The sequence below is a fragment of the Nocardioides marinus genome (genome assembly GCF_013408145.1).
GTDB classification, from domain to species: Bacteria; Actinomycetota; Actinomycetes; order Propionibacteriales; family Nocardioidaceae; genus Nocardioides; species Nocardioides marinus.
This window is the reverse complement of the sequence record NZ_JACBZI010000001.1, coordinates 221,841-279,349: the sequence shown is the minus strand read 5'-3', so window position 1 is coordinate 279,349 and position 57,509 is coordinate 221,841. Positions and strand designations below refer to the sequence as shown.

Genomic DNA, 57,509 nt, shown 5'->3' with positions numbered 1-57,509 from the left:
CCGCGGGCGGCCTCCTCACCCTGGTGCGCACCGGCCGGGCGAGCACCCGCGCCGACCTCGTGCGCCTCACCGGCCTCTCCCGTGGCGCCGTCACCTCCCGTCTGACGGCCCTCAGCGACGCCGGGCTGCTCCTCGAGGGTGGTGACCACGCCTCCACCGGCGGCCGGCCGGCCGGCTCGCTGCACCTGAACCCGGACGCCGCCGTGGTGCTGGCCGTGGCCGTGGGTCGCTCCCGCAGCCAGGTCGGCGTCTTCGACCTCGCCGGCCGGGAGATCGCCGGGGACACCCACGACCACGAGCCCGGCACCAGCGCCGCCGACCTGATGCCGTCGGTGGCCCGACGGCTCGGGTCCCTCGTGGCCGACCTGCGCGGGACCCGCGTGGCCGGCGTGGGCCTGAGCCTGCCCGGCAGCGTCGACCCCGCGAAGTGCTGCAGCATCGACGCCCCCGTGCTCCGCGGCTGGGACGGCGTGGACCTCTCCGCGTTCCTGCGGCCGGTGACCGAGGCGCCGGTGCACGTCGACAACGACACCGCCGCACTCACCCGCTCCGAGCTGTTCGGGCAGGTGCCGGCCGCCGAGACCATGCTGGTGGTCAAGGCCTCCACCGGCCTCGCGCTCGGGGTCGTCGCGGACGGCCGGCTCGTCGGCGAGGGCCAGGGCACCACCGGGGAGCTCGGCCACACCCGGGTCGACGTCGCCGGGGAGCTCCCCTGCCGGTGCGGGGCGACCGGCTGCCTCGAGACGGTGGCGGGCGGGTGGGCCCTGGTCGCGGCGCTCCAGGAGCAGGGGCGCACCGACGTACGCCACGTGCGCGACCTGGTCGCGACGGCCCTGGCCGGCGACCCCGTCGCGCGACGGCTGCTGCGCGGCGCCGGGCGCCAGCTCGGCGAGGTGCTGGCCGTCGCGGTGAACCTGCTGCACCCGGGTGCCGTCGTCATCGGCGGCGACATGGGCAGCGCCTTCGACCTCTACACCGCCGGCCTGCGCGAGACGCTCTACGCCCGCGCCCACCCCGGTGCGGTGCGCGACCTGCGGTTCCTGCCCGCCACCCACGGCGAGGCCGCGGGCCTGCACGGCTGCGCGGCGCTGGCCATCGACCGTGCGTTGGAGCCGCGCGCCGTCGACGAGCTGCTGCGGGGCTGAGGAGCGCGCCGACTCAGCCGCGGTCCCGCGCCCAGCTGGTGGCGTACGACGGGTCCTCGACGCCCAGTCCGCCCTCGCCGAGCTCGAGCGGGGCGAAGGTGTCCACCATGACGGCGGTCTCCTCGAAGCGCTCGGCGCCCAGCGAGGCCTCGATCGCCGAGGGCTGCGGGCCGTGGGCGTGGCCGCCGGGGTGCAGCGAGATGGAGCCGAGCCCGATCCCGGAGCCCTTGCGCGCCTCGTAGTCGCCGGCGACGTAGAACATCACCTCGTCGCTGTCGACGTTGGAGTGGTAGTAGGGCACCGGGACCGCGAGCGGGTGGTAGTCGACCTTGCGCGGCAGGAAGGCGCAGATGACGAAGTTCCAGCCCTCGAAGACCTGGTGGACCGGCGGCGGCTGGTGCACCTTGCCGGTGATGGGCATGTAGTCGTCGATGTTGAGCGTGTAGGGGTAGAGGCAGCCGTCCCAGCCGACCACGTCGAGCGGGTGGGTCGCGTAGACCATCCGGGTCCCGACGATCCCGGCCGACGTGCGGTGCTTGACCAGCACCTCGACGTCCGAGCCCTCCTGCAGCAGCGGCTCGGTGGGGCCGTGCAGGTCGCGCTCGCAGTACGGCGCGTGCTCGAGCAGCTGGCCGTACTTGGAGAGGTAGCGCTTCGGCGGCGCGACGTGGCTGCTGGCCTCGGTCGCGTAGAGCCGGCTCGGCTCGGAGGGCACCCACCGGTGGGTGGTCGCGCGCGGGATGACGACGAAGTCACCGGCGCGGTAGGGGACGGCCCCGAAGACGGTCTCGACCACGCCGGCGCCGGACTCCACGAAGACGCACTCGTCGCCGATCGCGTCGCGGTAGTAGGCGCTCGGCCCGGTGCCGGTGACGACGTAGGAGATGCGGACGTCGTGATTTGCCAGCACCACCCGCCGGCCGGTGACCGCGTCGGGGCCTGTCTCGAGGTCGTGCAGCCGGAGGTGCCGCGGGGCGAGCGGGTGGTTGGGGGTGCGCGACTGGTCGGGCAGCTCCCAGACCTCACTCGCCACGATCGCCGAGGGCACCCCGCGGTGGTAGAGCAGCGAGGAGTCGGAGGAGAAGCCCTCCTCCCCCATCAGCTCCTCGCGGTAGAGCCGGCCCTCGGGGTCGCGGTGCTGGGTGTGGCGGGTGGGCGGGACATCTCCCACACTGCGGTAGTAGGCCATCGCTCCCTCTCCGGTACGTCCGCTTATCGGACGCATCGCCTCACTATGTGACCGTTAGAGTAGCCCCGTGACCGAGGAGACGACAGTGTCCACCGAGCCGTTCACCGAACCCGTCCCCGACCCGTTCTGGGTCGGGCTCGTCGACGACGCGGCGACCTTCCCACCCGGCGACGCGCCCCTGGCCGCCGCCCTGACGACGTACGCCGACCGCGCCGGCGCGGCCGCGCGGCTGGTGCGCTCCTTCGTGGTCCACGACACCGACCTCCCGCAGGTCCCCCCGGGAACGCCGGTCTCCGTGGTGCTGACCGGGGGTGCCGGCCAGGTCCTCGGGCCGGCCCAGCTGTGCGCGCGCCGCGGACTGCCGGTCGCGGGCCTGGAGATCGCCCTGCGCGACGTCGACGACCCGGCCGGCAACGCCCGTCGGGTGGTCGCGGCCGTCGACGCCGCCCGGGGCGAGGGCGTCCTCGACGAGGACACTTCGGTCTTCGTCGAGCTGCCCGCCGGCGACCCGACGTACTCCTGGCTGGCCGCCGCCGACGAGGTCGCGGCCGCCGAGCTGCGGCTCAAGCTCCGCACCGGCGGGCTCGACCCCGACGCGTTCCCGACCCCCGAGCGGCTGGCTGCCTGGATCGACGCGGCGCTGGACCGCGAGCTGGCGTTCAAGTGCACCGCCGGGCTCCACCGCGCGCTGCCGCACGTGGACGCCGACGGCTGCACCCACCACGGCTTCCTCACGGTGCTGGCCGCCACCCGCGTCGCCTTCGACGGCGGCTCCCCCGACGACGTCGTCGCCACCCTGCGCCGCGACGACGCCACCGACCTGCTCGCCCTCGACCTCGCCGGCGCCCGGCGCTGGTTCACCTCCTTCGGCTCGTGCAGCATCGACGAGCCGCTGGCCGACCTGCGGGAGATGGTGTCGCTGTGAACGGTGTGGCGAACAGGGCCGAGAACGGGTTCGGGCTCGACCACCTGCCCTACGGCGTCTTCTCCGTCGACGGCGGCCCGCGTCGCGTCGGGGTGCGGCGTGGCGACGAGGTCCTCGACCTCGCCACCGCCACGTCCCGTCCCGAGCTGGCCGCGACGTCGCTCAACCCGCTCATGGAGCGCGGGCCGTCGACGTGGCGTCAGCTGCGCGAGCAGGTGCTCGACCTGGCGCCCGACCTGCCCGGCATCCCGCTGGCCGACGTGGTCATGCACCTGCCGTTCGAGGTCGCCGACTACGTCGACTTCTACGCCTCCGAGCACCACGCGACCAACCTCGGTCGGATGTTCCGCCCTGACTCCGAGCCGCTGCTGCCGAACTGGAAGCACCTGCCGGTCGGCTACCACGGCCGCGCCGGCACCGTCGTGCCCAGCGGCACCCCGGTCGTGCGCCCCTCCGGCCTGCGCCCGGTCGGGCCGGGCGAGCCACCCTCCTTCGGACCGACCCGGCGCCTCGACATCGAGGCCGAGCTCGGCTTCGTCGTCGGCGCCCCCTCGGCGATCGGCACCCGCGTCCCCGCGGCCGCGCTGGCCGACCACGTCTTCGGCGTGGTCGGGCTCAACGACTGGTCCGCGCGCGACGTGCAGGCCTACGAGTACGTCCCGCTCGGGCCGTTCCTCGGCAAGTCCTTCGCCACCACGATCAGCTGCTGGGTCACCCCGCTCGCCGCCCTCGACGCCGCCTGGTGCGACCTGCCGGGCCAGGACCCCGAGCCCGCTGCCTACCTCGAGCCGGGTCGCACCCGCGGCCTCGACATCGACGTGGAGGTCGAGCTCAACGGCGAGGTGGTCAGCCGCCCGACGTACTCCTCGACCTACTGGTCCCCGGCCCAGATGCTCGCCCACCTGACCGTGAACGGCGCGAGCGTGCGCACCGGCGACCTGTTCGCCAGCGGCACGATCAGCGGGCCCGAGCACGGGCAGGAGGGGTCGTTCATCGAGCTGTGGAAGGGCGAGCGCTTCCTGGAGGACGGCGACGAGGTCGTGCTGCGCTACTCCGCCCCGTCCACCTCGGGCGGCCGGCTGAGCCTCGGCGAGGTCAGCGGAAGGATCGAAGCAGCCCGCTGAGCTCAGCGGTCCCGAGCGGCTGGCGGGGCGGGGGCACCGACGCCGCCGTGGCGCGTGGCGGAGCCGGCACCAGGTCGGCGAGGCCGGGCAGGTGGGCGGTGGCGATCCGCTCCACCCGCGCACGGGCACCGCGGGTCCACAGCAGGACCGGCGCGAGGATCGCCACGATCATCGAGCCGAGCACGATCGCGTAGTAGGCGCCGTGCAGCGAGGAGTCCATCGGCGCCACCAGCCCGGCGATGACGCTCACCGCCACCAGCGCCGTCACGGCCAGCCGCGAGAGCCGCAGCGTCGCGACGAAGGGCACCACCCACAGCAGGTACCACAGGTGCACGACCGGGCTCAGCACCACGAGCCCACCCATCAGCAGCGCCGCGGTGCCGACCGCGGAGGCCCGGTCACCGGTGGGCCGACGCAGCGCCGCCCACCCGACCAGGCCGAGCGCCGCCCCCGACCCCAGGGTGCGTACGACGCCGAGCAACGTGGCCGGGGCCAGGTCGAGCCCCAGCAGGCCGGCGACCCAGTCGAGGGAGCCCCCGGCCAGCGTGGTGACCGAGAGCGGGGTGTTCACGGTGCCGGGCACGGTCAGGCCGGCGACCCAGCCGACACCGACCCCGGTGAGCAGGCCGAGCCCCACGAGCCACCCGAGGGAGACCCCGGCCACGCCGGCCAACCGGCGTACCCGGTCGGTGAGGGTGGCGGCGGCGGGGAGCCCGACGAGGGCGACGGCCACGCACACCAGCCCGCCGGGCGCCTTGACCGCGGCCGCGGTGCCGCCGAGCACCGCCCCCCAGGCCCAGCCGTGCTCGACGGCGACCACCAGCGCGGCGGCCATCAGTCCGGCCATCAGCAGGTCGTTGTGCAGCCCGCCGACGCCGTTGGCCAGCATCAGCGGGGAGGCGATGACCAGCGCGGAGGCCAGGGCCGGGTCGACGCCGGTCCAGGTGGCCAGGCGCGGCACCGCCCAGGCCAGCAGCGCGAGGCCGACCAGCGCGAGCACCCGGTGCCCGATGACCAGCATCCACGGGTTGCCGGTGAGCGCCGCGAGCTGGTCGCCGACCGCGAGCGGCACGGGGCCGTACGGCGTGATGGTGTCCATCCAGCGCGGGTCGACGGCCTGCACGACCGGGCCCCGCAGCACCGACGGACCGTGCTCGTAGGGCGAGATCCCGAGGTGGGTCATCGCCCCCTGCGCGGCGTAGGACCAGCCGTCGCGGGAGAACAGCGGCGGTGCGAGGACCAGCGGCGCGCTCCACACCAGCGTCGCGAAGCGCACGAGCCCGACCGCCTCGTCCCGGTCCCCGGTCTCCCGGCCGGCGCCGACCTCGCGGCACAGCCGCAGCCAGGCCGCGGCCAGCAGGCCGAGCCCGGTCAGGACGACCGCCAGCCCGAGCATCCGCCCCGCCTCCGCGCCCCGCAGGGCCGCGAGCGCCTCGACCTGCAGGATGGGCGCGCTGCGCGGCAGGGTGGAGACCACCAGGCCCCCGAGGAGGACCAGGGCGCTACCGAGCAGGCCACGAGACAGCACGGGGGCACCGTAGGAACCCCTCCCAGCGGCCGGGGGTCGGGCGAGCGGCGGGTCGACGGCCGCCGGGTGAACGCGGGGTGCGGGCGGTCCGCGCCCTGGGTCGGGTGCGCGGCGCCGACGGAACCTGTTCTAGATTCACCGTCATGGGCCTGCTGACTCCCCTCGCCGTGAAGATCGGATCGATCGAGTGGATGCCGAAGCTGCTGCCGCAGATCGTGTGGGTCGACACCCGCCTGCAGAAGGCCTCGCGCGGCCGGGTCAGCGTGCTCGACATCGCCGGCCTGCCGAACCTCATGCTCACCGTCGCCGGCCGCAAGAGCGGCATCCCGCGCAGCACGCCGCTGCTGTGCGTGCCCGACGGTGACACCTGGCTGATCGCGGGCTCCTACTTCGGCGGCCCGAAGATGCCGGTGTGGGTGCACAACCTGCGCGCCGCCGACACCGCGCACATCCGCTACGCGAAGGTGGAGACCGAGGTCCGCGCCGAGGAGCTCGAGGGCGAGGCGAGGGCCGCCGCGTGGCGGACGATGCTGCGCACCTGGCCCAACTACGCGAAGTACGAGGAGCGCACCGACCGGGTCATCCCGGTCTTCCGCCTGACCCGGGTCTGACGCCGGTCTGGCCCGACGGCCATCGGCCGCGCCGACCGCCGGAGGGTAAAGGATCGGGCTAGCGTGCCGTCGTGCTCCGTTCGCGTGCGCTCGCCGCCCCCCTGCTCCTGGCCGCCTGCCTGACCTTCTCCTCCTCCCCGGCCACCACCGCCAACCCGGCTCCGGCCGCCGCGGTCGCACCATCGGCACTGCTGGGACTCCCGTCCAGGGCGCCCGACCAGGACCCGCGCCCCAACGTCGTGGTCGTGATGGCCGACGACCTCCGTGTCGACGACCTGCAGTGGATGCCGCGGACCCGGCGCCTCTTCGAGCGGACCGGCATCTCCTTCGAGAACTCCTTCGCGCCCTACCCGCTGTGCTGCCCGGCGCGTGCCACCTTCCTGACCGGCCAGCACGCCCACAACCACGGGGTCTACTGGCACGAGCCGCCCTACGGCTACGGGGCCTTCGACGACTCGCGGACCGTGGCGACGTCCCTGCGCGCCGCCGGCTACCGCACGGGCTTCCTCGGCAAGTACCTCAACCGCTACGGCCTGGACCGGTCGAAGGTCAGCGGCCAGCCCTCGCACCGCTACGTGCCCCGGGGCTGGGACGAGTGGCGCGGCGCGGTGGAGAACCCCGGGGACGCCGGCTTCCACGGCGGGACCTACGTCTACACCGACATCGCCTTCAACCACGGCGGGCGGATCGACAACCGGTACCGCGGCAGGTACTCCACCGAGGTCATCGGCTCCCTCTCCGCGCAGATGGCGGGTCGGTTCGCCGACCGCCGGGCCCGCAGCGGCCGCCCGTTCTTCCTCTACGTCAACCACATCGCTCCGCACCACGGTGCCCCGCGCGACGACGACGACCCGGCCTCGTGGCGTGACAAGGACGGCTTCGAGCACGTCTTCCCGACGCCGTACGTCCCGCCGCGCCACCGCGGCCGCTTCGACGACGTGATCGACCGGGCACCCGGCATCGCTCGGACGGGGTCGCCGACCGAGGGCGACGTCTCCGACAAGCCCCGGGCGGTGCGACGCCTCCCGGCGATGACCGGCCGCGACCTCGCCGCCATGCGCGAGGCCGCCCGGCAGCGCGCGGAGTCGGCGTGGGTGATGGACAAGGAGGTGTCGCGGCTCGTCCGGCGCCTGCGCAAGGACGACGAGTGGGACCGGACCGTCCTGGTCTTCACCTCCGACAACGGGCTGCTCCAGGGTGAGCACCGGTTCCGCACCGGCAAGGTGTGGTCCTACGAGCCGTCACTGCGTGTCCCGCTGCTGGTCACCGGTCCCGGCATGCGCGGCCGCGGCGACGGCGGCCACCGCCGCTACGACCCGGTCGACACCCCCGACCTCACCGCGACGATCCTCGACCTCGCCGACGCGGAGCCACCGCGCAAGGCCGACGGCTCCTCCTTCCTGGCGTCGCTGGTGGACGGGGACGCCGGGTGGGACGTGCCAGTGCTCACCGAGGCCACCCACACCGCCGGCGGTCGCAGTGCCGCCTTCGGGAAGCGCTCCTCGATCGGCCTGCGCACGGCGCGGTGGTCGATGACGCTGTACCGCGACGGGTTCGGGGAGCTCTACGACCTCGTCGAGGACCCGTTGCAGCACCACAACCTGTGGCGCTCGAAGAAGCACCGTCAGGTGCGCACGGACCTCGAGGAGGTCTGGCGGCGGCTGCGCGACTGCTCCGGCGCCGGCTGCCAGGAGCCGGCACCGCCGGCGTACCGGGCAGACGCTTCCACCGTGGCGGCCTGGACCCGGGGATACTGGCAGGAGATCGACCGCGTCTACGGCTACCGGTGACTACGCTGACGAGGTGACGGTCCCGCTCGGTCAGTACCCCGACCCCACCCACGTCGTCGCCCACCTCAGCGACCCGCACCTGCTGGCCGCCGGGCAGCTGCAGTACGGCGTCGTCGACCCGGAGGCCGGGCTCGTCGCCGCCCTGGAGCGACTGGGCCGCGTCGACCCGCCGCCGCAGGTGCTGGTGTTCACCGGCGACCTCGCCGACAAGGCCGAGCCCGAGGCCTACGCCCGACTGCGCGAGCTGGTCGAGCCGGTCGCCGCGGCGATGGGGCCCGGGGGCGCCGAGGTGGTGTGGACGATGGGCAACCACGACGAGCGGGCGCCGTACGCCCACGGGCTCTTCGGCGCCGACGCCGACCCCGAGGCACCGCAGGACCGCGTGCACGAGGTGGACGGGCTGCGCATCGTCGCCCTCGACACCACCGTCCCCGGCTACCACCACGGCGAGCTGGCCCCCGAGCAGCTGACCTGGCTGGCCGAGGTGCTGGCCGAGCCGGCGCCGCACGGCACGATCCTGGCGATGCACCACCCGCCGATCCCGGTGCCGATGCTCCCCCCGGCCCAGATCATCGAGCTCTACGACCAGCACCTGCTCGCGGAGGTGCTGGTCGGCACCGACGTCCGGGCGATCCTCGGCGGGCACTTCCACTTCACCAGCCACAGCCTCTTCGCCGGCATCCCGGTCTCTGTCGCCTCGGCGACCTGCTACGCCTCCGACCTCACGCCCGCGGACCGCTACCTCGCCGCGGCTGACGGCCACCAGGCAGTCAACATGGTCCACGTCTACGACGACCGTGTCGTGCACACCGTCGTGCCGGTCACCGACGCCCCCGAGATCGACGGCTACCCGCTCTCGGTCGCCCCCCAGGTGCTGGCGCTGACCGCCGAGGACCGCCGCGAGCTGCTGTCGAAGAAGGGCGTGGACCTCGGCGCGCTGGTGCAGTCGCTGGGGCTGGAGGCCTAGCGACCGGGCCTGCCGAGAGGTCGCTCGCGCACGGCTCGGCCCGGGGACGGGTCAGCGCGGGCGGGACACCGACAGGTAGCCGGTCACCAGTGCGACCAGCTCCTCGACCAGCCGCTCGCGCGGCACGGGCGGGGAGTCGAGCACCCACCGCACCGCGAGGTTCTCCAGGGCCAGCACCAGCACCCACGCGCTCACGGCCGGGTCGGTCGCGGTCGAGGCGCCGGGCCGGACGGCCAGCCAGGTCGCGGTCAGCTCGCGGACCCGCCGCTCCAGCGCCGTACGGCGCTCCTTGTGCTGTGCCAGCGGGAGCTCCTCGCTCACCACGCGCAGCAGCTCGGGGTCGGCCTCGAGCGCGGAGAGCAGCGCCTCGACCGTCGCGCGGACCATGCCGATCCCGCCCGGCTCGCCCACGCGGTCGGCCAACGACGCCGCGACCCGCTCGGCGGTCTCGTCGGACCAGCCCTCGATGACCGCGGCCACGATGGCAGCCTTGTCGGGGAAGTACTGGTAGACCGACCCCGGGCTCACCCCGGCCCGGGTCGCGATCCGGTTGGTCGAGCAGGCGTCGTACCCCTCCTCGGCGAGCACCGCCCGCCCGGCCGCGACGATCCGCTCGACCATCTCCCGGGAGCGACGCTGCTGGGGCTGCTTCCTCATGGACGCGAATTGTAGGCGAGTGATCGCTCGCGTCAGGGTCGGTCCATGACGAGTGCTCCCTCGCGACCGGCCTCCCCCGTCCCGGTGCCACCGGCGGACCCGCCCTTGCCCACCCGCTACCGCGAGGGCGAGGCGCGGGCCGCGAGGATGGGCACGCTGCTGAAGCGGATCGCCGGCGTCGAGTCCGTCGACGAGGAGCAGATGCTGCGGATCGGCGCGGCACTGAGGCGGCGCGACGAGCTCGGGGCGAGCCTGGCGGAGGCGATCCGGACGCGAGCGGGCGAGCCTGGGCGGGTGTCGATGTCGGACCTGGACACCGCCCTGCGCCACGGACTCGGCGCGGTGAGCGGCCCGGCACCCGCGCTGGTCGACTTCATGACGGCCGTCGAGCAGGTGCCCGACTGGGTGGACTGGGACCTCGTCGAGGCAGGTGCCCGCGCCTACCGCCGCTTCGGCCGCGCTGCCGCCGACGTCGGGCTCCAGCTCTCGCTGCTCGGCGGCTACCGCTTCGGCGGGCCGACCGACCTGCTGGTGCAGACGGGCGCCCTCACCGGCGGGCAGTCGCGACGACGACTCGGGGAGACCCAGCGCTGGGTGACGTCACTGACGCAGCCGGGCGGCATGCGCCCGTACGCCGAGGGGTGGCGACTGACGCTGCACGTGCGCGCCATGCACGCGCTGGTCAACCACGGCTTCGAGCCGCGCTGGGACGTCGACCGCTGGGGCCTGCCGATCAACCAGGCCGACCAGGCCTCGACACTGGGCCTCTTCGACGGGGTCGTCCTCATCGGCGTACGCGCCCTCGGGGTGCCGGTCACCCCCTACGAGTCACGCGCCGTCATGCACCTGTGGCGCTACGTCGGCTGGCTGATGGGCGTCGACGAGGAGTTCCTCGTCGAGACCGAGCGCGAGCGGCACCGGCTCAACTACCACGTGCTGATCAGCCAGGGCCCGCTCACCGAGGCCGGCGGCCTCTTGACCCGGTCGGCCGTCGACGCCCAGCTCGAGCTGGACTTCCGCCGGTGGGGACCCTTGGCGCCGCTGCGCGCCCGGTACGAGCGGGAGCGGCTGCTCTCCATGCTCACGGTGTTCCTCGGGCCGACCAGCATGAAGGAGCTCGGCCTGCCGCTGCGCCCGCCGTGGGCGCACCCGCTGGCCATCGCCGGGCACACCCTGCGCCACCAGGTGCTGCGCCGCCTGCCCGGCGGTCGCCGCGTGCTCGAGCGCTGGGGCGACCGCGTCGTCGCCGACCTGATGGTCCGCTACTTCGGCGACGACGCCCCCGAGGTCGCCGCCCTCCACTGAGCCCCTCCTCCACGCCGAGCCGGCGTATCAATACGCCGACTCGACCCGCCCAGCCCGCCGAACCGGCGTATCAATACGCCGGCTCGGCGGGAGGTGAGCGAGGACGGGTTCAGGCGGTACGCCGGCGCCGCGCACCGACCCGGTGCAGCAGGAGCCCGCCGACCGCGGCGGGGACCAGGAGCACCAGGCTGGCCGACCGGCCGGAGCCCTCGACCCGGGCGGAGGCCTTGGGCTTGAGGTTCTTCGGCTTGAGCGGCTTGACGTCGCCGATGGTGCTGCCGTCGTACCGGAACACGTCGAAGCCGCGGACCAGGTCGTTGCTGTAGCCGAAGAACGAGCCGTCACGCTTGATCTTGTTGGTCTTGAAGGACCACGAGTCGCTGTCGGGCAGCGTGTAGTAGCCGACCTCGGTCATGCCGACACCGTCACCGAAGGCGATCGCGAGCGGGTTGGCCAGCGGGTCAGCGGCGGCGTCGGCGAGGCCGGAGAGGTCGATGACGCGCACGCCCTGGGCGTACCAGGCGATGGTCATCAGCTTCTGGCGCGGGTAGATCCGCAGCACGTGAGAGGTGCAGGTCGAGCCGTCCTGGAGCGAGAAGGCCGGGGCGAACCAGGCACCGATCTTGGCCGGCGCGGTCTCGAGGTCTCCGGTGATGTCGTAGAGGTGCAGGCCACCGCCGGGGCACTCGACCGAGGCGGCCGCACCGGCACGCTCGTCGGTCACGACGAGCACGGTGCGCTCGACGCCGTCGGAGTCCTTCATGGTGATCGGGTCGGCCTGGTGGGCCACGTTGACGGCCGGGTCGATGATCTGGCCGATGATCTCGGGGTCGGCCGGGTCGGTGGTGTCCAGCACCAGCGTCTGCGACAGCGCGGCGGAGTAGGCGCGGGTGCCGTCGGCACTGAAGGTGATGTCGTGGGACTCCGAGCCCAGCGACGTCGGGACGAACGGGATCCCGAAGTCCTGGACGAAGCGCGGCTTGGTGGGCGCGCTGATGTCGTAGATCGTGATGAACGGCGAGACGCCGGCGGTGAGCAGGTCGGAGTTGGAGTTGTAGAGGTACTTCCCGCTCGGGTGGATCGTCATGTTGTGCGAGCCGGCACCGACGGGCAGGAAGCTCACGCTCTGCGGCTTCTTCGGCTTGGTGAGGTCGACGATGACCGTGCCGGCGTCGTCGGCGGCGAGGTCGAGGTCGCGACCACAGCGCGAGGCGGCGCCGGCCGCGCCGACGGTCCCGTCGGCGGTGTAGCTGGCCAGCACGCGGCCGCGGCGGGTCCAGACCTGGATGTCGCCCTGGGAGATCGCGCAGTCGTAGACCGCGACCCGCTTGGGCTTGCGCGGCCTGGTGATGTCGATGATCTGCAGTCCCTCGCGCAGGGTGCCGGCCAGGGCGTACTCCTTCTTGCCCAGCCGCATGAACTCGATGTCCGAGCCGTTCTGCGCCTCGCCGGAGTCGTTGTACTGCAGGTTGGCGACGAACTCCATCGCCTGGCCCTCCCCCTCGGTCTCCACCTGGGCACCGCGGGTGTTGGTCGGCAGGTCGCCGGCCTGGTGGGCGGAGACGGCGGGGGCCGCCAGCACGGGGGCGACGGCGGCGAGGCCGAGGGCGAGCAGGGCCCGCAGGGCGGGGTGTCCGGCGCGAGACATGGATGGTCCTTCGCTCAGGGGAGTCGGGGTTGCAGCCTCAACGGACCATCCGCACCTGGGGTTACGGGACCGTCCGGGTCGTACGGGACCCCGTAACACCGAATTAATTCCATTTGGTAGCAATCTGAAATCCCACGTTCCTAGGTTTCACGGCACACCACGCACAGCCCCACCCGCACCCCCACCGAGAGGTCTGCCGTGTTCACCACCCGTACCCGCGGTCGCGCTGCCGGAGGCGCAGCGCTCGCCGTCCTCACCGCACTCAGCCTGGCTGCCTGCGGCAACAAGTCCGACGACGGCGTCAGCGCCGCCGAGAGCTGCGTCGACACCTCCGGCGACACCATCAAGCTCGGGTTCCTCAACTCGACCTCGGGCGCGATGTCGATCAGCGAGCAGACCGTCCGCGACTCCCTCGGCCTGGCCATGGAGGAGATCAACGCCGACGGCGGCATCCTCGGCAAGCAGATCGAGGCCGTCGAGGAGGACGGGGCCAGCGACCCCGCGATCTTCGCCGAGAAGATCGAGAAGCTGCTGACCGGTGACTGCGTCGCGGCGGTCTTCGGTGGCTGGACCTCCGCGTCGCGCAAGGCGATGCTCCCGGTCGTCGAGGCCAACAACGGCCTGCTGTTCTACCCGGTGCAGTACGAGGGCCTCGAGGCCTCGGAGAACATCTACTACTCCGGCGCCACGACCAACCAGCAGATCATTCCCGCGATGGACTTCCTGGCCTCCGAGGGCGTGGAGACGCTCTTCCTCGCCGGGTCGGACTACGTCTTCCCGCGCACGGCCAACAAGATCATCAAGCAGTACGCCGCCGAGCTGGGCATCGAGATCGTCGGCGAGGAGTACGTCCCGCTCGACGACGACGACTGGACCACGCAGGTAGCCAAGATCGTGAAGGCGAAGCCTGACTTCGTGTTCAACACGATCAACGGCTCGTCCAACGTCGGATTCATCAAGGCCTACTACGAGCAGGGCCTCTCCGCGGAGACCTCCCCGATCATCTCGGTCTCGATCGCCGAGGAGGAGGCGCCGGCCATGGGCCACAGCGTCACCGGCCAGTACGCCGCGTGGAACTACTTCCAGTCCGTCGAGAGCCCGGAGAACTCCGCCTTCATCGACGCCTTCCAGGCCAAGTACGGCGCCAGCCGCCCGACCTCGGACCCGATGGAGGCCGCCTACACCTCCCTGTATCTCTACAAGGCGATCGTCGAGAAGGCCGATTCCTTCGCGGTCGACGATGTCAACGCCGCCTCGGACGGGGTCAGCTTCGACGCCCCCGAGGGCACGGTCACGATCGACGGCGAGAACCACCACATCGCCAAGACCGCGCTGATCGGCCAGATCAACGAGGACAACCAGTTCGACGTCGTCTGGTCCTCCGGGTCGCCGATCGAGCCCGACCCGTTCCTGGAGGGCTACTCCTGGTGGGACCCGAGCGCGGAGTGATCCCCGCCTGACCCCCGCCCCACCCGGTCCGGGGCCACCGCCGACGCGGTGGCCCCGGCCCCGGCCCCGACCAGCCAGCCCCCCGGATGTCACTCGGATCGAAAGGCCCCCGTGGACGCCTTCACCACCCCGCTGCTCGCCGGCACCGCGACCGGCGCGCTCCTGCTCATCGCCGCCCTCGGCCTGACCCTCACGTTCGGCCAGATGGGGGTCATCAACATGGCCCACGGCGAGTTCCTGATGATCGGCGCCTACACCGCCTACGTCACCCAGCAGGTCGTCACGAACATCGACCTCTCCATCCTGGTCGCTCTGCCGGTCGCGTTCGTCGTCGCGGGACTGATGGGCCTGCTGCTCGAGGTCTGCGTCATCTCCTTCATGTACCGAAGGCCGTTGGACACGCTGCTGGTCACCGTCGGCGTCAGCCTGGTCCTCCAGCAGCTGGCCAAGGACGTCTTCGGGGCCCAGGGTGACCCGGTCCGCGTCCCCGACTGGCTCGTCGGCACGATCCCGGTCTTCGGCTACAACTGGCCCTACCGCCAGATCTTCACCATCGTGCTGGCGCTGGCCTCGCTGGGCGCCCTCGCCGCCCTGCTGAAGTACACCTCCTTCGGCCGCCGCATCCGTGCCACGGTGCAGAACCGCGACCTGGCCGAGACGATGGGCATCTCGACCCGGGCGACGGACCGGATCACCTTCTTCATCGGCTCCGGCCTCGCGGGCATCGGCGGGGTAGCGGTGTCGCTGATCTCCGGCACCAACCCGAGCCTGGGCAAGACCTACATCATCTCGGCGTTCCTCGTCGTGGTCGCCGGCGGGCTCGGGCAGCTCAAGGGCACCGTCATCGCCGCCTTCACCGTCGGCATCGCCACGGCATTCTTCGCCGACTGGACGAGTGCGGCGATGGCGCAGGTGGCCACCTTCGCGCTGGTGGTGGTCTTCCTCCAGCTGCGCCCCCAAGGGCTCTTCACCGTGCGGACGAGAGGTCTGGCATGAGCACCACCGTCGGTCCGAGCAGGGCCGCGAGCCTGCTGCGGGCCTACTCCCCCCTCCTCGCGATCGCGGTGCTGGCGGTGCTGCTGCTGGTCGTCGCACCGGCGACGCTGAGCGCCTTCCGCCTCAACAGCCTGGGCAAGTACATCTGCTGGGCCATCGCCGCCGTCGGCATCGGCCTGGCCTGGGGCCGCGGCGGCATGCTCGTCATGGGACAGGGCGTCTTCTTCGGCCTCGGCGGCTACGCGATGGCGATGCACCTCAAGCTCGAGGCGGCCGGCCCCGAAGGCATCCCCGACTTCATGATCCTGTACGGCGACGGCACGATGCCCGGGTTCTGGGAGCCGTTCCGCAGCGGCCCGTTCACCCTGGTGGCGATCGTGGTCCTGCCCGCACTCGCCGCGACGGCGCTCGGCTGGCTGATCTTCAAGAGGCGGGTCAAGGGCGCCTACTTTGCGATCCTCACCCAGGCCCTGGCCGTGGTGTTCGCGACGCTGCTGATCGCCACCATCCAGGAGACCGGCGGCTTCAACGGGCTCAACCAGTTCACCCTCTTCTTCGGCTACAACCTCTACGACCCGGTCAACAAGCAGATGGTCTACTCCATCGCCGCCGGGCTGCTGATCGGCTGCCTCGTGATCGTCTGGCAGCTCTACCGCAGCCGCTTCGGGGAGCTGCTCGTCGCGACCCGCGACGCCGAGGAGCGGGTCCGCTTCCTGGGCCACGACCCGGCCAACATCAAGCTGGTCGCCTTCGTCATCGCTGCGGTGATGGCCAGCATCGGCGGCGCGATGTTCGCCCCGATCGCCGGCATCATCTCCCCCTCCGACGTCGACGCCACCGCCTCGATCTTCCTCATCGCCGGCGTCGCGCTGGGCGGCCGGGCGCTGCTGCTCGGCCCCGCCCTGGGGGCCCTGACGGTCGGCTTCGGACGCACCTACCTCTCCGAGCAGTTCCCCACCCAGTGGACCTACTTCCTGGGCCTGCTCTTCGTCCTGGTCATCCTGCTGCTGCCCCGCGGCGTGGGGGACCTGCCGCGGCTGGTCCGCGCACGGTTCGGGAGGAGCGCGGCATGAGCGTGCAGACCCACCGGCCCGACGAGCTCGGGCACGACTACCTCGAGATCCGCGGCCTCACCGTCGACTTCGACGGCTTCAAGGCCATCGACGGAGTGGACCTGACCCTGCTGCAGGGACGACTGCACTTCCTCATCGGACCCAACGGCGCGGGCAAGACCACCCTGGTCGACGCGGTCACCGGCCTGGTCCAGGGCACCGGACGGGCGAGCTACCGCAACCAGGACCTGCTCTCGATGAAGTCCCACCGCATCGTGCGCGCCGGGGTCGGGCGTACCTTCCAGACCGCCACGGTCTTCGAGGAGCTCAGCGTCCTGCAGAACCTCGACATCGCCGGCGGCATCCACCGCAGCCCCTGGGGCATGCTGCGCGCGCGACGGGGCGTGCCGGCGTACGTCGAGGAGGCCCTGGCCACCATCGGCCTCTCCCACCTGCGCGACCGGCCCGCGGGCGTGCTGGCGCACGGGCAGAAGCAGTGGCTGGAGATAGGCATGCTGCTCGTGCAGGACGCGAAGGTGATGCTGCTCGACGAGCCGGTGGCGGGCATGAGCGCCGAGGAGCGCGAGCAGACCGGCGAGCTACTGCGCCGCATCGGCCACGAGCGCACGATCGTCGTGATCGAGCACGACATGGACTTCGTGCGCAGCTTCGCCGACGTCGTCACCGTCATGCACGGCGGCACCGTGCTCGCCGAGGGCGACGTCGCCACCATCCAGGCCGACCCCCGGGTCCAGGAGGTCTACCTGGGGCACCAGGGCGCCGAGCACCCGGACCCGGGGACGACCGACGAGACGACCGGGGAGGACCAGCGTGCTTGAGCTGCGAGGGGTCACCGCCGGCTACGGCCGGACCAGGGTGCTCGAGGACGTGGACGTCGTGGTCGAACAGGGCGGCGCCGCCGCGATCATGGGCCACAACGGCGCCGGCAAGACCACCCTGCTGCGCGTGGCGGTCGGCCTGCTCCCGGTCATGAAGGGGCGGGTGCTGCTCGACGGGCAGGACGTGACGAGGCTGCGACCGAGCGCGCGCGTGCGACGCGGCCTGGGCTACGTCCCCCAGGGCCAGCTGTCGTTCCCGCAGATGACCACCCTGGAGAACCTCCAGCTCGTCACCACCGAGAAGGCGGCCATCGACGAGGTGCTCGACACCTTCCCGGCGCTGCGGGGGCTGCTCCCGCGCCGGGCCGGGCTGCTCTCCGGGGGGCAGCGCCAGCAGCTCTCGATCGCCCGCACCCTGCTGACCCGGCCGAGGATGCTCATCCTCGACGAGCCCACCGAGGGCATCCAGCCCAACGTCGTCGCCGAGATCGAGTCGGTCATCACCGACCTCACCCGGCGCGGGGACCTGTCGGTGCTGCTGGTCGAGCAGCACGTCGGCTTCGCGCTACGGGCCACGCAGAGCTACTACGTGCTCGAGTCCGGGCGGATCACCAGCAGCGGCGAGGGCGGCCCCGGCGCCGTGGACGCGGTCCGCGCGGCGATGGCCGTCTGAGGAGGACACGGTGCACCTGACCCCCTCGGAGACCGAGAAGCTCCTGCTCGCCGTGGCCGGGATGGTCGCGCGCGACCGACGCGAGCGCGGCGTGCGGCTCAATTACCCCGAGACCGTTGCGTTGCTCTCGACCTGGGTGGTCGAGGAGGCGCGCGCCGGTGCCTCGGTGAGCGACCTGATGGAGCGCGGCCGCGAGGTGCTGACCCGCGACGAGGTGATGCGGGGGGTGCCGGAGATGGTCCGTGACGTGCAGGTCGAGGCCACCTTCCCCGACGGCCGCAAGCTCGTCACCCTTCACCACCCGATCGCATGACCCGACCACACGACCCGGCGCCTGGCCAGCACCGACGCACCAGCCATGCAACAGCAGCACCAGCCGAGCGACGTACGGAGGAGCCATGAGCGGCAGCAGCAGCGAGGGACCGGGCGCGGTGCGCGTCCGGTCGGGCACCATCGAGCTCAACGGTGACCGTGGCCCGGAGGAGCGACTGGTGCTGGTGGTGACCAACACCGGTGACCGTCCGGTGCAGATCGGCTCGCACGTGCACCTCGCCGACGTCAACGACGCCCTCGCCCTGGACCGCGAGGCCGCCCGCGGCTTCCGCCTCGACGTGCCCTCGGGCACCTCCCAGCGATTCGAGCCGGGCGCCTCGCGCGAGGTAGCGGCCGTCGCCCTGAAGGGCGCACGGCAGGTGCCGGGCATCCGCGTCCGCGCGGGCGGCCAAGGCACGGACGGCGGGGCGGCCTGATGGTCGAGATCTCCCGGGCGCAGTACGCAGCGCTGTACGGCCCCACCGTCGGCGACCAGGTGCGCCTGGGCGACACCGACTTGTGGATCGAGGTCGAGCGGGACCTCACCGTCGGCGGCGAGGAGGCGGTCTTCGGCGGCGGCAAGTCGATCCGCGAGTCGATGGCCCAGTCGGTGCGCACCTCGGCCGAGGGTGCCCTGGACACGGTCGTCACCAACGCGATCGTGCTGGACCACGGCGGGGTCGTCGTCGCCGACGTCGGCGTCCGCGGCGGACGCATCGTCGCCCTGGGGCGGGCCGGCAACCCCGACGTCGCCGACGGCGTGCACCCCGACCTGGTCATCGGTCCCGGAACCGACGTGGTCTCCGGGGAGGGCCGGATCCTGACGGCCGGGGCGATCGACTCCCACGTGCACCTCATCTCCCGCTCGCAGCTGGTCGAGGCGCTGGCCACCGGCATCACCACGGTCGTCGGCGGCGGCACCGGGCCGTCCGAGGGCTCGAAGGCCACGACGGTCACACCGGGCGCCTGGCACCTCGGCACCGTGCACCGGGCGCTGGACACCGTGCCGGTCAACCTGCTGCTGCTGGCCAAGGGCAACACCGTCAGCACCGGTGGCCTGCGTGAGCAGGCCCTGGCCGGGGCGGCCGGGTTCAAGGTCCACGAGGACTGGGGCTCGACGCCGGCGGCGATCGACGCGGCCCTTCGGGCAGCCGACGAGTTCGGCCTGCAGGTTGCCCTGCACTCGGACTCGCTCAACGAGATCGGCTACGTCGACTCGACCATCGGTGCCATCGCCGGCCGCTCGATCCACGCCTTCCACACCGAGGGGGCCGGCGGTGGTCACGCCCCCGACATCCTCACCGTCGCCTCCCTGTCCCACGTGATCCCCGGGTCGACCAACCCGACGCTGCCGCACACCGTCAACACCGTCGCCGAGCACCTCGACATGCTGATGGTCTGCCACCACCTCAATCCGGCGGTGCCCGAGGACCTCGCCTTCGCCGAGTCCCGTATCCGCGCGACGACGATCGCGGCCGAGGACCTGCTGCACGACCTCGGCGCCCTGTCGATCACCTCCTCCGACGCCCAGGCGATGGGCCGGATCGGTGAGGTGGTCTGCCGCACCTGGCAGGTGGCTCACGTGATGAAGAACCGCTTCGGCCGGCACGGCGACCTGACCGAAGGACCGGCCGACAACGCCCGCGCCACGAGGTACGTCGCCAAATACACGATCAACCCCGCGGTGGCCCACGGCATCGACCACGAGGTCGGCTCGGTGGAGCCCGGCAAGATGGCCGACCTGGTGCTGTGGGACCCCCGCTTCTTCGGCATCCGCCCCGACGTCGTGATGAAGTCCGGCGCGCTGGTCTGGGGCGCCCTCGGTGACCCCAACGCCTCCATCCCCACGCCCCAGCCGGTGCTGATGCGCCCGACGCTGGTCGACGACGGGAGCCCGCACGCGGTCACCTTCGTCTCCCCCGCCGCGTTGGACGACGGCGTGGAGGAGCGTCTCGGGCTGAGGCGCTCGCTCGCGCCCGTGCGGCCGACACGGGAGGTCGGCAAGGCGCAGATGGTCAACAACACCTACCTGCCCCGCATCGACATCGACCCGGAGACCTTCGCCATCGACGTCGACGGCGAGCGGGTCGAGTCCGCGCCCGCGACCGAACTGCCGCTCGCGCAGCTCTACTGCCTGTTCTGAGCGCCGATGTCCGGAACCGTGCACGCCGACCTCGTGCTGATGCTGCTCGCGGACGCGCGGCTGCCGGTTGCCGGCCACACGCAGTCCGGCGGCCTGGAGCCCGGGACCCGTGACGGGCTCGAGGCGCAGGACGTGCCGGCGTACGTCGACGTGCGGCTGCGCACCGTCACCGAGGTCGAGGCCGCGACCTCGGTCCTCGCCGCACGCCTGCTGCAGAGGGGCGCCCCGAACACCGCGTGGCTGGACCTCGAGCAGGCCTGGGAGGCCCGGACCCCGAGCCCTGCGCTGCGCGACGCCTCCCGCCGACAGGCCCGGGCACTGCTGCGGATCGCCCGCCGCACCTGGCCGGCCGCCCCCGCCTGGGAGGCGCTGGCCGCGCTGGAGCATCCCAGCCGGGCCCTGGCCCTCGGCGCGCTCGCCGGGCACCTCGGGCTCGAGGGACGCGCGGTCGCCCACCTCGTGGGGTACGACGACGTCCAGACCGTCTGCGCGGCGGCCCTCAAGCTGCTCCCCCTCGACCCCGGCTCGGTCGTCGGCTGGGTCGTGGCGGCCTTGCCGGCGGTCGAGGCGATGGCCGCGCGGGTCTCCTCCGTGCAGGACGTCGACGACCTGCCCGCGACCACCCACCCACTGATCGAGGTGTGGGCGCAGGCCCACGCCGCCACCACCAGGAGGCTGTTCCATGCCTGAGCCCACTCCCACCCCCGGCTTCACCCTCAGCACCGCCACGTCCGCTCCCTCCCGGGCGATGCGCCTGGGCGTCTGCGGTCCCGTCGGCACCGGCAAGAGCTCGCTGATCGCGCTGCTGTGCCGGGAGCTGTCGGACCGCCTCGAGCTCGGCGTGGTCACCAACGACATCTACACCGACGAGGACGCCCGCTTCCTGCGCTCGGCCGGGGTCCTCGACGCCGACCGGATCCGCGCGGTGGAGACCGGTGCCTGCCCGCACACGGCGATCCGCGACGACATCACCGCCAACGCGATGGCGATCGAGGAGCTCGAGGAGGACTACGACCACCGGCTGGAGATGGTGCTCGTGGAGTCCGGCGGCGACAACCTCACCGCGACCTTCTCCCCGGCCCTGGTCGACGTGCAGGTCTTCGTCCTCGACGTCGCCGGCGGCGGCGACGTCGCCCGCAAGGGCGGGCCGGGGATCGAGCGCGCCGACCTGCTGGTCGTGAACAAGACGGACCTCGGACCGTTCGTCGGTGTCGACGTGCCCCGGATGGTCGCGGACGCGACCGCGGCGCGCGACCACCGCCCGGTGATCGGCCTCTCCCGCACCGACCGCGACAGCATCGACCGCCTGCTGACCTGGGTCGACGGCCGCCTCGCGGAGCACCGCGCCGGCAGCCTGGTCCCGGTCGATCCCGGCCCGATGGCCGCCCACAGCCACGCGCACGAGCACACCCACACCCACGACCAGGGGGGCGAGCCGGTCGGTGTCCACCACCACTGAGGCCGCTGGCGCGCTCGGGCGCCTGGGACGCACCCGGGTGCGGGTCTCGCCCGGCGTGGGTGGGGCACGATGCCGGGTGCGGACGTCGGTCACCGGGACCGACCCCACCGTGCCGACCGTGCGCCCCGTCCTCACCCACCACGACGCCAGGCGCGCGCGGCTCAGCTTGGTCCCGGAGGGGGCGCTGCTGCTCGCCGGCGATCGGATCGAGCTCGACGTCACCGTCGACCCGGGCGCTTCCCTGGAGATCGTCGAACCGGGCGGGACCGTCGCCTACGACATGCGCGGTCAGGACGCCTCCTGGCACGTCGACGTCCGGGTCGCCGCCGGGGCGGCCCTGACCTGGGCGGGCGAGCCGTTCGTCGTCGCCGCCGGCGCGGAGGTCGATCGACGCACCCGGGTGCGCTTCGCCGAGGGCGCGCACCTGGCGATACGGGAGACGCTGGTGCTGGGCCGTGCCCACGAGGCGCCGGGGCGGGTGTCGCTGCGGACCGACGTCCGCTCCGACGTACGCCGGGTGCTGGCCGAGGACCTCGCGCTCGACGCCTGCACGACGCCCTCGCTGCTCGGGCGGTCGCGGGTGATGGAGAGCGTGCTGCTGGTCCTGCCCGCACCGCTCAGTGGCGGGCCGGACGAGGACCGCTTCGACCTGGCGGCACCCGGGGCCACCCTGTGGCGACGCCTGGCCGGCGCCTCGCACGAGGCCAGCACCGCGACCGCCTGGCAGCACGCGCGCGCCGCGGTGCTCGACGCCCCCCTGCCGGGCGAGGAGCGCTAGTGCGCCCGGGCGATCTGGTCGGCGACCCGGAACTCCAGGCCGTCCGCTCGGGCGACGTAGACGTCCTGGTCGACCAGGTTGCCGTCCAGCCGCACGAGTCCGCGGGGGCTGGACCAGAACTGTCCCGACTCCATCGCGCTGACCCGCCGCACGTCCAGCGAGCCGCACACCTCGCCGAGACGCGCCAGGAAGAGCATCGCCTCGTAGCAGGACTCCCCGACCGCGTTCAGCGCCGGCGCCCAACGCCCCCAGCGGGAGTAGTACGCGCGGGCCAGCTCGGCGCTCTCGGCCGTCGCCATCCCGTCGAAGTAGGCCGCGGCCGCGAAGAGGCCCTCGTTGGCGGCCGCGCCGCCCGCGAGCAGGGTGTTCTCCTCCACCGCGGGGCTGAGCCGCGGCAGCTGCGCGGAGAGGCCCGCGCGGGCGAACTGCCGGTTGAAGTGCACGGCGTCCTGCCCCATCAGGAGCATGATGACGCCGTCGACCGGGCGCTGCGACAGGTCGCCGATGACGGCTGCGAAGTCGGTCGTCCCCAGTGGAACGTAGGTCTCGCTGACGACCTCCGAGGGCGTGTCCTCGAGCGCAAGGCGTGCCGTCGCGCCGGTGACGCGGGGGAAGACGTAGTCGTTGCCGATGATCGCCCAGCGACCGACCGAGAGCTCCTCGCGCATCCAGTGCGCCGCGGGGAGCAGCTGGTTGAGCGGGCGCTCGCCGATCATGAAGACGCCGGGCGTCGCGTCCCCGCCCTCGTGCATGGCGGCAAAGGCGTAGACCACGCGGCCGCCGACGACCCGCGTCACGGCCTGGCGCACCGCCGAGATGTGCCACCCGGCGACGGCCTGTACGCGGCCGGAGTCCACCAACCGGCGTACGTCCTCGGCGACCAGGGCAGGGTCGCGGCCGGCGTCGACCACCACCAGCTCCACCTGACGCCCGGCGATGCCCGTGCTCGCGTTGAGCTGCTCCACGGCGAGCTCACCGCAGGCCAGGCAGGAGGGCCCGTAGATGCCGGTGGGACCCTGCAGCGGCACGACGAAGGCCACCGACACGACGTCGGCGGGGGCGACGGGTCGGGTCACGTGGACCTCCGGAGCGGACTGGACGAGACGTCCGTCCTCGCGTCGTCGAGAGGACCTGAACACCGGCCGGGTGACCGGCCGCCACCTACGATAGGTCCGATGGGCCGTCGGACGGCGGCCGACGTGACGGACACCACCGTAGGGGCGCGCCGTGGGTGAGCACGCAGAAGGAGAGGGCCCGGTCCTCTCCCGCAGCCGGCTGGTGCGGCTGCGACAGGAGGAGGCCGAGCTGCGGGACCGGGTCAAGCCGCTGCTCGACGAGCACGGGCTGCTGCCCGAGCACTGGCGGATCCTCGCCGTGGTCGACGACCACCCCGGCATCACGATGACCAGCCTGGCCGCCTCCGCGGTCGTGGCCGCCGCCAGCCTGACGCGGCACGTCGACCGTCTGGTCGAGCTGGCACTCGTCGTACGTCGCATCGACCCGGCCGATCGCCGCCGCGCGGTGCTGGCGCTGTCCTCCCGGGGCACCGACCTCGCGGCTCGACTCCTGGCCGCGGAGGAGGGCCCTGACGTCGGGACCACGTCGGCCGACCTGGCCGACGCGACCGGTCGGGCCTGACTCGGCCCCGCCGGACAACCCACCGGACAACCCACCGGACGACTCAGTCGGCCGACCTCACCGACCGCTCACCACCGACCGCTCACCAGCGCCCGCGGGCCACCAACGCCGCCAGGGCGGTGGTCACCGGCACGGCGGCGACCAGCCCGATGGTCGCCACGAGGCTGCGCACGATCTCCTGGGCGACGATCTGGTCGGTCAGGACGTTCCCGAGCCCGTCGCTGTTGGCGATGATCAGGATCAGCAGGGGCAACGAGGAGCCGGCGTAGGCCAGCACGATCGTGTTGACCACCGACGCGATGTGCGAGCGCCCGACGCGGGAGCCGGCGCGGTAGAGGTTGCGCCCGCGGTACTCCGGGTTGGCGCGCGACAGCTCGGCCACCGTGGCGGCCTGCGTGACCGTGACGTCGTCGAGCACGCCCAGCGAGCCGATCACGATCCCCGCCAGCAGCAGGCCCTCCATGTTGACCGCGTAGGTCTGCCCGAGGGCCGCCGAGAGGTCGTCGGTGAACCCGGTCAGGTGCATGGTCGACACCGCCAGTGCCGAGAGCAGGCCGGTCAGCGCCAGGGCCGACAGCGTGCCCAGGACCGCCACCGAGGTCGACGGGGTGAAGCCGTGGGTGAGGTAGAGGACGGTGAGCGCGACGGCCGCGGACCCGACGATGGCGATCAGCAGCGGCGGGTCGCCGCCCAGGATCGCCGGCACCACGAAGAGCACCAGCACCAGGAAGGTCACCCCGAGGCCGACCAGCGCCGTCACCCCGCGCAGCCGGCCGAACGCGATCAGCGCCACGACGAACGCCAGCGCCAGCATCCACAGCTGCGAGCCGCGCTGGTGGTCGACGACCGCCCAGGTCGTCCCGTCCGGGGTCTCGGTGCTGATCAGGACCACCCCGTCGCCCTCGGAGACCTCCGGCGCACCGGGCCCGTTGGGCAGCGGCACCTCGAGGTCACCGCCGCGGGCGAGGTCACCGGTCAGGAACGCGTCGTCGAGGGCGACGTACGCCGTCCCGCAGCCGTTGACCTCGTCGGGCAGCTCCTCCTCGCACTCGACCCGGTCCACACCGGTGACCGTGCCCGTCACCTCCGGCAGCCGGCTCTGCCCCTCGGGCTCGGGCAGCGGGTCCGGCCACAGCCAGAGCATCGCCACGAGGGTGATGACCGCCAGGGGCGCGATGACCAGCAGCGCGAGCCGGTGCAGGCCGGAGGAGTCCTCGGCACTGGAGTGTCGGGGGTGGTGGGCGCCCATGGGCGGAGCCTAGGTCCCGCGGCCCTCGGTGCGACAGCGCCCCGAAATGCTCTGACGCCCCGGTCGCGGGCGACTCGGGGCGTCAGTGGCAGGTGAAGGATTCGAACCTTCGAAGGCAAAGCCGACGGATTTACAGTCCGCTCCCATTGGCCGCTCGGGCAACCTGCCGGGTGTCACGCACGGGGGCCGTTTGGTCCCGCGGCAACGGGAGGAAACAATAGCGCAGCCCCCCGGGGCCGACTCAATTCCGCGCGGCCCGACGGGCACGACGCCGTACGAACCACCAGCACTCCAGGAGACATCGTGGCCGACTCGTCCTTCGACATCGTCAGCAAGCTCGACCGCCAGGAGGTCGACAACGCGCTGGGCCAGGCGGCCCGCGAGGTGGCGACCCGCTTCGACTTCAAGGGCACCGGCGCCACTATCGAGTGGAAGGGCGAGAAGGCGATCGAGATCACCGCCTCGGCCGACGACCGCGCCAGCGCGGTGCTCGACGTCTTCAAGGACAAGCTGGTCAAGCGCAACGTGTCGTTGAAGGTGCTCGACGCCTCCGAGGTCCGCCAGTCCGGTCAGCAGTCGAAGATCGACATCACGCTGAAGGAGGGCATCACCACCGAGGACGCGAAGAAGATCGGCAAGCTGATCCGCGACGAGGGCCCCAAGGGCGTCAAGGCGCAGGTCCAGGGCGACGAGCTGCGGGTCTCCTCCAAGAAGCGCGACGACCTGCAGGCCGTGCAGCGCCTGGTCAAGGAGCAGGACTACGACTTCGCGGTGCAGTTCACCAACTACCGCTGAGCTCCCGTGCCGCCGCCCTCAGGCCGGCACGCCCGCCCCCAGGCGCACCGGCATGGACGGCACCGTGGCCGCCCCCACCGCCGGGGTCAGCCACAGCGTCGCACCCTCCCCGACCTCCAGGGCACGAGCGTGCGTGCGCGTCATCAGGACCGTGACGCGCTCGCCTCCGACGGTCTCCGCGCTGACCCGCACCTCGAAGCCCACCCGGAGGACGCGGGTGACCACGGCCTCGTGCGCGCCCGCGCGACCGGGACCGCGGTCGACCTCGATGTCGTGCGGCCGCAGCACGAGCCCGCCCAGCGTGGTGACCTCACCCAGGAAACCCATGACGAAGTCGTTGGCCGGCTCGTCGTAGAGCTGGTCCGGGGTGCCGACCTGCTCCACGCGGCCCTGGTTCACCACGACGATCTCGTCGGCGACCTCCAGGGCCTCCTCCTGGTCGTGGGTGACGAAGACGGTCGTCACGTGCACCTCGTCGTGCAGTCGGCGCAGCCAGTCGCGCAGCTCCTTGCGGACCTTCGCGTCGAGCGCGCCGAAGGGCTCGTCGAGCAGCAGCACCGTCGGCTCGACCGCGAGGGCCCTGGCCAGCGCCATCCGCTGCCGCTGCCCCCCGGAGAGCTGGGAGGGCAGCCGGTGCCCGAACTGGGAGAGGTGCACGAGCTCGAGCAGCTCCTGCACCCGTGCGGCCACCTCGGCCCTGGGCCGCTTGCGGATCTCGAGCCCGAAGGCCACGTTCCTGGCCACGGTCATGTGCTTGAACACCGCGTAGTGCTGGAAGACGAAGCCGACGTTGCGCTTCTGGGGTGGCAGCCGGGTCGCCTCGACGCCCTCGATGTGCACCGACCCGGAGTCGGCGCTCTCGAGGCCGGCGATGACGCGCAGCAGAGTCGACTTGCCCCCTCCGGACGGCCCCAGGAGGGCCGTCAGCCCGCCGGAGGGGATGGAGACGGACACGTCGTCGAGGGCGACGAAGTCGCCGAACCGCTTGGAGACGCCACGGACGTCGATGCTCATGGGATACCTCTCGGGGTGGTGGGACCGCGTCGGTCAGTGCGCCCGGGCCGGACGCAGGAGCGCGACGACCACCAGGCAGGAGACGGACACGAGGATCAGCAGGAAGGAGACGGCGTACGCCGTGTCCTGGGCGAAGTTCTGGTACTGCTGCTCGACCACGAGCGTGGCCGTCTGGGTGCGGCCGGTGATGTTGCCGGACACGATCTTGACCGCGCCGAACTCGCCCACCGACCTGGCCAGGCTCAGGACGACGCCGTAGACCACGGCCCACCGGATGCTCGGCAGGGTGATCCGCCAGAAGGTCTGACAGGCGTTGGCGCCCAGGCTGCGGGCGGCCTGCTCCTGGTCGTCACCGATCTCGTGCAGCACCGGGACCACCTCGCGGATCACCAGGGGCAGCGCCACGAAGCAGGTCGCCATCACCATGGCGGGCAGGTCGAAGACCAGCCGCAGACCGGCCGCCTCCACGGTGGGTCCGACGACCCCGTCGCGCCCGTTGTAGGTCAGCAGCAGGGCCAGGCCGACCACGACCGGGGACACCGAGAGCGGGACGTCGATCAAGGCGGAGAGCACCCGCTTGCCGGGGAACTCGTAGCGCACCAGGAGCAGGGCGATCGTCACCCCGAACACGAGGTTGATGACCACCGCCCAGCCGGCGACCATCGCGGTCAGGCGCAGCGCGTACTGCACGTGCGGGTCGGTGAGGGCGTCCACGAGCGGGCCGGGACCGCCGCCGAAGGTCCGCCGCACCAGCAGGCCGACCGGCCAGGCGACCAGCATGCCTACCCAGCCCACGGCCAGCAGGCGCATGGCCCAGCGCACCGGCGTCGACGCCTCAACCACGGCGGCTCACCCGCCGCTGGAGGACGTCGAGCGCCACGATGACGACCAGCGCGACGACGAGCATGATCGACGCGAGCGCCGCCGCCGAGGCGGTGTTGCCGTTCTCGATGAAGGTCAGCACGCGCACCGACACCACCTCGGTCTGGTACGGACGGTTGCCGCTGAGCAGCACCAGGGAGCCGTACTCCGAGATCGCCCGGGCGAAGGACAGCGCCGCGCCGGCGGTGACGGCCGGGAGCAGGGCCGGCAGCAGGATCCGGCGCACCGTGGACAGCCGACCGGCCCCCAGGGAGGCGGCCGCCTCCTCGGCGTCGGGGTCGAGCTCCTCGAGCACCGGCTGCACCGTCCGGACGACGAAGGGCAGGGTGACGAACGCCAGCGCCAGGAAGACCGCCCACCGGGTGAAGGCCCAGTGCACCCCGATGGGGCTGTTCGGCCCGTACAGCGAGAGCAGCACCAGACCCGCGACGATGGTGGGCAGGGCGAACGGGACGTCGATGATGACGTCGAGGACCCGCTTGCCCCAGAAGTCGTCGCGCACGAGCACCCACGCGATGACGGTGCCCATGACGACGTTGAGACCCGTGACCAGCAACGCCTGGCCGACGGTCAGGGTCAGCGCCGACCACGTCTGCTGGTCGCTGAGGACCGACCAGTAGCGCGACCATCCTCCCTCCCCCGCCGTGGCCACGACCACGGCGAGGGGCAGCATGACCAGCACCGAGAACCACGCCACCGCGATGCCCAGGCCGAGGCCGGCCCCCGGGGTCAGCGTGGAGCGAGGGGTCCGCCGGGCGGGGCGGCCGCGGGTGCCGGGCGGCCGCCCCACCGGCCCCGGAGGGGCCTCGGGGGTCAGGAGGGTGCTCACTCGTCGCCGACCTTGCCGGTCCGCTGCTGGATCTCGGTCACGATGCCCAGCGGGTTGCCGTCCTCGCCGTCACCGAAGAACTCGCCGGCCGCGCGTCCCCAGCCCCCGAACAGGTCGTCGATGGTGAACAGCTGCTCCGGCGCCGGGAACGGGTCGGCCGGGTCGTTGGCCCCCTCGACGTCCGGGACGTCCACGCCGTCGACGACCGGCCGGAAGCCGGAGGCGGCGTAGTCGGCCTGCGCCTGGGCGGAGGTCATGAACTCCAGGAACGCCCGGGCCGTCTCGTCCGCCGACGTCGTGACCGCCGCCGGGTTCTCGATGAGCAGCGTGTCCGGCGGGACGACGTAGTCGACCTCGGCCCCGTTCTGCCTGGCCAGGATCGCCTCGTTCTCGTAGGACAGCAGCACGTCGCCGCTGCCGTCGGTGAAGGCGGTCGTGGCCTCACGGCCCGAGGCGGGCAGGGCGATGGTGTGGTCCAGCAGGTCGGCCAGGAAGCCCCTCGCCTCGTCCTCGTCCCCGCCGTTGCCCACGACGTGCGCCCAGGCGGCGAGGATGTTCCACCGCGCCGAGCCGGAGGAGCCGGGGTTCGGTGTGATGATCTCGGCGTCCTTCTCGACGAGGTCGTCCCAGGTCTCGATGCCCAACGGGTTGCCCTCGCGGACCACGAAGACCACGACCGAGGACGTCGCGATCCCGCGGGTCGGGGTCTCGCGCCAGTCCTCGGCCACCAGGCCCTCGTCGACCAACCGGGTGATGTCGGTCTCCAGCGAGTAGTGCACGACGTCGGCGTCGGCGCCGGCCACGACGGCCCGGCTCTGGTCCCCCGACGCGCCGTAGGAGGTCACGAAGTCGGACGCGGCGAGGTCGCCCGCGGCCTCGGTGGCGGCGAAGTCCTCGAACACCGGGACGTTGGCCGCCTCCATCACCGAGAAGGCGTTGACCGCGATCGGGTCCACCCCCTCGGTCGTGGCACCGGTGCCGCTGGCCGAGCAGGCGGCGAGCAGCAGGGAGATCGGGAGCAGGCCGCTCAGGGCGACGCGGCGGGGAAGGGTCCTGGTCATGGTCACTCGTTCTCCGGCCCGCACTCGGCGGGCCCCGATGGGGGGATGACGGGCCATTCCCGTCAATGTCGAGTGAATTAGTGCATTTACTTGCTTTCGGCGTCAAGCGGCGCGCCGACGACGTGACCCGGATCTCCCCGGCCCGCCGACCGGCACCGCGCGGACCGACGACGGGTGATACGCGGCCGGCCGCCCACCACCGCGCGACTACAGTTGGCGAGGTGTCCGGGCATTTCTGGACACCTGTCCAAGTCACGGAAACCGTGCGAAACTAGAACACGTTCTCGTACGACGTACGGCAGTGCGCGGCCCACGCGCAGCACGAAGGAGTGGACGCACCGTGTCCAAGCAGGTCAAGCAGCTCGACCGGGTGATCATCCGGTTCGCGGGCGACTCCGGTGACGGCATGCAGCTCACCGGCGACCGGTTCACCCAGGAGTCGGCCGCGTTCGGCAACGACCTGGTGACGCTGCCCAACTTCCCCGCCGAGATCCGCGCCCCCCAGGGCACGATCCCGGGTGTCTCGTCGTTCCAGGTGCACTTCGCCGACCACGACATCCTCACCCCCGGCGACGCGCCGGACGTGCTGGTGGCGATGAACCCGGCGGCACTCAAGGCCAACCTGGCCGACCTGCCCAAGGGCGCGACGATCATCGTGGACACCCACGACTTCACCAAGCGCAACCTCGAGAAGGCCGGGTACGCCGAGAACCCGCTCGACTCCATCGACGACACGGCCGGCCCGCTGGCCGACTTCGGGGTCCACCCCGTCGACCTGACCGGCATGACGGTCGAGGCGGTCAAGGAGTTCGGGCTCTCCCGCAAGGACGCCGCCCGTGCGAAGAACATGTTCGCCCTCGGGCTGCTGTCGTGGATGTACGGCCGTCCCACCGACACCACCGAGAGCTTCCTGTCCAAGCGGTTCGCGAAGGTCCCCGACATCCGCGACGCCAACATCACCGCCTTCAAGGCGGGCTGGAACTTCGGCGAGACCACCGAGACCTTCGTGGTGCGCTACGAGGTCAAGCCGGCCACGATGGCGCCCGGGACCTACCGCAACATCACCGGCAACCTCGCGCTCGCGTGGGGCCTGGTCGCCGGTGGCGTGCAGTCCGGCCTGCCGGTCTTCCTCGGCACCTACCCCATCACCCCGGCCTCCGACATCCTCCACGAGCTGAGCAAGCACAAGGGCTTCGGTGTCACGACCTTCCAGGCCGAGGACGAGATCGCCGGCATCGGTGCCGCGATCGGCGCCTCCTTCGGTGGCGCCCTGGGCGTCACCTCGACCTCCGGCCCCGGAGTCGCGCTGAAGTCCGAGGCCATCGGCCTCGCGGTGATGACCGAGCTGCCGCTGATCGTCGTCGACGTCCAGCGCGGTGGCCCGTCGACCGGTCTGCCGACCAAGACCGAGCAGGCCGACCTGCTGCAGGCGATGTTCGGCCGCAACGGCGAGGCGCCGGTCCCGGTCGTGGCACCTCAGTCGCCCGGCGACTGCTTCGAGGCAGCGGTCGAGGCCACCCGGATCGCGGTCACCTACCGCACCCCGGTGATGCTGCTCTCCGACGGCTACCTCGCCAACGGCTCCGAGCCCTGGCGGATCCCCGACGTCGCGGACCTGCCGTCCATCGACCCGGCGTTCGCCACCGCCGACGACCTCACCGACGAGGGCGAGTTCCAGCCCTACGCCCGTGACCCCGAGACCCTCGCCCGTCCGTGGGCGCCCCCCGGCGTGGCCGGTCTCGAGCACCGCATCGGCGGACTGGAGAAGGCCGACATCACCGGCAACATCTCCTACGACCCGGCCAACCACGACTTCATGGTCCGCACCCGCCAGGCCAAGATCGACCGGATCGCCGACTCCCTGCCCCCGCTGGAGGTCGACGACCCGTCCGGGGGCGAGGCGAAGGTGCTGGTGCTGGGCTGGGGCTCGACGTACGGCCCGATCGGTGCCGCCTGCCGCCGCGTCCGCCGCGCCGGCTACCACGTGGCCCAGGCCCACCTGCGCCACCTCAACCCCTTCCCGAAGGACCTCGGCGAGGTCCTGAAGCGCTACGACAAGGTGCTGGTCCCCGAGATGAACCTCGGCCAGCTCTCGATGCTGCTGCGCGCGAAGTACCTCGTCGACGCCATCGGCTACAACCAGGTCAACGGCATGCCGATCAAGGCAGCCGAGCTGGCCGAGGCCGTGGGCCACCTCGTGGCCGAGGCCGAGGGCATCCCGCTCGAGGAGCTCGACCTGTCCGTCGCGACCAGCCAGGAGGTCCACCAGTGAGTGTCGACCTGAACATCCCGACCTTCCGCTCCGGCACCGAGGGCGTCCCCACCATCGGTGAGGGCGAGACCCAGACCGGCAAGGACTTCTCGTCGGACCAGGAGGTCCGCTGGTGCCCCGGGTGCGGTGACTACGCCGTGCTCAAGGCCGTACAGTCCTTCCTGCCCGACCTCGGGCTGCGCCGCGAGAACATCGTGTTCATCTCCGGCATCGGATGCTCGAGCCGCTTCCCGTACTACCTCGACACCTACGGCATGCACTCGATCCACGGGCGTGCCCCCTCGATCGCGACCGGCCTGGCCACCGCGCGCGAGGACCTCTCGGTGTGGGTCGTCACCGGCGACGGCGACGCGCTCTCGATCGGCGGCAACCACCTGATCCACGCGCTGCGCCGCAACGTCAACATGACGATCCTGCTGTTCAACAACCGGATCTACGGCCTCACCAAGGGTCAGTACTCCCCCACCTCCGAGGCCGGCAAGATCACCAAGTCGACCCCGATGGGCTCGGTGGACCACCCGTTCAACCCCGTCTCGCTGGCCCTGGGCGCCGAGGGCACCTTCGTGGCCCGCACGATCGACTCCGACCGCAAGCACCTCACCTCGGTGCTCGCCGCGGCCGCCGCCCACCGCGGCACCTCGCTGGTCGAGATCTACCAGAACTGCCCGATCTTCAACGACGGCGCGTTCGACGCGATCAAGAACAACGACACCAAGGCCGACGCGATCATCCCGCTGGTCCACGGCGAGCCGATCCGCTTCGGCGCCCCCGGCGAGGACGGCCTGGGCTCCAAGGGCCTGGTCCGCTCCGCGGGCGGCGGGGTCGAGGTCGTGCAGGTCGCCGAGGCCGGTGCCGACGCGATCCTGGTCCACGACGCGCACAACCCCGACCCGAGCACGGCCTTCGCGATCAGCCGCCTGACCGACTCCGGCTACCTCAACCAGAGCCCGATCGGGATCTTCCGCCAGGTCGAGCGGGCGACGTACGACGACCAGGCCCGCTCCCAGCTGGCCACCGCCGCCGGCGACCTCGAGGCCGCGGGCGCCGCCGCGCCCACCGAGCGGCTCGCCGCCCTCATCGGCGGCGGCGACACCTGGACGGTCGTCTGAGGAACCTCCGCGGCCCGTGCCGCACGACGACGAAGGGCCCCCACCACACCGGTGGGGGCCCTTCGTCGTGGTCGACCGGGACGCGGCTCAGAAGATCCGGTAGATGTAGATCTCCGGCGAGACGGCGGCCAGGAACTTCGCGTTCTCCTTGGTGGCGACGCGGTAGTAGACCCGCTTGTGCCCCTTCTTCACGCCCTTGACCCGCTCGCTGTAGCGGCCCGCCTTGTTCGTCTTGATCTTGGCGAAGCGCTTCCAGGCGGCCCCGCAGTCCTTCGCCTGCTTGCAGTGCTTGACCTCGATGATCGCGTTCACGGGCTTGCCGGTGCTCGGGGAGATCTTGCCCTTGATGAGGAACTTGTTCTCCTTCGGCTCCTTGCCGTTGATGGTGATCTGGCGCTCGACCTGCTCGGCCTGGGCTGCCGGCAGCGTGGCGGCGACCAACCCGAGGGCGAGCAGCACCGCGGCGAGGACACGACGGACGTGGACGAGGGGGCGGTGGACGGTCCGCATGGGGGGCTCCTGGGGGGTGGGTTCTGTAGCCGTGCCGGGTCTCTGCCCCGATGCGGCCCCGCACAAACAGGGCTCTTATGCTCCGGTGGTGAACGACTCGGGTCGCGGGGTGGCGCTGGGGGCGGCGGCGTACCTCATGTGGGGACTCTTCCCGCTCTACTTCCCCCTCCTCGAGCCCGCGGGTGCCCTGGAGATGCTCGGGCACCGCATCGTGTGGTCGACGCTCACCGTCGGGCTGCTGATCCTGCTGCTGCGCCGTCGCGACTCCCTCCTGGCGGTCGTGCGGGACCGACGCGCACTGCGTCTGCTGACCTTCGCCGCGGTGGCCATCAGCGTCAACTGGGGCGGCTACATCTACGGCGTCACCCACGACCGGGTCGTGGAGACCGCCCTGGGCTACTTCATCAACCCGCTGGTCATCGTCTTGATGGGCGTGTTCGTCCTCGGTGAGCGGCTGCGCCCGCTGCAGTGGGCCGCCCTCGGGGTGGCCGGCGTGGCGGTGGTGGTGCTGACGACGGCGTACGGACGCCCACCATGGATCGCCATCACCCTGGCCCTCTCCTTCGCCTGCTACGGCCTGGCGAAGAAGAAGGCGTCGGTCGGGGCGGTGGAGTCGCTCTCGGTGGAGACGGCCGTCCTGGCCCCGGTGGCCCTGGGCTACCTGCTGCTCATCGGCCTGGGCGGCACCGCCGAGGTCGGCCAGCACGGCGTCGGTCACGCCCTGCTGTTCACGACCACCGGCATCATCACCGCGATCCCGCTGATCTGCTTCGGGGCAGCCGCCACCCGGGTCTCGATGACCACGCTGGGGCTGCTGCAGTACCTCGCCCCGATCCTGCAGTTCCTGCTCGGCGTGCTGTGGTTCCGCGAGGAGATGCCCGCGGCCCGGTGGGCCGGCTTCGTGCTCGTGTGGGTGGCGCTCGTGGTCTTCACCGTCGAGGCGCTGACCCACCGGCGACGGCAGCTGGCGCTGGCTGCGGAGGCGTCGGCGGTCTGAGGAGCAGTGTCACCACCCGGGTGGTGAAACACCCGCTGGTCACACGGAACTCCGGTCGACAAGCGGCAGTTTCGGTCGACCAGTCCCCACCGGCGGCGCGGTCCGGCCGGGTCAGTCGGTGGAGCCGTCGCGCTGCTCGCGGCTCTCGTGCAGGCGCTGCTGGGCCGCGGGGAGATGGACCAGGCACGGAGCCTCCGCGCCGGGGTGCTTCTCGACCAGGTGGAAGGACCAGCGGTCCATCGCGGCGAGGTAGCCGTTGTTTTCCCCGCGGCGGTGCGTCGACCAGGCCGACCCCGTGGCGGTCGTGCAGGCGGTGCAGGCGATCCGGTAGACGAACGAGTCGTCGGGTCCGACCTCGATGCGGACCCGCGAGAGCGGCCCGGCCTCGACGCCGGCCTTCCGGGCCCGCGCGGACCTGCTGGCGACCACGAGGTCAGCCCGTCCGGGTGGCGACCAGGTCGGCGAAGGACTCCAGCGCGGTGCGCACCGGCGTCCGCGGCAGGATCTCCAGCAGGGCCTTGGCCTCGGCGGCGCGCGCCACGACGTAGTCGCGGGCCTGCTCCATCGCGGGGTGGGCCCGCAGCAGCGCCAGGGCCTCCTCGACCTCCCCGTCGTCGGTGATCGGGCCGGACAGCAGCTCCAGCAGACGCGCGTCGGCCGGGTCGGTCGAGGACCGGCACGCGGACTGGGCCATCAGCGTCGGCAGGGTGGGCACGCCCTCGCGCAGGTCGGTGCCCGGGGTCTTGCCCGAGTCGTCGGACTCCGAGGCGATGTCGAGGATGTCGTCGGAGAGCTGGAAGGCCGACCCCACGATCTCGCCGTACGCCGCCAGCGCCTCCTCCACCTCGCGGCTGGCGCCCCCGAAGCGGGCGCCGTAGCGCGCGGAGGTCGCGATGAGCGAACCGGTCTTGCCCGCGACCACCTCGAGGTAGTGCTCGAGCGGGTCCTCGCCGTCGGCGGGCGGGACGGTCTCCATGATCTGGCCCTCGACCAGGCGCGTGAACGTCTCGGCCTGGATGCGCACCGCGTCGGCACCCAACCGTGAGGTGAGCTCGGAGGAGCGGGCGAAGAGGAAGTCGCCGGTGAGGATGGCGACGAGGTTGTCCCAGCGGGCGTTGGCCGAGTCGGCACCGCGGCGCAGGGCCGCCTCGTCCATCACGTCGTCGTGGTAGAGCGAGCCGAGGTGGGTGATCTCCACGACGCAGGCGGCTGTCAGCACGTCGTCGCTGTCGGGGTGCTCACCGGTCTCGGAGGCCAGCAGCACCAGCAGCGGACGGAACCGCTTGCCCCCGGCGGCCAGCAGATGCCGCGCCGCCTCGGTGACGTAGGCGGTGCGACCCTCCACGTGACCGTCGAGCAGCTTCTCGACCGTCTCCATGCGCGCGCGCAGCCGGGCCGCGAGCGCGTCGTCGGTGACCGGCAGGGCCAGCGTGGCGGGGGGCGGGGTGGAGCTCACCTGATGAATTGTCCGGCATCGGCCGCGAGCTCGAGCAGCGGCCCCGGCACGACACCGAGGACGAGCGTGCCGAGCACGGCCACGGCGATGGTGCCGCTGGTCAGCCACGAGGGCACCGCGACGACCGCGGGCTCGGTGCCCTCGGCCACGTCGGAGAAGAACATCACCTGGATGGTGCGCACGTAGAAGAAGATCGCGATCACCGAGGAGGTGATGGCCACGACGACCACGGGCCAGGCCCCGGCGGACATGGCGACGGTGAAGACCGCCCACTTGCCCGCGAACCCGGCGGTCAGCGGGATGCCGGCCATCGAGAGCAGGAAGAAGGCGAAGGCCCCGGCCACCAGCGGCGAGCGCTTGCCCAGCCCGGCCCAGCGGTCCAGGCCCGTCGCCTCACCCGAGGAGTCGCGCACCAGCGTGACGACGGCGAAGGCGCCGAGCGTCGCGAAGGAGTACGTCGCCAGGTAGAACAGCACGGCCTGCAGCGAGGTGACCTGGCCGACCGCGAGCTCCCCGGCCGCCTGGGCGCCGAGCACGCCGGTGAGCAGGAAGCCGGTGTGGGCCACCGCGGAGTAGCCCAGCATCCGCTTGACGTCGGTCTGGGCGACCGCCAGCAGCGCACCGATGAGCATGGTGAGGATGGCGACGACCCACAGCACCGGCTGCCAGGTCCATCGGTCGGCACCGAAGCCGACGTAGAGCAGGCGCAGCAGGGCACCGAAGGCCGCGATCTTGGTGCAGGCGGCCATGAAGCCGGTCACCGCGGTCGGGGCGCCCTGGTAGACGTCGGGGGTCCAGGAGTGGAACGGCACCGCACCGACCTTGAACAGCAGGCCGACCAGCAGCAGGCCGAGCCCGATCGTGAGCATGCCGGAGTTGCCGGAGTCGTTGCGGATCGCCGCGTCGATGCCGCCGAGGTCCAGCGTGCCGGCGTACCCGTAGACCAGGGCCATGCCGTAGAGGAAGAACCCGGAGGAGAACGCGCCGAGCAGGAAGTACTTCAGCGCCGCCTCCTGGCTCAGCAGGCGGCGACGGCGCGCCAGCCCGGAGAGCAGGTAGAGCGGGAGCGAGAGGACCTCGAGGGCCACGAACATCGTCAGCAGGTCCCCGGAGGCGGGGAAGAGCATCATGCCGCCGATGGCGAACATCATCAGCGGGTAGACCTCGGTGTGGTCCAGGCCCTGGGCCTGCCGCTCGGCGTCGCTGCCCGGCAGGGCGGCTGCCTGGCCGGCGAAGACCGAGACGCCGGCCTCGACCTTGCGCTCGGCGAAGAGCGCGAGGCCCATGAGGGAGAAGACCAGCACCAGGGCCCACAGGAAGACGGTGGGTCCGTCGACGATCACGGAGCCGGCACCACCGATGACACCGCGGGCGGTGCCGTCGGCGACCACGTCGAGACGGGTGCCCACGACGACGGTGCCGACAAGGGCGGCCACGAGGCCGGTGCCGGCGAGCAGCACCTGCGCGCGGTGCCGGTGCGGGCGGGCCAGGAGCGCCTCGGCGAGGACGCCGAGGCAGGCGACGCCGAGCACCGCGATGAGCGGCCAGATCTCGGCGTAGGCGAGAACAGGCTTGGTGAACTCCATCAGTGCTCGCCCTCCTCGGCGTGCTCGTCACCGGCGTGATCGGCCGCGGGCGCGGTGACCTCCGGCGGGTCGTCGGTGACACCGACGTGGCTCATCAGGTCACCGACGTAGGGGTCGGCGGCGTCCAGGAGCGGGGCGGGGTAGAAGCCGAGGAAGACCAGGGCGACCACGAGGGGCGCGACCGCGATGCCCTCGCGCAGGCTGAGGTCCTCGTCGGCGGTGACCTTCTCCGGCGTCGGGCCGGTCATGGTGCGCTGGTACATCCACAGCACGTAGATCGCCGCCAGCACGATGCCGGTGACGGCCACGGCACCGACGTACCAGGCGTAGTCGAAGGCCGCGATGATCACCAGGAACTCGCTGATGAACGGCGAGAGCCCGGGCAGGCCGAGGGTGGCCAGCCCGCCGATGAGCAGCAGGCCCGCGATGACCGGGGTGACCTTCTCCTGGCCGCCGAGCTCGCGGATCGAGGCGGTGCCCCGGCGCGCGATGACGTAGCCGGCGACGAGGAACAGCGCTGCGGTGCCCAGGCCGTGGTTGACCATGTAGAGGATCGAGCCGGTGCCGCCCTGGGAGCTGAAGACGAAGATGCCCAGGACGATGAAGCCGAAGTGGCTCAGCGAGGTCAGACCGATCAGGCGCAGCACGTCGTCCTGGCCGATCGCGACGAAGGCGCCGTAGACGATCGAGATCAGCGCGAGGGTGACGACCAGCGGCGTGGCCCACTGCGAGGCCTCGGGGAAGATCCCCAGGCAGAAGCGCAGCATGCCGAACGTGCCGATCTTGTCGAGCACGCAGACCAGCAGCACCGAGGTGCCCGGGGTCGCCTTGCCCGTGGTGTCGGCCAGCCAGGTGTGCACGGGGAACAGCGGCGCCTTGACCGCGAAGGCGATGAAGAACGTCGCGAACAGCCAGCGCCCGGCGGTGGTGTCGATGTCGAGCGCCATCAGGTCGCTCAGCAGGTACGACGGGGAGCCGGCCTGCGCGGAGACCACGTAGAGCCCGATGACGCCGATGAGCAGCACCAGGCCACCGGCCAGCTGGAACATCAGGAACTTCACCGCGGCGGCCGAGCGACCGAGACGACCGAAGCCGCCGACGAGGAAGTACGCGGGGATCAGCGTGGCCTCGAAGACGATGTAGAAGAGGAACACGTCGGTGGCCAGGAAGACCGCCAGCGAGAGCGCCTCGAGGGCCAGGGCCCAGGCCACGAAGACGTGGGCCTTGCCCTGCGGGTTGCCGTCGACGTGGGCCGGGTTGTCGGCCTCGTCCTCACGCCAGGCCGCCAGCAGCACGATCGGCACCAGCAGCGTGGTGAGCAGCACCATCAGCAGGCCCAGGCCGTCGACGCCGAGGGCGAAGTGCACGCCGAAGGCGGGGATCCACTCGTAGGTCTCGGTCAGCTGCATGCCGCCGTCGAGCTCGTACTGCGCGGCGACGACCACCGAGAGGACCAGCGTGGCGAGCGAGAAGCCGAGGCCGGTCTGCTTGGCGGTGGCGCCGCGCAGGCTCGGCACCACGAAGGCGCCCACGAGCGGCAGCGCCACGAGGACGCTGAGCCAGGGGAAGTCGGACATCAGAGGTTCACCACCGTGAGGGCCGCGAGGACGAGGATGACGCCGCCGAGGATCGACAGGGCGTAGGAGCGCACGAAGCCGTTCTGGGCCCGGCGCAGGCCCTGACCGATCCCGGCGAGCACGGTCGCGGTGCCGGTGAACAGCCCGTCGACCACCGACCGGTCGGCCGAGACCAGGCCTCGGGTCAGCGCGGCACCCGGCCGGACGACCAGGCCGTCGTTGATGGCGTCGCCGTAGATGTCGGCACGCGCGGCGCGGGTGACGAAGGAGACGTCGGTGGGCGGCGTGGTCGGGACCGGCCGCTTGCCGACGGTCATCCAGGCCACCGCGACGCCCACCGCCACGACGGCGACGGTGATGATCGAGTAGACGATCGCGGGCATCGGGAGCTCGTGCTCGGGGATCTCACCGACGACCGGCGCGAGCCAGTCGACGATCCAGTGACCGAGGTAGAGCACGCCGCCGAGCACCGACAGGGCAGCCAGCACCATCAGCGGCACCGTCATGACCGAGGGCGACTCGTGCGGGTGGACGCCGTCCTTCCAGCGCTTCTCGCCGAAGAACGTCATCAGCATCAGGCGGGTCATGTAGAAGCCCGTGACACCCGCACCGATCAGCGCGGCCGCACCGGCGACCGGGCTCTCCACCAGCGCGGTCTCGATGATCTTGTCCTTGGACCAGAAGCCGGAGAACAGCGGGAACCCGATGATCGCGAGGTAGCCCATCGCGAAGGTCAGGAACGTCACCGGCATCACCTTGCGCAGCGCGCCGTAGGCACGCATGTCCACGTCGTCGTTCATGCCGTGCATGACCGAGCCCGCGCCCAGGAACATGTTGGCCTTGAAGAAGCCGTGGGTGATCAGGTGGAAGATGGCGAACGCGTAGCCGTACACGCCCAGGCCGGCGGCCAGCATCATGTAGCCGATCTGGGACATCGTGGAGCCGGCCAGCGCCTTCTTGATGTCGTCCTTGGCGCAGCCGATGACCGCACCCCACAGCAGGGTGACGGTGGCGACCACGATGACCGCGGTCTGCGCGGCCGGGGCCAGCTCGAAGACGAAGTTGGAGCGGGTCACGAGGTAGACGCCGGCGGTGACCATGGTGGCGGCGTGGATGAGCGCCGAGACCGGCGTCGGACCCTCCATCGCGTCCAGCAGCCAGGCCTGGAGCGGCACCTGCGCGGACTTGCCGCAGGCCCCGAGCAGCAGCAGCAGGCCGATCGCGGTGAGCGCGCCCTCGCTGGCGCCGGAGGCGTTGGCGGAGATGACGGTGAAGCTGGTCGAGCCGAAGGTCACGAAGAACATCGCGATCGCCAGGCTCATGCCGATGTCACCGACACGGTTGATGACGAAGGCCTTCTTGGCGGCGGCGGCCGCCGAGGGCTTGTGCTGCCAGAACCCGATCAGCAGGTACGACGCCAGGCCGACGCCCTCCCAGCCGAGGAAGATGCCCAGGTAGTTCTCGGCGAGCACCAGCATCAGCATCGCGGCGACGAAGAGGTTGAGGTAGGCGAAGAACCGGCGGCGTCGCGGGTCGTGCTCCATGTAGCCGATGGAGTAGACGTGGATCAGCGAGCCCACACCGGTGATGAGCATGAGGAAGAGGATCGAGAGCGGGTCGACCAGCAGGTCCATCCCGACCTCGAAGTCGCCGACGCTCACCCAGTCCCACAGGTGCTGGGTGACCGCCCGCTCGCCCTCCTCACGACCCATCAGCCCGATCAGCATCAGGGTGCTGAGGACGAACGAGCCGACCGCCATGGCGGTGCCGAGCAGGTGGCCCCACGGGTCGGTGCGCCGGCCGCCGAGCAGCAGCACCGCGGCACCGAGCAGGGGCAGGCCGATGACCAGCCACAGCAGGCCGAAGACACCACCGGCGTCGGCCGCGCTCACGGGGTCGACCACAGGGATGCTGTGGCCGCCTTCACTGAAGAGGAACATCGTCCGCCTTAGTACTTGAGGAGGCTCGCGTCGTCGACCGAGGCCGAGCGACGGGTCCGGAAGATGGTCATGATGATCGCCAGCCCGACGACGACCTCGGCCGCCGCGACGACCATGACGAAGAACGCCGCCACCTGGCCGTCGAGGTTGCCGTGCTGGCGGGCGAAGGCCACCAGGGCGAGGTTGCAGGCGTTGAGCATCAGCTCGACGCACATGAAGACCACGATGGCGTTGCGCCGGGTCAGGACACCGATCGTGCCGATCGTGAACAGCACGGCCGAGAGGCCGATGTAGGCGTTGACGTCGCTCACGCGTCCTCCTCCGGGTTCTCGGTGTTGTGGCCGCTGCCGGCGCTGGTGTCGGTCGTGCCGCCGGCACCACCGGCGACACCGCCGCCCTGCGCGTCGGCGTCGGTGCGGCTGCCCACGTCACCCACGGTGCGCTGCAGCTCCTCGATGTCCTCGGCCAGCGCCGGGGCGGACCGGACGGTCCCGCGGGCGGCCAGCACCCGGGCCACCGAGGCCTCGGCGGGGGTGCCGTCGGGCAGCAGGGCCGGGGTGTCCACGGCGTTGTGCCGGGCGTAGACGCCCGGGGAGGGCAGCGGGCCCAGCGGCTTGCCGGACTCGGCGTACTCCCGGACGCGGCGGGCGGCCATCGACGCCTGGGTCGGCTTGGGCGTGAGCCGCTCGCGGTGCGCGAGCACCATGGCGCCCATCGCCGCGGTGATCAGCAGGGCGGCGGTGACCTCGAAGGCCAGGACGTAGCGGGAGAAGAGCAGGTCGGCCAGGCCCTCGATGTTGCCGGCGGAGTTGGCCTCGGTCAGGCCGCGCATCGTGCCGAGCGAGATCTGGGCGACCGAGACGAGCAGCAGCGCGCCCATCACCAGGCCGGCGCCCCAGGCCATCCAGCGCTGGCCGCGGATCGTCTCCACCACCGAGTCGGAGGCGTCGACGCCGACGAGCATCACGACGAAGAGGAAGAGCATCAAGATCGCGCCGGTGTAGACGATGATCTGGACCGCGAAGAGGAACGGCGCCTCGAGGGTCAGGTAGAGCACCGCGAGGCTGATCATCACCACGGCCAGCAGCAGGGCCGCGTGCACGGCCTTGCGCACGAACAGCACGCCCAGCGCCGCGGGGACGATGATGGCCGCGAGCAGCCAGAAGGTCACGGTCATGCCTGCTCCCCCGTCGTGCCGATCTTCTCGCCGGGCGCCGGGGCGGCGTACTGACCGCGGTAGTAGGCCCCCTCGTCGTCACCGAGTCGCATCGGGTGCGGCGGCTGCTCCATGCCCGGCAGCAGCGGGGCCAGCAGGTCGGACTTCTCGTAGATGAGGTCCGCGCGGTTGTCGTCGGCCAGCTCGTACTCGTTGGTCATCGTCAGCGCCCGGGTCGGGCACGCCTCGATGCACAGCCCGCACAGGATGCAGCGCAGGTAGTTGATCTGGTAGACGCGGCCGTAGCGCTCACCGGGGCTGAAGCGCTCCTCGTCGGTGTTGCCGGCGCCCTCGACGTAGATCGCGTCGGCGGGGCAGGCCCAGGCGCACAGCTCGCAGCCGACGCACTTCTCCAGGCCGTCGGGCCAGCGGTTGAGCTGGTGGCGGCCGTGGAAGCGGGGCGCGGTGGGGAGCTTCTCGAAGGGGTACTGCTCGGTGACCACCTTCTTGAACATCGTCCGGAACGTGACACCGAACCCGGCGACCGGGTCGATGAACTGCTCCTTCAGCGTCTTGTCCTTCTTCTCAGCCACGGGTCAGGCCTCCTCCCCGGCACCGGCCGGGACGGTGGTGGATCGGGGGAACTCCAGCGGCGCGGCGGCACCGCGCACGGCTCCCCCGGCGGGCATGGGCGGGACGGGGTAGCCGCCCTCGGGGATCGTGGGCGCCGCCTCGTCCTCCTCGGAGTCCTCGGTGCTGCCGAAGAAGCCGAGCGCGAGGACGACCACGATCGCCGCGCCACCGAAGAGCAGCACCTGCTGCACACCGATGTCGTAGGTGTTGGAGACGTAGCGCATGATCGCGACGAGCACGGTCCAGGCGAGCGCGACGGGGATCAGGACCTTCCAGCCGAAGGCCATGAACTGGTCGTAGCGCAGTCGCGGCAGCGAGCCGCGCAGCCAGATGAAGCCGAAGATGAAGAACAGGACCTTGCCGAAGAACCAGATCACCGGGACGTAGCCCTCGTTGGCGCCCTCCCAGACCCGGTCGATCCAGAACGGCGCGTGCCAGCCGCCGAGGAACAGCGTGGTGGCCAGCGCGGAGACCGTGGCCATGTTGATGTACTCGGCGAGGAAGAACAGGGCGAACTTCAGCGAGGAGTACTCGGTGTGGAAGCCGCCCACCAGCTCACCCTCGGCCTCGGGCAGGTCGAAGGGCGCGCGGTTGACCTCGCCGACCATCGAGATCACGTAGATCACGAAGGACGGGATGAGGATCAGGCCGAACCACAGGTCGTCCTGGGCGGCGACGATCTCGCTGGTCGACAGCGAGCCGGCGTAGATGAACACCGCGATCAGCGCCAGGCCCATCGAGACCTCGTAGGAGATCATCTGGGCGCTGGAGCGCAGGCCGCCGAGCAGGGAGTAGGTCGAGCCCGAGGACCAGCCGCCGAGCACGATGCCGTAGATGCCGATCGAGGCGATGGCCATCACGAAGAGGACCGCGACGGGCATGTCGGTCAGCTGCAGCGGGGTGCGCTCGCCGAACATCGTGACCTCGGGACCGAAGGGCACCACCGAGAACGTGACGAACGCGGGGATCACCGCGATCACCGGCGCCAGCACGAAGACGACCTTGTCGGCCGCCTTGGGGATGAGGTCCTCCTTGAAGGCCAGCTTCACCCCGTCGGCCAGCGACTGCAGCAGCCCGAAGGGACCGTGCACGTTGGGGCCGATGCGGTGCTGCATGCGGGCGACGACGCGGCGCTCCCACCAGATGTTGAACAGCGTCAGCAGCACCAGGACGACGAAGACCAGGCCGGCCTTGACCAGCACCAGCCACCAGGGGTCCTGGCCGAAGGCCGAGAGGTCCTCGGCCATGGGCACGAACAGCGGGCTCACGCTCCTGCTCCCTTCACGGTCACCCGGGAACCGGGTGAGGCGAGACCGGCGAGCACACCGGCCCCGGTGGAGGCCGCCGGCACCCACACGGTGCCGTCGGTCATGTCCTCGACGACCTCGGCGGGCATCGTCACCGAGCCGCGGTCACCGGTGAGGACGACGGCGTCGGGCTCACCGAGCTCGGCGTACGTCGCCGGGCTGACCCGGGCCACGGCCGGGCGGGCGGTCGCGGCGAGGTGCTTGTCGCCGTCCTGCATCGAGCCGCCGTCGATCATCAGCTTCCAGGTCGAGAGCGCCAGGCCCTGCCCGTCGGTGGGGGCGGGCTCGACCGGGGTCATCGCCGGTCGGTCGCCGTCCCAGGGGCCGAGCTGCTCCATCTCCGCGCGGACGTCGGCGACGGTGCGGAAGCCCAGCGGGGCCCCCTGACCGAGCGCGGCGAGCTCCTCGGAGACGCCGGCCAGCACGCGCAGGTCCGGCAGGGCGGTCGGCGAGGGCAGCACCGCCTCGAAGGGCCGCGGGCGGCCCTCCCAGGTGAGGTAAGTGCCGGCCTTCTCCACGGGCGCGGCGACGGGGAAGACCACGTCGGCGGCCCGGGTGACCTCGGTGTCGCGCAGCCCCAGGGCGACGACGAAGCCGGCGGCCTCGATCGCGGCGCGGGTGGCGGCGGGGTCGGTGGTGTCGTCGGGCTCGACGCCGGCGACGACCAGACCGCCGAGCTCGCCGGCGACCAGGGCGGCCACGATGGCGTCGGCGTCACGACCCGGTGCCTCCGGGAGCGACCCGACGCCCCACGAGGTGGCGGCGTCGACGCGGGCGGCGGCGTCGGCGACCGGACGGCCTCCGGGCAGCAGGGTCGGCAGGCAGCCGGCCTCGACCGCACCGCGGTCACCGGCACGACGGGGCACCCAGGCGACCCGGGCACCGGTCTTGGCCGCGAGGTCGGCGACGGCGGAGAGCGCACCGGGCACGGTGGCCAGGCGCTCGCCGGCCAGGACGACGGTCCCGGAGTCGATGCCGTGCTCGGCGTGACCCAGCAGGCCGGCCAGCGCGGCCGGCTCCTGCCCGGGCGCCGTCGGGACGAGGGTCCCGCCCATCTTGCGCAGCCCCCGGGTGGTGTACGGCGCGAGGGCCAGGACGCGGCCGGTGCCGTGGCGCGAGGCCTTGCGCAGCCGCAGGAAGATCGCGCCGGCCTCGTCCTCGGGCTCCAAGCCCACGAGCACGACCGTGCGCGCGGTCTCGAGGTCGGCGTACGAGACCCCGCCGGCCCAGGGGCCGGTCAGCGCGACGTGGGCCGCGAGGAACTCGGCCTCCTCGGCCGAGTGCGGCCGGGCGCGGAAGTCGATGTCGTGGGTGCCGAGGCTGACCCGCGCGAACTTCGCGTAGGCGTAGGCGTCCTCGGCGGTCAGGCGACCACCGGTCAGGACGCCCACGCCGCCGGCGGCGCCTGCAGCGTGCAGACCGCGCGCCGCGACGGCGAACGCCTCGGGCCACGAGGCCGGGCGCAGCTGACCGTCGCCGCCGTCCTCGACCCGGTCCCGCACCTGCGGGTAGCCGAGCCGGTCCTCCAGCGAGGCGTAGGCGAAGGCGAAGCGGTCCTTGTCGGTGATCCACTCCTCGTTGACCTCAGGGTCGTCGCCGGCGAGGCGACGCATCACCTTGCCGCGGCGGTGGTCGACGCGGATGGCGGAGCCGCAGGCGTCGTGCTCGGCGACCGAGGGGGTCGAGACCAGGTCGAAGGGCCGCGAGCGGAAGCGGTAGGACTCCGAGGTCAGCGCGCCGACGGGGCAGATCTGGATGGTGTTGCCGGAGAAGTAGGACAGGAACGGCGCGTCCTCGGCGATGCCGATCTGCTGCTGGGCGCCGCGCTCGACCAGGGCGATGAAGGGGTCGCCGGCGATCTCGTCGGCGAAGCGGGTGCAGCGCTGGCACACGATGCAGCGCTCACGGTCCAGCAGCACCTGCGGGCTGAGGTTGATCGGCTTGGGGAAGGTGCGCTTGACGCCGCCGCTGCCCGAGCCGGCGAAGCGGGACTCGCCCTGGCCGTTGGACATCGCCTGGTTCTGCAGGGGGCACTCGCCGCCCTTGTCGCAGACCGGGCAGTCGAGCGGGTGGTTGATCAGCAGGAACTCCATGACCCCCTGCTGGGCCTTGTCCGCGACCTCGGAGGTGGCCTGGGTGTTGACGACCATGCCGGGCGCGACCGGCAGGGTGCACGAGGCCTGCGGCTTGGGGAAGCCGCGACCGTTGCCGGCGTCGGGGACGTCGACGAGGCACTGCCGGCAGGCGCCGACCGGCTCCAGCAGCGGGTGGTCGCAGAACCGCGGCACCTGCACGCCGATCTGCTCGGCGGCACGGATGACGAGGGTGTCCTTGGGGACGCTGACCTCGATGCCGTCGATGGTGAGGGTGACGAGGTCCTGCTCGGCGGCCTTCTCGGGGGCCTTGTCGTGGGTGGCGGTCATGCCTTCGCTCCGGCGGTCGTGGCGGCCCAGGCGGTGGAGGCGGCCGGGTCGAACGGGCAGCCGCCGTGGGTGAGGTGCGCGAGGTACTCGTCGCGGAAGAACTTGATGGAGCTCGAGATCGGGCTGGTGGCACCGTCGCCGAGCGCGCAGAAGGAGCGGCCGAGGATGTTCTCGCACTGGTCGAGGAGCAGGTCGAGGTCGGACTCGCTGCCCTCGCCACGCTCCAGCGCCGCCAGGGTCTGGACCAGCCACCAGGTGCCCTCGCGGCACGGGGTGCACTTGCCGCAGGACTCGTGCTTGTAGAACTCCGTCCAGCGCAGCACGGCGCGGACCACGCAGGTGGTCTCGTCGAAGAGCTGCAGGGCGCGGGTGCCGAGCATGGTGCCGGCCTCGCCCATCGACTCGAAGTCCAGCGGCAGGTCGAGGTGCTCCTCGGTCAGCAGCGGCGTGGAGGAGCCGCCGGGGGTCCAGAACTTCAGCCGGGCGGGCTGCCCGTCGGGACCCGGTCGCATCCCGCCGGCCAGGTCGATGAGCTGGCGCAGCGTGATGCCGAGCGGAGCTTCGTACTGCCCAGGGCTCGTGACGTGCCCGGAGAGGGAGAAGATGCCGTAGCCCTTGGACTTCTCGGTGCCCATCGAGGAGAACCACTCCGCGCCGTTGGCGATGATGCTGGGCACCGAGGCGATCGATTCGACGTTGTTGATGACGGTCGGGCTGGCGTAGAGGCCGGCCACCGCGGGGAACGGCGGGCGCAGGCGGGGCTGGCCCCGGCGACCCTCGAGGCCCTCGAGGAGGGCGGTCTCCTCACCGCAGATGTAGGCACCGGCGCCGGCGTGCACGACGATGTCGAGGTCGAAGCCGGAGCCGTGGATGTCCTGGCCGAGGTGGCCGGCGGCGTACGCCTCGGCGACGGCGGCCTGGACCCGACGGATCACGTGCAGGACCTCGCCGCGGATGTAGATGAACGCCTTGTTCGCGCGGATCGCGAAGCTGGAGATGATGACGCCCTCGACCAGCGTGTGCGGGCTGGCCATCATCAGCGGGATGTCCTTGCAGGTGCCCGGCTCGGACTCGTCGGCGTTGACCACGAGGTACTTGGGCTTGGGGTTGTCCTGCGGGATGAAGGACCACTTCATGCCCGTGGGGAAGCCGGCGCCGCCGCGACCGCGCAGGCCGGAGTCCTTGACCGCGGAGATGATGTCGTCGGGCGCCATGCCCAGCGCCTTCTTCAGCGCCTGGTAGCCGCCGTGCTGCTCGTAGGACTCCAGGGTCCACGAGCGCTCGGCGCCCCAGTTGGCGGTGAGGACCGGGGTGAGGGTGTCGGTCACGGTGTCGCTCACTGGGCGTCCTTCTTCTCGGCTGCCTCGGTGGCGGTGGGGGCGTCGGCCTCCACCGCGGCGGACTCGGCCTCCTGCGAGGCGTCGGTCCTGGCGGCAGCGGCCTGCGCGGAGGCAGGCACGGCCGCCGGGGAGCCGTCGGCGCCGGCGGGCGCCGACCAACCCTTCTCCTGGGCGATCTGCAGGCCGCGGAGCGACGCCGGCCCGGCACCCGGGCCCTCGTCGACGCGGCCGTCGGGGAAGCCGGCGAGCACCCGCTCGGCCTCGCGCCAGCTGCACAGCCGCGGACCGCGGGTGGAGGTGACCTCCTTGCCCGCCCGCAGGTCGTCGACCAGCGTGACCGCGGACTCGGGGGTCATGTTGTCCATGAACTCCCAGTTGACCATCATCACCGGGGCGTAGTCGCAGGCCGCGTTGCACTCGACGTGCTCGAGGGTGATCGACTTCTTGCCCGGCTCGTCCTCGGTGGTCTCGTCGTTGCCGACGTCGAGGTGGTCCTTGAGGCGGGCGAAGATCTCGTCGCCGCCCATCACCGCGCACAGCGTGTTGGTGCACACGCCGACGTGGTAGTCACCGACCGGGCGGCGCTTGTACATCGTGTAGAAGGTCGCGACACCGCTGACCTCGGCCGGGGTGATCTCCAGGATCTCCGCGCACGCCTCGATGCCCGCGGGCGTGACCCGGCCCTCGACCGACTGCACCAGGTGCAGCATCGGCAGCAGGCCCGAGCGCTTCTCGGGGTAGCGCCCCGCGATCTCGGTCAGCTCTGCGTAGGTCTTCTCGTCGATGCCGCTCACCGGTCGACGCCTCCCATCACGGGGTCGATCGAGGCGATGGCCACGATGACGTCGGCGACCTGGCCGCCCTCGCTCATCACGCTGGTCGCCTGCAGGTTGTGGAACGACGGGTCGCGGAAGTGCGCCCGGAAGGGCCGCGTGCCGCCGTCGGAGACGACGTGGGCACCGAGCTCGCCGCGCGGGGACTCGACCGGCACGTACGCCTGACCGGCCGGCACGCGGAAGCCCTCGGTCACCAGCTTGAAGTGGTGGATCAGCGCCTCCATGGACTCACCCATGATGTGCTTGATGTGGTCGAGGCTGTTGCCCATGCCGTCGGAGCCGATCGAGAGCTGGCTGGGCCAGCCGATCTTCTTGTCCGCGACCATGACCGGGGCACCCTCGAGGCCGGCCAACCGGTCGGCGGCCTGCTCGACCAGGCGCAGCGACTCCCACATCTCGGCCAGCCGCACCCGGAAGCGGCCGTAGGAGTCGGCGGTGTCCCACGTCTGCACGTCGAACTCGTAGTCCTCGTAGCCGCAGTAGGGCTGGGTCTTGCGCAGGTCCCACGGGTAGCCGGTCGAGCGCAGGATGGGACCGGTCAGGCCCAGCGCCATGCAGCCCTCGAGGTCGAGGTGGCCCACGCCCTCGAGGCGGGCCTTGAAGATCGGGTTGGCGTTGCAGAGCGCGGCGTACTCCGGCAGGCGCTTCTTCATCAGCGCGATGAAGGAGCGGATCTCCTCCAGCGCACCGACGGGGAGGTCCTGGGCGACGCCGCCGGGACGGATGAACGCGTGGTTCATCCGCAGGCCGGTGATGAGCTCGAAGAGGTCGAGGACCAGCTCGCGCTCGCGGAAGCCGACGGTCATCACCGTCAGGGCACCGATCTCCATGCCTCCGGTCGCGATCGCGACCAGGTGGGAGGAGATGCGGTTGAGCTCCATGAGCAGGACCCGCATGACCTGGGCCTTCTCCGGCACGTCGTCCTCGATGTCGAGCAGCCGCTCGATGCCCAGGACGTAGGTCATCTCGTTGTAGAACGGGGAGAGGTAGTCCATCCGGGTGCAGAACGTGACGCCCTGCGTCCAGGTGCGGAACTCCATGTTCTTCTCGATGCCGGTGTGCAGGTAGCCGATGCCGCAACGGGCGTCGGTGACCGTCTCACCCTCGAGCTCGAGGATCAGTCGCAGCACCCCGTGCGTGGAGGGGTGCTGGGGACCCATGTTGACGACGACCCGCTCCTCGGCCTCCTCCGCGAGGCCCTGGCTGATCTCGTCCCAGTCCTGGCCGGTGACGGTGAAGACCCGGCCCTCGGTGGTCTCGCTGGCGCCGGCGTACATGTCCTGATCGGTCGACATCAGCTGTAGCTCCTGCGCTGGTCCGGCGGCGGCACGGTCCCGCCCTTGTACTCCACGGGGATTCCTCCGAGGGGGTAGTCCTTGCGCTGCGGGTGGCCCGGCCAGTCGTCCGGCATCAGGATCCGGGTGAGCGAGGGGTGGCCGTCGAACACGATCCCGAACATGTCCCAGGTCTCGCGCTCGTGCCAGTCCGCGGCGGGGTAGGTGTCGCTGACCGTGGGCACGTGCGGGTCCGCGTCGGGTGCGGTGACCTCGAGACGGATGCGGCGGTTCCAGGTCATCGAGGCGAGGTGGTAGACGACGTGCAGCTCGCGGCCGGTGTCGTCGGGGTAGTGCACGCCGCTGACCGAGGAGCACAGCTCGAAGCGCAGCGCCGGGTCGTCGCGCAGCACCCGCGCGAGCGCACCGACGTCCTCGCGGCGCACGTGGAAGGTGATCTCGCCGCGGTGGATGACCACGTCGCCCAGGGCGTGCTCGAGGCCGGCGGAGCGGGCCGCTGACCCCAGGGCGTCGGCGACCTCGTCGTACCAGCCGCCGAAGGGGCGCTGGGCCGGCGCGGGGAAGGTGACCGCGCTGACCAGGCCGCCGTAGCCGGAGGTGTCACCGGTCCCGCTCACGCCGAACATGCCCTGCCGGACGCCGACCTGGCCGACCTCACCGGTCGGCGCGGGGACGTTCTCGGGCATCTTGTCGGTGCTGTCCGGGCTGCCGGGCCCGCCGGGGGTCTGGTCGCTCATCGCAGCAGGCCCTTCATCTCCGAGGTGGGCAGCGCCTTGAGCGCGGCGTTCTCCAGCTCCTCGATCTGGGCGGCGCGGTTGGCCCCGAACTTGGTCGTCTGGACCTGGTCGTGCAGCTTGAGGATCGCGTCGATGAGCATCTCCGGGCGCGGCGGGCACCCGGGGAGGTACATGTCGACGGGCACGACGTGGTCGACGCCCTGCACGATGGCGTAGTTGTTGAACATGCCGCCCGAGCTGGCGCACACGCCCATCGCCAGCACCCACTTGGGCTCGGCCATCTGGTCGTAGATCTGGCGCAGGACCGGGGCCATCTTCTGGCTGACGCGACCGGCGACGATCATCAGGTCGGCCTGGCGCGGGGAGGCCCGGAAGACCTCCATGCCGAAGCGGGCCAGGTCGTACTTCGGGCCGCCGGTCGTCATCATCTCGATGGCGCAGCAGGCCAGGCCGAAGGTGGCCGGCCAGAACGACGCCTTGCGGAAGTAGCCGGCGACGCCCTCCACGGTCGTCAGCAGGACGCCGCTGGGAAGCTTCTCTTCAATGCCCACGGGGGTCTCCTTCTGCTCCGCTCAGTCCCAGTCCAGCCCGCCGCGACGCCACTCGTAGGCGTAGGCGACGGTGAGGTTGACCAGGAAGAGGACGACGGCGACGAGACCGAAGCCGCCCAGGGCGTCGAAGTGCACCGCCCACGGGACGAGGAACATGATCTCGACGTCGAAGACGATGAAGGTCATCGCCACGGTGTAGTACTTCACGGGGAAGCGGCCGCCGCCGACGGGCTGCGGGGTGGGCTCGATGCCGCACTCGTAGGAGTCGTACTTGGCGCGGTTGTAGCGGCCCGGGCCGGTGAGGGTGCTCACCGCCACCGAGAAGATCGCGAACCCCGCGGCCAGGGCCGCGAGGAACAGGACCGGTGTGTAGAGCTCCATCTGAGCCGACTCTCCTCTCCGGCGCCCCGCTGGTCGGATGCGTCCAGGCCGGTCCGGACCGCGGCGTGAGCCGCGACACGTGACCTTGTGAACCGAATCACTAGGTGGCGCAGCCCACATCTTGCCACTGCTCGCGGGGTCGGTACACCCGGGGGGTGGGTCGGATCACCCGGCGGCCCGGCTCGCGGTCACCACCCACCTGACCTGCGCATTTACGTCATCTGTACGTACCCTAATTCGGTCTCTCAGGGCGGACGCGACGGCTCGTGTGGCTCAGCGGGGTCCAGGGACCGCGCTGAGCCACACGAGGCGGCCGGGAGGGGTCAGGCGCGGCCGCGGTGCAGCGCGACGATGCCGCCGGAGAGGTTGCGCCACTCGACGCCGGACCAGCCGGCCTCCTGGAGCAGCGCGGCCAGGCCGGCCTGGTCGGGCCAGGCGCGGATCGACTCGGCGAGGTAGACGTAGGCGTCGGGGCTGCTGGAGACCGCGCGGGCCACCGGCGGCAGGGCCTTCATGAGGTACTCGACGTAGACGGTGCGGAACGGCGACCAGGTCGGGTGGCTGAACTCGCAGACCACCAGGCGGCCGCCGGGCTTGGTCACGCGGCGCATCTCGCGCAGGCCGGCGACCGGGTCGACGATGTTGCGCAGGCCGAAGGAGATCGTCACCGCGTCGAAGGTGGCGTCCCCGAACGGCAGCCGGGTGCCGTCACCGGCGGTGAAGGGCAGGTGCGGGCGGGCCTGCTTGCCGACCTGCAGCATCCCGAGGGAGAAGTCGCACGGGACGACCGTCGCGCCCTTGTCGTGGAACGGGACGCTGGAGGTGCCGGTGCCGGCGGCCAGGTCGAGGATCCGCTCCCCCGCGACCGGCGCGACCGCCTCCACGACGTGGGTGCGCCACCGGCGGTCCTGCCCCAGGGAGAGCACGTCGTTGGTGACGTCGTAGCGCTTGGCCACCGCGTCGAACATCCGACGGACGTCGGTCGGCTGCTTGTCCAGGTCTGCACGGGCCACGGGCGAAGACTAGGCGGTGGACCCTCGCGCTCCCGCGCTCGGTCCGTCGCTCCACCTCGCCGGCCCGGTGATCCCGGCCACGCGATGTCCGGGGAGCGGACGGTGGTGAGTAGTCTCGACGACGTGACGAGCAGCAGTCCGGGTGAGCTGGGCACTCCCGCTCCCGCCCTGGTGGCCCGCACGGTCGAGATCGACCCGGCCCAGGTCGACGACCTGCTCTCGCTGCTGCCCAGCGACGACCCGGTCAGCTGGGTGCGCCGCGACGAGGGCCTGGTCGGCTGGGGACGTGCCGCCGAGCTGCGCACCGCCGGGGCCTCCCGCTTCGACGACGCCGCCGCGTGGTGGAGCGAGCTCACCTCGCGCGCGGTCGTGCGCGACGAGGTCACCGAGCCCGGCACCGGCCTGGTCTGCTTCGGCACCTTCGCCTTCGCCGACGAGCCCGGCGACTCCGTCCTCGTCGTGCCCTCCGTCGTGGTCGGTCGGCGCGGCGAGCGCGCCTGGCTCACCACCGTCGGTCGCGGCCTGGAGCACCTCGAGCACGCGCTGGTCGCCGCCGAGGCGCCCCGCGCCCCCGGGGGGATCGCCTTCACCGACGGCGCCCTCGACGGCGAGGCCTGGATGTCCGCGGTCGCCGACGCCGTCTCCCGGATCGAGCGGGGCGACCTCGAGAAGGTCGTGCTGGCGCGGGACCTGGTGGCGCGCGCCGACGGTGACGTCGACGTCCGGTGGCCCCTGAGGCAGCTGTCGTCGGCGTACCCGATGTGCTGGACGTTCCACGTCGACGGGATGGTCGGCGCGACGCCGGAGATGCTGGTGCGCCGTGAGCGCGGCCTGGTCACCTCCCGCGTGCTGGCCGGCACCATCCGGCGCACCGGCGACGACGAGCGCGACCTCGCGCTGGCCGCCGCACTGGCGAGGTCGTCGAAGGACCTCGAGGAGCACGAGTACGCCGTCCGGTCGGTCGCCGACGCGCTCGACCCGCACTGCTCGTCGATGAACGTCCCCGAGGCACCGTTCGTGCTGCACCTGCCCAACGTGATGCACCTGGCCACCGACGTCGCCGGCGTCGCCCGCGACACCCGGACGTCGCTGGAGCTCGCCGCCTCGCTGCACCCCTCGGCGGCGGTCGGCGGCACCCCCACGACCGCGGCCGTGGCCCTCATCGCCGAGATCGAGCGGATGGACCGCGGTCGCTACGCCGGCCCGGTCGGCTGGATGGACGCGGCCGGTGACGGGGAGTGGGGCATCGCCCTGCGGTCGGCGTCGGTCTCCGGCGACACCGTCCGGCTCTTCGCCGGCTGCGGCATCGTGGGCGGCTCCGACCCCGAGGCCGAGCTCGCCGAGGCCCAGGCGAAGTTCGTGCCCGTCCGCGACGCGCTGGGCGGCTGACCCGAAGCACCCGCAGCGCACGCCGGCAGCACCTACAGTGCGCAGGTGGAGCATGCAGCGCGCGTCCACGGGTCTGGGAGGGCCCGCGGCGCAGACGACAGTCGTCCCTACCCCCGAGCCGTCGCGGTGGCCGGCTTGGTCCTGGCCCTCGTGGGGCTCCCAAGCGCCGCGCCCGCCAGCGCCGACGACCCCGAGCCCGCGCCGACGCACTCGTTGAGCGTCTCCGGTCCGGGGGTGTCGAGCTACCCCGCCTTCGACCCGGCGGTGACCCGCTACGCCGCCACCACCACCGAGGAGTCCGACGGCACCCTCGAGGTGACCGCGACGACCACCGATCCGGACGGTGTGGTGCTCGTCGACGGCGCGCCGGTCACGGGCCCGACGACGGTCGAGGACCTCGCCGAGGGCGAGGAGGTGTCGGTGCTGATCGAGGACAAGGGCGGGACCAGGGCGTACTCCGTCATCTACCTGCCGGCGGACTTCCCGACCCTGGAGGTCACGGTGCCGGCCGCCGAGGGCAGCGCCGTCGCCGACGGTGCGGTGCTGCTGACCCTGAGCCGGTGGGTCGCGCCGGGGTCGCAGTTCGAGGCGGCGATCGACTCGCACGGCGTGCCGCTGTGGGTCGACGTGCCGGAGTTCGGCTCCTCGATGGACTTCAAGCCGCTCCCCGACGGCGGCTACTCGATCTTCCGACGCCCCAGCAACGACCTGGACGCCAGCGCGACCGCGCTGCGCCTGGACGCCTCGCTGGAGGTCGTCGAGTCGCACACGACGGTCGGTCTCGAGCACACCGACGCCCACGACATCGTGTGGAACGACGACGGCAGCGTCTACATCAGCGCCTACGAGCCCGACCCCGAGTCGGGGCTGGTCGACGCGATCGTCCAGCACGTCGCCCCTGACGGGACCGTGCTGTGGGAGTGGAACAGCGCCGACCACGACCTCGTCGACGAGACGGTGTGGACCAACGACACCGACTACGCCCACCTGAACTCCATCCAGGTCATGGAAGACGGCGACATCCTGCTGTCCTTCCGGCACCTCAGCGCGGTCCTCAAGGTCGCCCGCACCGCCCACGACGGGTTCGCCTCCGGCGACATCGTGTGGCGCCTCGGCGGCCGACGCAGCGACTTCACCTTCCCCGACGACCCCGACGGCACGGGCCCGTGCGCGCAGCACACCGCATACGAGCAGCCCGACGGCACGATCCTGATCTTCGACAACGGCAGCTGGGAGGGCTCCACGCCGCTGTGCGTCGACCAGGCCGACCCGCTCGGACCGGTGGTCGACCGGCGCTTCAGCCGCGTGCTCGGGCTGTCCCTCGACGAGGACACGATGGAGGCCTCGGTCGTCGAGAACCACCAGGTCGACGGCCGGTTCGCCGTCTTCGCCGGGTCGGCCGAGCGACTGCCCGGCGGCACCACCCTGGTCGGGTGGGCCTCCTCGACCGCGGCGACCGCCAGCGAGCTCGGCGCCGACGGCGAGGTGCTGTGGGAGGTGCGCAACGTCGCCTCCGCCGGCGGACCGCCGTACTTCACCTACCGGGCGGCGTACGCCGACTTCCCCGACGCCATCGCGCCGACCATCGATGCCGCGCCGGAGACCTCCGCGCCGCTGCGACTCGGGGCACGCGTCGAGATGTTGCACCGCTGCGCCGACCGCGGCGGCTCGTCCCTGCTCTCCTGCGAGGCGACTGCCCCTCCCTCCACCCTGCAGCCCGGCGAGCAGTCGGTCGACGTGGTGGCCGTGGACGGCGCGGGCAACCGCTCCGAGCGGTCGATCGCCTACGAGGTGGCCGACTCCCGGGCCGACCTGTGGCTGGGCGGCGGGACCGGACGGGACGTCGTCGGGGGCAGCCTCGGTCCCCAGACCGCCACCTCGCGGACGGACGGTCGTCGGACCCGGGTCGCCTTCCACGTCGACCACGACGCCGCCATCGCCGACCGCGTCACGCTCGGCGCGACCCTGCGCGGCGACACCGATGCGTTCCGGCTGCTGTGGAAGGCGGGCGGGAAGGACGTCGGCCGACAGGTGCGCCGTGGGACCTACCGGCCCCGGGTCCGTGCCGACGAGGTGGACGACCTCCGCCTGGTCGTCGTGCCCCGACGCTCGGCCGGGCGTCGCGACGTCGTCCGGGTGGTGCTCGAGGCACGAGCCGCCCTCGGCTCCGGCGGCCGGGACCGGGTCAGGCTGCGGGCCCGGGGCTGACCCGGGACCGCCGAGATGTCACTCAGGCACGCTCGAGGGGTCAGGGCAGGTCGGCGCCGTCGGGGAGGCGGAGGTACTCCTGCTCGCGCGGGGACAGGAACGTGGAAAGGTGCGTGTCGGCCATGCCGAGGGCGAGGTCGGAGTAGACCTTGTCGTGGATGGCGAGGTTGCGGGGCGCGCCGACGGCCAGGGCGAAGTCGATCGCCTCGCTGATCTTCATCCACGGTGCGGAGACCGGCGCCAGCAGCAGGTCGACCGGGCGGCCCGGGCCGTCGAGGCTGTCACCGGGGTGGAACACCGACGTGCCGCCGACGTCGAGCAGGAAGCCGGAGTTGTCGGGGCGCGGGTAGTCGGGGTGGATGACCGCGTGCTTGTCGTTCACGACCTCGACGTCGATGCCGCCCGCGGCGAAGCGCTCCCCCGGCGCCACCACGGTGAGCCGCTCCACCAGGTCGGGTGCCTGCTCACCCACGGCGTCGGCGACCTGCGCGATGGTGCGCACCGGGGCGTCGGCACGGCGCAGGTGCTCGGGCGTCCAGTGGTCGGGGTGCAGGTGCGTGACGAGGACCAGGTCGGCGCCGTCGACCGCCTCCGGCTCGGTGAACGCACCCGGGTCCAGGACCACCGTGGTGCCCTCGTGCTCGATGCGGACGCAGGAGTGGCCGAACTTCGTCACGCGCATGCGCCCACCGTAATCCGCTGGCCCCACCCCGCGGGGTCGGCCAGGATGCGCGG

Annotated in this window: 54 protein-coding genes and 1 tRNA gene (1 of these 55 only partly in view); 25 read left to right on the top strand and 30 right to left on the bottom strand. The window is 72.0% G+C overall.

The genetic code is table 11. The features are described from left to right. Positions 1-1,145 carry the 3' portion of an ROK family protein gene (locus BKA05_RS01420; RefSeq protein ID WP_179529826.1) on the top strand. 19 nt of this gene lie to the left of the window's left edge, so only the last 1,145 of its 1,164 coding nucleotides appear in the window; its start codon lies beyond the left edge, outside the window; its stop codon occupies positions 1,143-1,145. 13 nt (positions 1,146-1,158) lie between these two features. Here BKA05_RS01420 and BKA05_RS01415 read toward each other — a convergent pair whose 3' ends face one another. Beyond that, complete coding sequence (locus tag BKA05_RS01415; RefSeq protein WP_425489678.1) at positions 1,159-2,370, bottom strand: homogentisate 1,2-dioxygenase; 1,212 nt, start codon at positions 2,368-2,370, stop codon at positions 1,159-1,161. Between the two features lie 31 nt (positions 2,371-2,401). Here BKA05_RS01415 and BKA05_RS01410 point away from each other — a divergent pair, with 31 nt between their 5' ends. After that, positions 2,402-3,259 carry a hypothetical protein gene (locus tag BKA05_RS01410; RefSeq protein WP_218842208.1) on the top strand — a complete coding sequence of 286 codons (858 nt, stop codon included), beginning with the start codon at positions 2,402-2,404 and terminating at the stop codon, positions 3,257-3,259. Next, positions 3,256-4,383, top strand: coding sequence for a fumarylacetoacetate hydrolase family protein (locus tag BKA05_RS01405; protein WP_179529825.1), 1,128 nt, complete (start codon positions 3,256-3,258; stop codon positions 4,381-4,383). Before BKA05_RS01410 ends, BKA05_RS01405 begins: the two co-directional genes overlap by 4 nt. On the opposite strand, the gene mptB is transcribed toward BKA05_RS01405, so the two are convergent. Further along, positions 4,355-5,911: a polyprenol phosphomannose-dependent alpha 1,6 mannosyltransferase MptB gene (mptB, locus tag BKA05_RS01400; RefSeq protein ID WP_179529824.1), complete on the bottom strand. Its 1,557-nt coding sequence runs from the start codon at positions 5,909-5,911 to the stop codon at positions 4,355-4,357. The genes BKA05_RS01405 and mptB overlap by 29 nt on opposite strands. A gap of 143 nt (positions 5,912-6,054) precedes the next feature. Between mptB and BKA05_RS01395 the strand changes: the two genes are divergently transcribed. The 3 genes from BKA05_RS01395 (at position 6,055) to BKA05_RS01385 (ending at position 9,279) form a co-directional block, all read left to right on the top strand. After that, positions 6,055-6,522, top strand: a complete 468-nt coding sequence (locus BKA05_RS01395) for a nitroreductase family deazaflavin-dependent oxidoreductase (protein WP_179529823.1) — start codon at positions 6,055-6,057, stop codon at positions 6,520-6,522. Between the two features lie 71 nt (positions 6,523-6,593). Continuing rightward, positions 6,594-8,312 (top strand): sulfatase-like hydrolase/transferase, encoded by a 1,719-nt coding sequence (locus tag BKA05_RS01390; RefSeq protein WP_179529822.1) that lies wholly within the window; start codon positions 6,594-6,596, stop codon positions 8,310-8,312. A gap of 13 nt (positions 8,313-8,325) precedes the next feature. Then, positions 8,326-9,279 (top strand): metallophosphoesterase, encoded by a 954-nt coding sequence (locus BKA05_RS01385; RefSeq protein ID WP_179529821.1) that lies wholly within the window; start codon positions 8,326-8,328, stop codon positions 9,277-9,279. 51 nt (positions 9,280-9,330) lie between these two features. Here BKA05_RS01385 and BKA05_RS01380 read toward each other — a convergent pair whose 3' ends face one another. Then, positions 9,331-9,936, bottom strand: a complete 606-nt coding sequence (locus tag BKA05_RS01380) for a TetR/AcrR family transcriptional regulator (RefSeq protein ID WP_218842206.1) — start codon at positions 9,934-9,936, stop codon at positions 9,331-9,333. 45 nt (positions 9,937-9,981) lie between these two features. Here BKA05_RS01380 and BKA05_RS01375 point away from each other — a divergent pair, with 45 nt between their 5' ends. Next, positions 9,982-11,241 (top strand): oxygenase MpaB family protein, encoded by a 1,260-nt coding sequence (locus tag BKA05_RS01375; RefSeq protein WP_179529820.1) that lies wholly within the window; start codon positions 9,982-9,984, stop codon positions 11,239-11,241. 109 nt (positions 11,242-11,350) lie between these two features. On the opposite strand, the gene BKA05_RS01370 is transcribed toward BKA05_RS01375, so the two are convergent. Then, complete coding sequence (locus BKA05_RS01370) at positions 11,351-12,889, bottom strand: LVIVD repeat-containing protein (protein WP_179529819.1); 1,539 nt, start codon at positions 12,887-12,889, stop codon at positions 11,351-11,353. Between the two features lie 198 nt (positions 12,890-13,087). Between BKA05_RS01370 and urtA the strand changes: the two genes are divergently transcribed. The 11 genes from urtA (at position 13,088) to BKA05_RS01315 (ending at position 22,590) form a co-directional block, all read left to right on the top strand. Then, entirely contained in the window at positions 13,088-14,338 is a 1,251-nt protein-coding gene (urtA, locus tag BKA05_RS01365; protein WP_179529818.1) for an urea ABC transporter substrate-binding protein, read from the top strand. Positions 14,339-14,449: 111 nt separating this feature from the next. After that, complete coding sequence (urtB, locus tag BKA05_RS01360; protein WP_179529817.1) at positions 14,450-15,334, top strand: urea ABC transporter permease subunit UrtB; 885 nt, start codon at positions 14,450-14,452, stop codon at positions 15,332-15,334. Continuing rightward, entirely contained in the window at positions 15,331-16,407 is a 1,077-nt protein-coding gene (gene urtC, locus BKA05_RS01355) for an urea ABC transporter permease subunit UrtC (RefSeq protein ID WP_179529816.1), read from the top strand. Before urtB ends, urtC begins: the two co-directional genes overlap by 4 nt. Then, positions 16,404-17,225, top strand: a complete 822-nt coding sequence (gene urtD / locus BKA05_RS01350) for an urea ABC transporter ATP-binding protein UrtD (protein WP_179529815.1) — start codon at positions 16,404-16,406, stop codon at positions 17,223-17,225. Before urtC ends, urtD begins: the two co-directional genes overlap by 4 nt. After that, the gene (locus BKA05_RS01345) at positions 17,218-17,898 is read left to right on the top strand and encodes an ATP-binding cassette domain-containing protein (RefSeq protein WP_179529814.1); all 681 of its coding nucleotides are present in this window, start codon (positions 17,218-17,220) and stop codon (positions 17,896-17,898) included. Before urtD ends, BKA05_RS01345 begins: the two co-directional genes overlap by 8 nt. Positions 17,899-17,908: 10 nt before the next feature. Beyond that, entirely contained in the window at positions 17,909-18,211 is a 303-nt protein-coding gene (locus BKA05_RS01340) for an urease subunit gamma (protein ID WP_179529813.1), read from the top strand. 85 nt (positions 18,212-18,296) lie between these two features. Then, entirely contained in the window at positions 18,297-18,647 is a 351-nt protein-coding gene (ureB, locus tag BKA05_RS01335) for an urease subunit beta (protein ID WP_179529812.1), read from the top strand. Beyond that, positions 18,647-20,353 carry an urease subunit alpha gene (locus BKA05_RS01330; protein WP_179529811.1) on the top strand — a complete coding sequence of 569 codons (1,707 nt, stop codon included), beginning with the start codon at positions 18,647-18,649 and terminating at the stop codon, positions 20,351-20,353. Before ureB ends, BKA05_RS01330 begins: the two co-directional genes overlap by 1 nt. Before the next feature lie 6 nt (positions 20,354-20,359). Beyond that, positions 20,360-21,043, top strand: coding sequence for an urease accessory protein UreF (locus tag BKA05_RS01325; RefSeq protein WP_218842205.1), 684 nt, complete (start codon positions 20,360-20,362; stop codon positions 21,041-21,043). Then, a complete protein-coding gene (ureG, locus tag BKA05_RS01320; RefSeq protein WP_179529810.1) occupies positions 21,036-21,812 on the top strand; it encodes an urease accessory protein UreG in 777 nt (258 codons plus the stop codon). Before BKA05_RS01325 ends, ureG begins: the two co-directional genes overlap by 8 nt. Then, entirely contained in the window at positions 21,796-22,590 is a 795-nt protein-coding gene (locus tag BKA05_RS01315; protein WP_179529809.1) for an urease accessory protein UreD, read from the top strand. The genes ureG and BKA05_RS01315 overlap by 17 nt, the downstream gene beginning before the upstream one ends. Here BKA05_RS01315 and BKA05_RS01310 read toward each other — a convergent pair. After that, the gene (locus BKA05_RS01310; RefSeq protein WP_343045470.1) at positions 22,587-23,666 is read right to left on the bottom strand and encodes a substrate-binding domain-containing protein; all 1,080 of its coding nucleotides are present in this window, start codon (positions 23,664-23,666) and stop codon (positions 22,587-22,589) included. The two genes, BKA05_RS01315 and BKA05_RS01310, sit on opposite strands and share 4 nt — an antisense overlap. 151 nt (positions 23,667-23,817) lie before the next feature. Here BKA05_RS01310 and BKA05_RS01305 point away from each other — a divergent pair, with 151 nt between their 5' ends. Beyond that, positions 23,818-24,228 (top strand): MarR family winged helix-turn-helix transcriptional regulator, encoded by a 411-nt coding sequence (locus BKA05_RS01305; RefSeq protein WP_343045469.1) that lies wholly within the window; start codon positions 23,818-23,820, stop codon positions 24,226-24,228. 82 nt (positions 24,229-24,310) lie between these two features. Here BKA05_RS01305 and BKA05_RS01300 read toward each other — a convergent pair whose 3' ends face one another. Continuing rightward, positions 24,311-25,477 carry a YibE/F family protein gene (locus BKA05_RS01300; RefSeq protein ID WP_218842203.1) on the bottom strand — a complete coding sequence of 389 codons (1,167 nt, stop codon included), beginning with the start codon at positions 25,475-25,477 and terminating at the stop codon, positions 24,311-24,313. An 86-nt stretch (positions 25,478-25,563) separates the two neighbouring features. Continuing rightward, positions 25,564-25,645: transfer RNA gene (locus BKA05_RS01295), tRNA-Tyr, on the bottom strand. 135 nt (positions 25,646-25,780) lie between these two features. Between BKA05_RS01295 and BKA05_RS01290 the strand changes: the two genes are divergently transcribed. Next, positions 25,781-26,272, top strand: a complete 492-nt coding sequence (locus BKA05_RS01290) for a YajQ family cyclic di-GMP-binding protein (RefSeq protein WP_298748610.1) — start codon at positions 25,781-25,783, stop codon at positions 26,270-26,272. An 18-nt stretch (positions 26,273-26,290) separates the two neighbouring features. On the opposite strand, the gene BKA05_RS01285 is transcribed toward BKA05_RS01290, so the two are convergent. The 4 genes from BKA05_RS01285 to BKA05_RS01270 are packed head-to-tail and all read right to left on the bottom strand — an operon-like array spanning position 26,291 to position 30,058. Beyond that, a complete protein-coding gene (locus BKA05_RS01285) occupies positions 26,291-27,286 on the bottom strand; it encodes a sulfate/molybdate ABC transporter ATP-binding protein (protein WP_179529807.1) in 996 nt (331 codons plus the stop codon). A 33-nt stretch (positions 27,287-27,319) separates the two neighbouring features. After that, positions 27,320-28,129 (bottom strand): sulfate ABC transporter permease subunit, encoded by an 810-nt coding sequence (locus tag BKA05_RS01280; protein WP_343045468.1) that lies wholly within the window; start codon positions 28,127-28,129, stop codon positions 27,320-27,322. Continuing rightward, positions 28,122-28,997, bottom strand: a complete 876-nt coding sequence (gene cysT / locus BKA05_RS01275; RefSeq protein ID WP_343045467.1) for a sulfate ABC transporter permease subunit CysT — start codon at positions 28,995-28,997, stop codon at positions 28,122-28,124. Before cysT ends, BKA05_RS01280 begins: the two co-directional genes overlap by 8 nt. Next, a complete protein-coding gene (locus BKA05_RS01270) occupies positions 28,994-30,058 on the bottom strand; it encodes a sulfate ABC transporter substrate-binding protein (RefSeq protein ID WP_179529806.1) in 1,065 nt (354 codons plus the stop codon). The genes cysT and BKA05_RS01270 overlap by 4 nt, the downstream gene beginning before the upstream one ends. A 340-nt stretch (positions 30,059-30,398) precedes the next feature. On the opposite strand from BKA05_RS01270, the gene BKA05_RS01265 reads away from it, so the two are divergent. Both BKA05_RS01265 and BKA05_RS01260 read left to right on the top strand, forming a co-directional pair. Next, on the top strand, positions 30,399-32,330 hold the full coding sequence (locus tag BKA05_RS01265) for a 2-oxoacid:acceptor oxidoreductase subunit alpha (protein WP_179529805.1): 1,932 nt from the start codon (positions 30,399-30,401) through the stop codon (positions 32,328-32,330). Then, positions 32,327-33,439, top strand: a complete 1,113-nt coding sequence (locus tag BKA05_RS01260; protein WP_179529804.1) for a 2-oxoacid:ferredoxin oxidoreductase subunit beta — start codon at positions 32,327-32,329, stop codon at positions 33,437-33,439. Before BKA05_RS01265 ends, BKA05_RS01260 begins: the two co-directional genes overlap by 4 nt. Positions 33,440-33,526: 87 nt before the next feature. Here BKA05_RS01260 and BKA05_RS01255 read toward each other — a convergent pair whose 3' ends face one another. Continuing rightward, entirely contained in the window at positions 33,527-33,949 is a 423-nt protein-coding gene (locus BKA05_RS01255; protein ID WP_179529803.1) for a hypothetical protein, read from the bottom strand. Positions 33,950-34,037: 88 nt separating this feature from the next. Between BKA05_RS01255 and rarD the strand changes: the two genes are divergently transcribed. Then, complete coding sequence (gene rarD, locus BKA05_RS01250) at positions 34,038-34,946, top strand: EamA family transporter RarD (protein ID WP_343045466.1); 909 nt, start codon at positions 34,038-34,040, stop codon at positions 34,944-34,946. Between the two features lie 111 nt (positions 34,947-35,057). Here the strand turns inward: rarD and BKA05_RS01245 are convergent, their stop codons facing one another. From BKA05_RS01245 to BKA05_RS01165, 17 genes are all read right to left on the bottom strand, one after another. After that, positions 35,058-35,375 carry a hypothetical protein gene (locus BKA05_RS01245; RefSeq protein ID WP_179529801.1) on the bottom strand — a complete coding sequence of 106 codons (318 nt, stop codon included), beginning with the start codon at positions 35,373-35,375 and terminating at the stop codon, positions 35,058-35,060. Between the two features lie 4 nt (positions 35,376-35,379). Next, positions 35,380-36,402: a polyprenyl synthetase family protein gene (locus BKA05_RS01240; RefSeq protein WP_343045465.1), complete on the bottom strand. Its 1,023-nt coding sequence runs from the start codon at positions 36,400-36,402 to the stop codon at positions 35,380-35,382. After that, complete coding sequence (gene nuoN, locus BKA05_RS01235; RefSeq protein ID WP_179529800.1) at positions 36,399-37,988, bottom strand: NADH-quinone oxidoreductase subunit NuoN; 1,590 nt, start codon at positions 37,986-37,988, stop codon at positions 36,399-36,401. Before nuoN ends, BKA05_RS01240 begins: the two co-directional genes overlap by 4 nt. Further along, a complete protein-coding gene (locus tag BKA05_RS01230; RefSeq protein ID WP_179529799.1) occupies positions 37,988-39,565 on the bottom strand; it encodes an NADH-quinone oxidoreductase subunit M in 1,578 nt (525 codons plus the stop codon). The genes nuoN and BKA05_RS01230 overlap by 1 nt, the downstream gene beginning before the upstream one ends. Further along, positions 39,565-41,505 carry an NADH-quinone oxidoreductase subunit L gene (nuoL, locus tag BKA05_RS01225; protein WP_179529798.1) on the bottom strand — a complete coding sequence of 647 codons (1,941 nt, stop codon included), beginning with the start codon at positions 41,503-41,505 and terminating at the stop codon, positions 39,565-39,567. Before nuoL ends, BKA05_RS01230 begins: the two co-directional genes overlap by 1 nt. An 8-nt stretch (positions 41,506-41,513) precedes the next feature. Continuing rightward, a complete protein-coding gene (gene nuoK, locus BKA05_RS01220; protein ID WP_179529797.1) occupies positions 41,514-41,816 on the bottom strand; it encodes an NADH-quinone oxidoreductase subunit NuoK in 303 nt (100 codons plus the stop codon). After that, a complete protein-coding gene (locus BKA05_RS01215; RefSeq protein WP_179529796.1) occupies positions 41,813-42,682 on the bottom strand; it encodes an NADH-quinone oxidoreductase subunit J in 870 nt (289 codons plus the stop codon). Before BKA05_RS01215 ends, nuoK begins: the two co-directional genes overlap by 4 nt. Continuing rightward, positions 42,679-43,254 (bottom strand): NADH-quinone oxidoreductase subunit NuoI, encoded by a 576-nt coding sequence (gene nuoI / locus BKA05_RS01210; RefSeq protein ID WP_179529795.1) that lies wholly within the window; start codon positions 43,252-43,254, stop codon positions 42,679-42,681. Before nuoI ends, BKA05_RS01215 begins: the two co-directional genes overlap by 4 nt. Positions 43,255-43,257: 3 nt before the next feature. Continuing rightward, positions 43,258-44,541, bottom strand: a complete 1,284-nt coding sequence (gene nuoH / locus BKA05_RS01205) for an NADH-quinone oxidoreductase subunit NuoH (protein WP_179532903.1) — start codon at positions 44,539-44,541, stop codon at positions 43,258-43,260. A 17-nt stretch (positions 44,542-44,558) separates the two neighbouring features. Then, positions 44,559-47,024 carry an NADH-quinone oxidoreductase subunit G gene (locus tag BKA05_RS01200; protein WP_179529794.1) on the bottom strand — a complete coding sequence of 822 codons (2,466 nt, stop codon included), beginning with the start codon at positions 47,022-47,024 and terminating at the stop codon, positions 44,559-44,561. Then, positions 47,021-48,352, bottom strand: a complete 1,332-nt coding sequence (gene nuoF / locus BKA05_RS01195; protein WP_179532902.1) for an NADH-quinone oxidoreductase subunit NuoF — start codon at positions 48,350-48,352, stop codon at positions 47,021-47,023. The genes BKA05_RS01200 and nuoF overlap by 4 nt, the downstream gene beginning before the upstream one ends. A gap of 8 nt (positions 48,353-48,360) precedes the next feature. After that, positions 48,361-49,158, bottom strand: a complete 798-nt coding sequence (gene nuoE / locus BKA05_RS01190) for an NADH-quinone oxidoreductase subunit NuoE (protein WP_179529793.1) — start codon at positions 49,156-49,158, stop codon at positions 48,361-48,363. After that, positions 49,155-50,495: an NADH-quinone oxidoreductase subunit D gene (locus BKA05_RS01185; RefSeq protein ID WP_179529792.1), complete on the bottom strand. Its 1,341-nt coding sequence runs from the start codon at positions 50,493-50,495 to the stop codon at positions 49,155-49,157. The genes nuoE and BKA05_RS01185 overlap by 4 nt, the downstream gene beginning before the upstream one ends. Further along, complete coding sequence (locus BKA05_RS01180; RefSeq protein ID WP_179529791.1) at positions 50,495-51,232, bottom strand: NADH-quinone oxidoreductase subunit C; 738 nt, start codon at positions 51,230-51,232, stop codon at positions 50,495-50,497. Before BKA05_RS01180 ends, BKA05_RS01185 begins: the two co-directional genes overlap by 1 nt. Beyond that, positions 51,229-51,783 (bottom strand): NuoB/complex I 20 kDa subunit family protein, encoded by a 555-nt coding sequence (locus BKA05_RS01175; protein WP_179529790.1) that lies wholly within the window; start codon positions 51,781-51,783, stop codon positions 51,229-51,231. Before BKA05_RS01175 ends, BKA05_RS01180 begins: the two co-directional genes overlap by 4 nt. A gap of 21 nt (positions 51,784-51,804) precedes the next feature. Next, on the bottom strand, positions 51,805-52,164 hold the full coding sequence (locus BKA05_RS01170; RefSeq protein WP_179529789.1) for an NADH-quinone oxidoreductase subunit A: 360 nt from the start codon (positions 52,162-52,164) through the stop codon (positions 51,805-51,807). Positions 52,165-52,487: 323 nt separating this feature from the next. Continuing rightward, on the bottom strand, positions 52,488-53,177 hold the full coding sequence (locus BKA05_RS01165; protein WP_179529788.1) for a demethylmenaquinone methyltransferase: 690 nt from the start codon (positions 53,175-53,177) through the stop codon (positions 52,488-52,490). 123 nt (positions 53,178-53,300) lie between these two features. Between BKA05_RS01165 and BKA05_RS01160 the strand changes: the two genes are divergently transcribed. Together BKA05_RS01160 and BKA05_RS01155 are read left to right on the top strand one after the other, a co-directional pair. Beyond that, a complete protein-coding gene (locus BKA05_RS01160) occupies positions 53,301-54,566 on the top strand; it encodes an isochorismate synthase (RefSeq protein ID WP_343045464.1) in 1,266 nt (421 codons plus the stop codon). A 126-nt stretch (positions 54,567-54,692) separates the two neighbouring features. Then, positions 54,693-56,774 carry an aryl-sulfate sulfotransferase gene (locus BKA05_RS01155; protein ID WP_179529786.1) on the top strand — a complete coding sequence of 694 codons (2,082 nt, stop codon included), beginning with the start codon at positions 54,693-54,695 and terminating at the stop codon, positions 56,772-56,774. Positions 56,775-56,814: 40 nt separating this feature from the next. On the opposite strand, the gene BKA05_RS01150 is transcribed toward BKA05_RS01155, so the two are convergent. After that, positions 56,815-57,456 carry an MBL fold metallo-hydrolase gene (locus BKA05_RS01150; protein ID WP_179529785.1) on the bottom strand — a complete coding sequence of 214 codons (642 nt, stop codon included), beginning with the start codon at positions 57,454-57,456 and terminating at the stop codon, positions 56,815-56,817. Between the last annotated feature and the right edge of the window lie 53 nt (positions 57,457-57,509).

Bases quoted from the DNA above. Each gene is read 5' to 3' on its own strand.
- BKA05_RS01415 (WP_425489678.1), bottom strand. From the start codon at position 2,370: ATGCGTCCGATAAGCGGACGTACCGGAGAGGGAGCGATGGCCTACTAC.
- BKA05_RS01395 (WP_179529823.1), top strand. From the start codon at position 6,055: ATGGGCCTGCTGACTCCCCTCGCCGTGAAGATCGGATCGATCGAGTGG.
- BKA05_RS01380 (WP_218842206.1), bottom strand. From the start codon at position 9,936: ATGAGGAAGCAGCCCCAGCAGCGTCGCTCCCGGGAGATGGTCGAGCGG.
- BKA05_RS01375 (WP_179529820.1), top strand. From the start codon at position 9,982: ATGACGAGTGCTCCCTCGCGACCGGCCTCCCCCGTCCCGGTGCCACCG.
- BKA05_RS01370 (WP_179529819.1), bottom strand. From the start codon at position 12,889: ATGTCTCGCGCCGGACACCCCGCCCTGCGGGCCCTGCTCGCCCTCGGC.
- urtC (WP_179529816.1), top strand. From the start codon at position 15,331: ATGAGCACCACCGTCGGTCCGAGCAGGGCCGCGAGCCTGCTGCGGGCC.
- urtD (WP_179529815.1), top strand. From the start codon at position 16,404: ATGAGCGTGCAGACCCACCGGCCCGACGAGCTCGGGCACGACTACCTC.
- ureB (WP_179529812.1), top strand. From the start codon at position 18,297: ATGAGCGGCAGCAGCAGCGAGGGACCGGGCGCGGTGCGCGTCCGGTCG.
- BKA05_RS01330 (WP_179529811.1), top strand. From the start codon at position 18,647: ATGGTCGAGATCTCCCGGGCGCAGTACGCAGCGCTGTACGGCCCCACC.
- BKA05_RS01325 (WP_218842205.1), top strand. From the start codon at position 20,360: ATGTCCGGAACCGTGCACGCCGACCTCGTGCTGATGCTGCTCGCGGAC.
- ureG (WP_179529810.1), top strand. From the start codon at position 21,036: ATGCCTGAGCCCACTCCCACCCCCGGCTTCACCCTCAGCACCGCCACG.
- BKA05_RS01300 (WP_218842203.1), bottom strand. From the start codon at position 25,477: ATGGGCGCCCACCACCCCCGACACTCCAGTGCCGAGGACTCCTCCGGC.
- BKA05_RS01285 (WP_179529807.1), bottom strand. From the start codon at position 27,286: ATGAGCATCGACGTCCGTGGCGTCTCCAAGCGGTTCGGCGACTTCGTC.
- BKA05_RS01270 (WP_179529806.1), bottom strand. From the start codon at position 30,058: ATGACCAGGACCCTTCCCCGCCGCGTCGCCCTGAGCGGCCTGCTCCCG.
- BKA05_RS01255 (WP_179529803.1), bottom strand. From the start codon at position 33,949: ATGCGGACCGTCCACCGCCCCCTCGTCCACGTCCGTCGTGTCCTCGCC.
- nuoN (WP_179529800.1), bottom strand. From the start codon at position 37,988: ATGGAGTTCACCAAGCCTGTTCTCGCCTACGCCGAGATCTGGCCGCTC.
- BKA05_RS01230 (WP_179529799.1), bottom strand. From the start codon at position 39,565: ATGTCCGACTTCCCCTGGCTCAGCGTCCTCGTGGCGCTGCCGCTCGTG.
- nuoL (WP_179529798.1), bottom strand. From the start codon at position 41,505: ATGTTCCTCTTCAGTGAAGGCGGCCACAGCATCCCTGTGGTCGACCCC.
- BKA05_RS01215 (WP_179529796.1), bottom strand. From the start codon at position 42,682: ATGACCGTGACCTTCTGGCTGCTCGCGGCCATCATCGTCCCCGCGGCG.
- nuoH (WP_179532903.1), bottom strand. From the start codon at position 44,541: ATGGCCGAGGACCTCTCGGCCTTCGGCCAGGACCCCTGGTGGCTGGTG.
- BKA05_RS01200 (WP_179529794.1), bottom strand. From the start codon at position 47,024: ATGACCGCCACCCACGACAAGGCCCCCGAGAAGGCCGCCGAGCAGGAC.
- BKA05_RS01185 (WP_179529792.1), bottom strand. From the start codon at position 50,495: ATGTCGACCGATCAGGACATGTACGCCGGCGCCAGCGAGACCACCGAG.
- BKA05_RS01180 (WP_179529791.1), bottom strand. From the start codon at position 51,232: ATGAGCGACCAGACCCCCGGCGGGCCCGGCAGCCCGGACAGCACCGAC.
- BKA05_RS01170 (WP_179529789.1), bottom strand. From the start codon at position 52,164: ATGGAGCTCTACACACCGGTCCTGTTCCTCGCGGCCCTGGCCGCGGGG.
- BKA05_RS01150 (WP_179529785.1), bottom strand. From the start codon at position 57,456: ATGCGCGTGACGAAGTTCGGCCACTCCTGCGTCCGCATCGAGCACGAG.